The sequence below is a fragment of the Clostridium sp. YIM B02500 genome (assembly GCF_022324665.1).
In the GTDB taxonomy this organism is placed as follows: Bacteria; Bacillota; Clostridia; order Clostridiales; family Clostridiaceae; genus Clostridium; species Clostridium beijerinckii.
Genome location: NZ_JAKGTE010000029.1, coordinates 1 through 57,671 on the forward strand (window position 1 = coordinate 1; position 57,671 = coordinate 57,671).

Sequence of the window (57,671 nt, forward strand, 5' to 3'; positions counted from 1 at the left end):
GGTTTTTTATTTTCTACTCACCGCTGAAAGCTCTTTAGAACCACCCGCGTAGCAGGTGGTATTCAAAATACAATAAATAAAGGCGGCTAATAGCTAGCTACCTTTATATTGTTTAATATTACTATAGTTTAACATTCTATTTTATAATAAATATATTAGATATAACTTTAACTTTATTTATTGCCATAATGTATAGATGCAATTCCAAAAGTTAAAGATTCATATTCTGAATTTTTAAAACCTATCTTCTCAAGCGCATCCTTAAGCTGCTTTTTATTCATAAAATTATTTACCGAATCTCTAAGATAATAATACGCTTTTTTATCACCTGTACCTATTGAACCTACTGCTGGTAACACATGATTAAAATATAAGTCGTATATATTTTTTAAAATAGGTATATTAGGTTTAGAAAGCTCTAAACATACCACTTCCCCTCCTGGTTTTAAAACTCTATACATTTCTGATAATGCTTTATTTTTATCTGGAATATTTCTTAACCCAAAAGCAATTGTGATACAGTCAAAGGTATTTTCTTCAAAGGGCAATTCTAAAATACTGCCTTTAATTAATTCATACGTATAATCCTTTAATGATTGATTTAGCCTTTTCGCCCCAACGTTAAGCATTTCTTGGCTAAAATCTACACCAATAACTGTTGTATTTTTTCCAACCGCCTTACATTCATAATTAATCATTTGTCCTGTACCACAGCACAGATCTAATACTTGATGCCCCTCCTTAATATTACATATCTTTATTGCTTTTCTTCTCCATAATCTATCGATGTTTAAAGTTAATATTGAATTTAACATATCATATCTCTTTGCAATAACAGAAAAAATCTTTTCCACATCTGTTACATTAATTTCAGCCATTATAACCACCACACATTCTTTTATTTTACGCTTATAAAACCTAATAAGTATTTAAATTAGTTATATTTCTTTAAATTAAGCTTTTTAACTACTATTTTTGATTTCCATATATCTTATTACATTAGTGGAAACAAAACAAATACTGTGAAATCCCAAATTGCATGAGATATTATTATTGGAACAAGGCTTTTTTCTTTCTTATAAATCCATCCCCAATATATTCCACATACTAAGGCAGCTACCACAAGCATAAAGTTCAATGTAATTATATGAACACCAGCGTACAATAGCGTTGCAAATATATATCCTTTATCTTCTCCAAATTTTTTTGCAAGATTGTTTTGTATAAATCCACGCCAATATATTTCTTCTCCCGGCCCTATTATAAATAATAGTAGAGCTCCAATAAGTAATGAATTTCCTTGTGCTCTATTGCTATAAACTGATGCGATTTGAGCATCTTTAAATGGAAACAAATATCCTGAAATTATATTTCCAGCAAAAAAAACAAAGTACAATATTATTGCTGAAATAATTCCGATTAATATGTGTCTTAACTTTATATTTCTAAATGAAATTAAGTTCTTTTCAGAAAACAAAGCTACCATTACTAACGATAATATGGATACTCCCATTTCAATCCAAAAATTAAATGGTTTTAATACAAATATTACAAACCACAGTATTGTAGCTATAATTAATGAAGAAATAATGATCTTATTCTTACGTTTCTGTCTCTCCAAAACTTTGCCACCTTTCTATAAAATATAAGATAAAAGTATAGATAAAATTAAAAGAATTCCAAATTGACCTTGAAGCTTTCCACTTTCTTTATCAAGCTCGGCAATATTGCTACTTGAATCTCCAGAAGTTCTTAATTTATTAATGTTTTTAATAGCAGCTGGTACTGTTAATAAACAGATTAAACTTAGATAAGGAATATATTTAAAAACAATCATTATGATAAGAGAAATATATGAAAGTATAATCAAGCTTGAATATACTTTTTGTGCCTTCTTATAGCCTATACTTATTGACAGTGTTTTAATGCCAGCTTTCTTATCATGATTTATATCCCTAATATCATTAGCATGCAATATTGCAGTAGTAAGAAGTGCTGTTGGGATTGATATTAAAAACGACTGCACGGTAAACTCCTGCATCTGCAAATAATACCCTCCAAGTGTCATCAATGGTCCAAAAATTGTAAATACTAAAGGCGCACCTAATCCTCTATATTTGATCATTAACGGTTTTCCTGTATAAAAATATCCACATAAAGCTCCAACAATCCCTAAAATGAGAATCATAATGCCTACATTGTAAGCTAAAAACAAACCAATTAAACATCCTAAAATAAGTAATAGAATACCGCTTCTATAAACTTCTTTTAAAGTCAGCAAGCCTTCAACAACAACTCCGCTAGAACTATGAGATTCCTTTGTATCAACTTTATTTATAAAATCATCATGATCATTCAGTAAATTAACTGAAGCCTGAAGAAAAACAATTGCTATGATTGAAAGTGTAAAATATTCAAGATTAAAATTAGGCTCTTTTAATGCTAATATTTCCCCAAGCACAACTGGAATTGCTGAAGCTGTTAAAGAAAAAGGTCTTGAAGCTCTGATAAATAACTTAATTTTTTCAATTGTCATTTTCTTTTAATCTCCTCTATCAACTAATCTTTCTTCATTTGTATTAATTTATTCTTCTTACAAGGTGCAAGAAAAATAATATTATAGCTTATCTAAAATAATTTTTAGATAAGCTATAAAGAATTATTACATACGCATTGCCATAGGTAGTGAGAATAACATTATATTAACTACTGCTAGTAATATTAAAAGAATAGAATATACTATTGTTGTGCTAACTTTTTTAGATTCATAATTATTCTTCGATATTTTATATACAGTATATATTGAACCAAGAGTTCCAATTGCTATTAATATAAACTGAAACGCTTGTATCGTTGGGTCATCTAAAATAGCTGAAGATGTATGTTGAATTTCAACTCCAAATAATTCTATAAATGTATAGAATACAGATTTTCCTTCTGCTAGTAAATGGAATAAATTATGAGCTATATGTGCAGCCATATCTAATGGTATGAGCGCATATCCATACTTCGTGAAATTTTCTTTTAATGAAGCTTTATTAAATGTTTTTGCAACTAATCCTGTTATAGATAACAATGCTACTGGTATAGCCATAGCTATAATAAATGTTATAGTAAAAGTAATAGCATAATTTTGTGTTCCTGTTACATTTTCAAGCCATGCAAGCATTCCATCCCATATTTCTAACATTGTAATGTTTTGTACAAATACTATACCCATAATTACAACAGCTAAAAATGATGCATCTAATCGTGGCTTTCTAATAAACCATAATTCTTTAGTAGGTGGACGCAATGATATTTGAATTGAATTGTTAGGACAATTCTTTACACAATTACCACAGAAATTACATTCTGCATTATCTTCCATAGTTTTTGGGAATTCAAACATAGGACATCCTTCTGCCCTTTCACTCCCTTTATAACAATGTGCTGCTGTACATTTAGCACATATATCTTTTGTTCCACGTAATTGCAGCATCCCTGCTCTTGAATAATTTCCAGATAATCCGCCTAAGAAACATAGATATCTACACCAGGTTCTACGTTCCCAAAAAGCACCTGAGAATATTACACCAATTGTAATAAGTAGGAGTAATGTTCCTGAACCTCTAGGTGATTCAACGACTCCAAAAACGTGATCACTCCATGTAATTGCTAAGAACATTGCATCTATAAGCCATACTCCGTATTTTCTTAGAAATTTAGGTACTGGCTTTTTGCTTCCTACAAATTTTTGTACTACATCACTTAAGGCTCCAAATGGACATATAGCACACCAAAACCTACCTGTTAAAAATAATAGTATTGGAAGTATAGGCCACCACAATACCCAAGTTCCCGCTGTACCAAAGTTATCGTGAGCTTCGTCAGGTCCAGTTAGTAATTCAAACACGATGAATGCAAATACTATTCCTACAAATAACTGAAATATTCCTGGATACCACTTACTTTTAATGAAGTTCTTAAGTATTTTATTATTTAATAAATTATTTCCTCTTTGCTCTTGTGATGCCTTTGTTTCATCACTAAGTTTCTTGTCCAACTTTGACATTAAACTATCACCTCTATTCTTTATCTTTATTTGCTACTTTTTTTCTTTACTGCAGCTACTATAATTATTACTGCCACTATTCCTACAAATCCACCTATAACTACCCAGTTTGGTCCACTGCTAACCACATCCGCATCAAACTGTACATCCTTCTGTTCTCCATTTACCATAATGTTAGCTGTAATAACCCATTTACCTTTATCTGTGAAATTAATTTTTCCCATGTATTGACCATCTTTACTATTTTCTAATGATACTTCAATTGGCTTTTTGCCATTCATATCCATGCCCATATCAGAGTTTTTGTCCATTTCTGCACTTATCTTAACATCAGCATTTTCAATTTCTTTATCTTTATCATCATGCAATGTGATCATTACATCATTATCACCTGTTTTAACTTTGTTATCTTTATTAAACGTTAATTCTGCATTTATACCATTTACACTTTTTTCTGTTCCTTTCCCCATATCCATGTTACCCATTCCATCAGCAAAAGCTGCTGTTGAAAGACCTAACGTAAGAATTAAACTTAATATTGCACCTCTAATTGTTTTCTTTTTCATTGTTTTTTGACTCCCTTCATTATCACGTCTAAAGACTTAATTTCTTTTTTGTTATATTTTTATTTTCTATGCTATATTTATTGTTTACCATATTTCTTTTTCCAAAAGGATACAATTAACTGATCAATCCCAATTTTATAAGCGTTTGCTCCAGCTGCCATTAAAATTATAGCTACAGTATATAAAATTGGATTAGTGCTAGTAGTTCCTGCTAATAAGTAATTTAAATTCATAAATGCTCCACCAGTCAAACCTGCTATAGTAAAAGCTCCAAGTATTAAACTTATACCAACTAGAAGTTCTCCGGCTGGAACTACATATGTGAACACTCCTGCATTTGGCAGAGCAGCACTTTCAACAAATCTTGCATACCACCACTGTACCGATGGATGATCACCTGTTGACTTAGCTAAGGCTCCTTTTAAAAATCCTGTTATCGCTACACCTGATTGACTTCCTACCCAAGTTGGATCCTTAAGTTTCTCTATTGCTGGAACTATCCATTGATAGCCTAGCCATATACGCAAAATTGTCCACACAGGAACTAAATATTTATTTCTAAAAAATCTCATTTAATGTCATCTCCCTTGTGATATTTATTATGAATTTAAGATTAAGCATTTTTTGTTTTCTTATTTGAAGATTCAAGTATATGATTTAAAAGACTATTCATGCTATCCTTATAAACCGAAGTCTCTAAATTTTTAATTGCTTGTTCAGCTTTTAAAGCAAACTCTTTAGCATCTTCAACCGTTATATTATTTTTAGTAGCGTTAGAATCACCATCTGTGCAATCATCAATGATTTGATATAACATTCCTAAATTTAGGCCGTAATTTTCCAAAGCTTCAATTTCTTCTTCTTTTGCATTAACTGTTTTTGCTCCAAGCTTACAGCAGGCAGCCATAAAGGATGCAGTTTTACCTTCTATTATGTTAAAGTAATCCTGCTTTGTAATTTCATGATTTTGAGCTTGTTCAATTTCTGCAACGCACATTTTTTCAATAACTTGTGTAATTATTTGTTCTGCATCATTTGTTGGTAGTTTTAATAATATTGAAAATGCTTTAGCATAAAAGGCATCCCCTGCGAGAACCGCTATCTTTCTACCATATATATTATTTAACGTCTTTTGACCACGGCGAAATAAATCATTGTCAATTATATCGTCATGTACCAAACTAGCACTATGTATTAGCTCAATTGCTACACATAAATTAATTAATTTCATTCTCTCATCTATAGTCATTTCAGGATTTATAGCTTTAGCTGAAAGTATTATCAAACTAGGACGAAGATATTTTCCTGGAACCTTAAAAAAATATTCAAATATCTCTTGAGTTGAGCCCGAACTGAAATCTTTTCCAATATTTTTTAAAATCATCTCAACTTCACAAAGCTCTTTACTCACAGCATTTTTAGCTTTTATAAAACTTGACATGACCTCACCACCTCTCAATAATCTAATCTTTTAATATAATTATTTATTTTAATTTTTATATAATTGAATTACTGTTCTTTAGAGAGTATACAAAGAACATGTGTAGAAATTATGAAGATAATTTTTAAAAACCAAAATGTTAATTGATTCCTTACTTTTTAGATTTAATCCAAACTTAATCATTGCCATATGTAGTAGATAGTATTAAAAATATAATAAGAGCTCCAATAAAAACCAAAGTTTTATTAGAGCTCTTTAAATTTATAATATTTTACTCTTTTTTAATTCAGTTACTCACACAATTCGTTAATTACCCTAGCTACCCTTGTACAAAATAAAATACAAATATAGATACTAGGATTAACGCAGCTAAAATAATTATTGAAGTTGTTACTTTTAATTTATTATCTTCCACATAAATCCTTTGACTTTCTGTATTTCTCTTGGCTAACAATATATAAATGGCTAATCCTATACTAACTAAAGCAAGACTTAATAAATGCGAAATTGAAAACGGACCCCAGATAACAGGATTTATTCTAAAGAATTCTACAATACCTCTTATTATGGCAAAAGCGATTAAGTAAATTATAAATAATTCACCTTCAAATTTTTTCTTGTAACTTCTTCTCCATAGGACTATAAATAATATATAGTCTAAAATAAACTCATATACTTGTGCAGGATGAAGCAGTTGCCCATTATAGTTAATCCCCCATATCATTACGTTTGCCATTGGTTTGCCAAATACATCGCAGCCTACTCTACCTATACCTTGAGCCAATGCAATACCCACCACTGCAATATCTGCAAGTTTTAAAAATGATATCTTACTCTTAATAGAGTATATGTATCCTGCAAGCACAGCGGAAACAATTCCTCCGTGTATAGATAACCCACCCTCATTTATTTTAAATATTTCTCCTGGATTACTAAAATAAAATGATGGATTATAAAAAAGAATATAAAATAATCTAGCTCCTAATACACCCGCTATAACAACAATAAAAATTAGATTAAATATTATGTCTTCATTTATTCCTCTTTTTTCCCCTTGCTTAATTGCAAATGCTCCGCCTGTAATTGCAGCTACTGCTATCATTAGTCCAAAAAAGTATATATGTATTGGGCCAAAACTAAACAGTTCCTTCATACTATTAACTTCCTTCCTACAAATTTAAAATAACTATAAAACTATTTACTACACTTTTTCTTGGACTTACCATCTTTATTACAACAGCATCCCCCAGAAGCTTTTTTTATTACTTTGTGATAAAGAATATGCGCAACAAATAAAACTACTACCACCGTTATTGCTACTTCAATGACCATCATTCATACCTCCAACTACAATATCTTAATTTTAAATTTGATATTTTCTATTATAATGGCTAAAAATATTAGCTTATTTAACTCTTCTTGCTGTAATATAATCTGGTCTATCTATTGATGATATTTTTATTACATCACCTGTTCTCGGCGCATGAATATATGTCCCATTCCCTACATACATTCCCATATGAGTAGGATTTCCTCCCTTACCATAGAATATCAAATCTCCAGGCTGTAGTTCGGATTTTGAAACTTCATATCCATCATTTATTTGGTCATAAGTTGTTCTTCCAAGGCTAATACCAAAGTGTGCATATACATATTGTGTAAAACCAGAACAATCGAATCCTGTAGAAGGACTTGTTCCTCCCCACAGGTAAGGAGTTCCTAAGAAATTTGAAGCATATGCTATTATGTTATTATCAGAAACGGGTGCAGATTTTGCGCCTCTCGATGCATTAGTAACTCTAGGTGCTTCATTTCTTATTTTATTTACTTGATTCATAGTTGCGCTTACTTGCACTTGAGATTCATCTACTTTTGATGCAAATAATTTTTCCTGATCTTTGGCCTCTTGAATAAGCTTCTTTTGATCTGCTATATTTGTATTTAGACTTATAAGCTTGTCTTCATTTTCGCTTTTTAATGCAAGCAAATCATTATACTTAACTTCAAGAGATGTTTTTTTACTTTCTACTTCTGACTTCTTATCATTTAAATCACTTATTACTTGTTTATCAAGTCCAATTATTTTTCTAATTGCTTCAGCTCTTGTTATTAAATCACTGAAACTTTCAGATTCCAATAAGATTTTTAGATAGTTAGACTGCCCATTTATGTACATAGCTCTTACTCTTTGATCTAATACATCTTGCTTAGCTTCTACTTCTTTTTCAACCTGAGTAATTTGCTTTTTTGTTGTTTGGATATCGTTTTCTGCCTCAGTTATGTTCTTCTTATTTGCTTCAATCTTCATCATATAATCTTCAATTTGATTATCCAACTCTTCAATGCTTGCTTCAAGCTGGTGTCGTTTATCTTGTGCTTCCTTTAAGGAATTTTTATTTTGCTCCAATTGAGTTTGTGCTTGATTAGATGTTGGTGCAGCAAATGCTGAAACTTGAGTAATCATCACTAATGCTGTTGCAAGCATAACCGTTTTAATTGTTTTTTTCACTTATATCGCTCCCTTATTTATAGAGTATATTCTCTTTTATTTATAGAGTAATACTTGTCTCTCTTTTGTAAATTCAATCCTATACTACACTAAAATTGTGTAGAAATTATGTAGATTCATATAAAGGAATACATTACCATAAGGAAATACATAATTTCTTCATAATAATAAGTTATAATATTACAAAAACACACAAGTATATTTAACTAACATCTAATTGGAGGATTACTAATGATTAAATTTCTAGACGTTACTAAAGTATATGACAATAACACCTTGGCTCTTAAAAATGTTAACTTAACTATAGAAAAAGGTGATTTTGCTTTTTTAGTAGGCTCAAGTGGTGCTGGCAAATCAACAATAATAAAAATGCTTTTTAAAGAAATTGAGCCGACACATGGTAAGTTAATATTAAACGATACTGATGTAACCAATCTAAATAAGAATCAAATACCGCTTTACAGAAGAAAGATAGGTGTAATATTTCAAGATTTTAAACTAATTCCAACTCTTAATGTCTATGAAAATGTAGCTTTTGCATTAAGGGTTATTGGTGTCAGTACTAAAGATATAAAAAAGAAGGTACCTATGGCTTTATCACTAGTTGGATTATCTGATAAATTTAGGTCATTTCCAAGCCAATTGTCAGGCGGTGAACAGCAAAGAGTTTCAATTGCTCGAGCTATAGTGAATGATCCTAATATTTTAATTGCCGATGAACCAACAGGAAATCTCGATCCTGAAACTGCAATGGGAGTAATGGACACGCTCGACAATGTTAATAAAAACGGTACTACAATACTTATGGCTACTCATGCAAGAGATATCGTTGATTCAATGAGGAAGCGAGTTATTGCTATTGAGAATGGAACTATAATAAGAGATGAAATTAGGGGGACTTACGATAATGAATTTTAATACCTTCAAATATTATATTATTGATGCATTAAAGAGTTTAAATAGAAATAGAACCATTAGTATAGCATCAGTTATTACAGTGACCTCAACTTTATTTATAATGGGAGTTTCAATGCTATTAATGCAAAATATAAATATAGGAATGAGTAATGCTAAATCCCAGGCTCAAATACAAGTATTTTTAAATAATAGCATTACTAATAAAGATCAAGAAAACTTAGAGCAAAAGTTAAATAATATTTCTGGTATCAAAAGTGTTAAATTGGAAGATAAATCAGAGGCTTTAGAAAAGTTTAATAAACAGGTTTCTGAAGATAATAGTTCTTTATTAAATAATTATGATTCTTCCAATAATCCGCTGCCTAATTCATTTATAATAGATCTAGAAAATCCTGAAATATCACATCAAGTGATAAGCGCAATCGAAAATATGCCTGGTATAGAATCCATTGGCAATGATCAGAAATTTACAAATAAAATAATTTCAATATCCAAAAACGTGAAATGGAGTGGAATTGCTTTATTCATATTAATGGTATCAGTTTCTATATTCCTTATTAGTAATACTATAAAATTAGCTATTTACTCAAGACGTAGAGAAATTGGAATAATGAAATTTGTTGGAGCAACTGATTGGTTTATTAGATGGCCGCTTATTATTGAAGGTGCACTTATTGGTTTGTTTGGAGCCGTATGTTCAAATATATTAATATACTATCTCTATAAACTAGTTTTTATAAAGATAAATGAAAATTTACTTTTAATAAACTTAATATCACCATCTTATATTACGCAAACCCTCCAATGGCAGTTTATATTAGTTGGGATTTTAATTGGAAGTGTAGGAAGCTTCTGGTCTTTAATTAAATTTTTAAAAGTATAAATCATAAAAGATACTAAAAAGTGTATTGAAAACTAATTATTTTAGAATTCAATACACTTTTTTATATATTAAGAACTATAAATTATGATTGCATAAATTACTAAATTTATTTAACTCAAATTAAATTTATTCTCATTAGAATATTAATTACCTGTAGCTTATTCCATTTGGTTCTCCTTCTACTTTTATAGTTTTAATAACCTTATCTGTGCTATTGTCAATAACACTTACAGTTCCATCATACATATTAGTAACATAAACATATTTATTATCAGGGCTAACTACTACTCCATGAGCTCCTTTTCCAGTTTCTATTGTTGCAACTACTTTCTTAGTTGACATATCTATCTTTGAAACAGTATTTGATGGTGCATCTTCAGTTCCTTGATTTGCTAAGAATGAATATTTATCATCTGATTCAATGTAAACTTGGGTAGGTCCTTTTCCTACTGCGATAGTACCATTCCCTTTATATTTTTATACAACATATTATCTATATTTTAAATTTTTGTACCAAGAAATTAAGTTCTTCAGATAATTCAGCTTGCCTTTGTGCAGAATTCGCAACTTCTTGAGTTGCGGCAGTTGTTTCATCTACACTATTTAATATCCCTTCTGAACTTTCTGCCGATTGCTGAGCAGTAGACGAAACTGTTTCTATTGCAGCACTAGTTTGCTCTATAGAACTAAGTATTTGATTTGTACCATTTGCAATTTCTTTTGACATAGATTTAATAAAGACTGCATCCTTTTCATATTTAAAAGCAGTTTCTAAAAAAAGTTCATAATCTGGATTTACATTATTATCAATATGCGCCAATATCTCTTGAGTGTTATTCGAAAGATTATTGAAGGCATTGTTTACCTGAGTAATAACTTCTTGTATGTTTGAAACATTCTCTGCTGACTGTTCTGCAAGCTTGCGTATCTCATCTGCTACTACAGCAAAACCTTTTCCCATTTCACCAGCTCTTGCCGATTCAATGGCCGCATTTAATGCTAAAAGATTTGTTTGCGATGCTATATTTGCTATAGAATCAGCCATTACTTTAATTTTTTCAACAACTTTTCCTTCTTCTATTGCTTTTAATATATTTTCTTGCTTTTCTTTATATATTTTCTTAGAAATATTTATTGATTTTAATCCCTTATCTTTTATTTCTGAGGCACGTATCTGAATATCATTAGAAGCTTGATCGCAATCCTTTGCCTTATTTGATAACTCAATAGAATTTGAAGTTATTTCTTCAATTGATGCATTTACTTCTTGTGATGTTGCACTCAATTCTTCTGTACCAGTTGTTATTTCCTTTGTAGCTTCATTAATATTGTTCATTTTTGTAGAAATTCCTTCTATAGTGTTATAGATTTCTTCACTTGATTCTTTTATACTGCTAGAATTTGAAATTATTGTTGATATAAGACTTCTAGTGTTTTCAGCAGCTTTATTTAAAGCATTTGATATTTTTCCTATTTCATCTTTTGAATAGAAATCTATTCTCTGAGTTAAATCACCTCTACCTAGAGCATCCGCAAATACTAAAATCTTATTTATTTGTTTTGATATTAATGTTGAAATCAAAACTCCAAGTAAAATTGCAAATATGAAACCGAATATAACTATACCAATCATTAAATCGAATGAATTTTTAAATATTAAATTATTAGCACTATTTGCATTTTCAGCTTCTTTTATATTTGAATCTATTATTTTATTAATACTATCAAAAGTTTTATCCCTAGCCTCAGTTACCTTTTGAAAGGCCGTTTGTGCTTCATTATATCTATTGGCATTTATTAAATCCATAAAATCTTTACGTGACATCATATATTCTTCGTGAAGCTTTATAAAATTTGTTAATAATTTTTCTTCTTCACCTGTTTCACCTGCATTTTTAAATTCTTCGGAAATCATCATATCTTCATTTGTTAATTTTTCTATTTCACTTTCAATATCCTGTTTTTTAGTTGCATCTTTTGTTGTTAAAAGCGCTAATAAATCTGAGTGTATCTGTAGAAAGTTTGCTTTTAACTCCTCAACTGTTTTTAAATGTTTCAAATTATCTTCATACATAGAGGTTGAATTTGCATTTATTTTTTTTATTTCTGATATCCCTCTAAATCCAATGATCCCTATAAGGAATGAAATTAATAAGAAGCAAAATATAAGTTTTTGTGCAAGTTTTAAATTATTAAATATTTTCATATTGTTCCTCCTCAGTTTATATATTATCTCCTAATTGAATACACACATTATTTTGTTTTCTAAATCATTCTTAAAATATTAACTTTTAACAACTCAAATAATACCATTCTATTATGAAGAACTTATGAAGAATATTCCAATTTATAATAATATATTCAATTTCTAATTCCCTAATTTTACGCTGTCTAATATAATAATTTTCACACCATGTAAATTTAACTTTTTTTATTTTAATAATAAGTTATCAAAAATACATATAATCTTTATATCTTTTTTATATAATAATTTTACTTATGATAATTATTGACTTATATATATTGGGGATTAACCATTTAAAAGGCAAGAAAGTGTTTCTTAACTTTTGGGCAACTTGGTGTCCTCCCTGTAAAGCTGAAATGCCTGAGATAGAAAGATTATATCAAGAAACAAAGGATAGTGACTTAGTTATAGTTTCTGTAGAAATCGGTGAGCCATTAAATACTATTAAATCATTTATTTATAGTAACAAATATAACTTTAAGGTACTTATAGACCCTGATCAAAGTGTAGCTACAAAATATAACATAACTTCATACTTTATTGATAAAGACGGAATTATAGTTTCTAAGCATGTTGGTGCCATGAATATCGACCAAATGAAAGCCTATATAAAAACTTTAGATAAATAATAACTAGCTTTAATAAAAAATGAATTAGAAGTCTCTAATATGAGATTATTCTAATTCATTTATTTACCTGATCATCTTTTTTCTTTGTAATTGTAAATTTCACAAATATTAGGCCAATGACTGTTATGACTAGCCTTATCCAATTATCGTTAATATTAATTATGTCATAGCTAACAAGTGCCTCTAAAGCTATAGATGGAACCTTTCCAATCAATGTTGCAACAGTGAATATTGTACTATCAACATTACTTATTGATGCTGCAATTGTTATAATTCCTGATGGTATAAATGGAATTATTCTTCCTTGAAATATTAGTAGCCCCGCCTCTCTTCCATCACTTTTAACTATTCTAGAAATTAACCTATTTCTATCTGTGAATTTTTCAATCTTCCTTTTAAAACCTAATCTATAGATAATAAAAGTAATATATGCTCCTATTGTTTCACCTAACAGAGATATGAAAAAGCCATTAATAGGCCCGAAGAAAACTATGTTCGCTCCTGTTATAAATACTGACGGTAATATACCAACAAGGGAAATGCCTATACTTATTATTAGACTTATAGGTATCGCAATAGAGCTATTATTTCTCAAGATCTCCACTACATCATTTATATTGAACATGGATTTCTCCTTTATTAATATTCTAACTTAAAATCTTAATTTCTAAATACTATCTATTTATCACGTACTATCTTGATTACTATCTGCTATTTTACAACATTCTTATAATCAATTCAAATAAAATAAGACTCAAATTTTAGCTTTTACAGCACTTGAGCCTTTTACATATATATGGTACTTTTGCTTAAACATATTTAAAATGATTGTGTTACTTTTCTTATCCTTCTAGGCCACTTCACTATTTGTTCCTTTGAATAATAAATAAATTGCATATATCCCTGCTATACCAACAATGCCACAAACTATCCGATCGAGCCAAGACATTGTTACAGGTGCAGAACCAAAGGCAAGCCCTATGAAATCATCTCCCAAAAAACCTATTATTCCTAATCTTATAGCAGCTGCAACAACCAATACCCATGTTATTGTTCTCATTTTCATTCACTCCCTTTTATTAAATATATTTTATGTTATGTCAGATTTAAATTACAAATAATAATTTAGATATTTTAAATACCTAATCTATTATTTGTAAATGGATATATATTATACAATTATCATTCTGATTCCTCATATTTTATTTGTATTTTGTAACAGTTATCCATTTCAACTCATATTTTTAAGTGTATACCTAATATAGTTTTTTCGTATGGAGGTCGGCATTACTATTACAAATGAACTAACTAAACTTCGTATATACTAACTTTTAAAAACAAACTGTTTCTACGATGTAATATTGTTTGTATAATGTATTAAAAATAAAGAGGTGTTTCTTATGATTATTACACCAGATATTCAAACACTTAAGTTTAAAATGTGTAAAGGAGTAAAATACTTTGAATTGTTTGCTGAACAAGTAGAACAAGAAATACTGCCTGGTGTGTTTATTAAAGGTTGGGGATACAATGGTAGCATACCTGGACCTACAATTCAAGTATATCCTGGCGACTTTGTTAATATCAGAGTTTTTAATAAATTACCTGAATCTACAAGTGTTCATTGGCATGGACTTAATGTACCAAATGACATGGATGGTGTTCCTGCTGTAGAGCCTTCGCCTGAAATCTCACCAGGTGATTATTTTGACTATAGATTTAAAATAACGAATCCACCTGGCACTCATATGTATCATGCACATGTTAATGTTGTTAAGCAAGATATGATGGGCTTACTTGGAGGTTTTGTTATTTTAAATCCTAATAAAACAAAAGTTAATAAGGACTATTTACTTTTAATGCAGGAATGGCATCTTGTTGGATTAAAAAAAGGAGAAGAAGTTAGACCTGATATTTACAAGCTTGATCCATTTACTAATGATTTTAATATGTTTACTATCAACGGAAAGAGTTTTCCAGCAACCACACCTATGCCAATTGAATATGGTGATACCGTTCGTTTAAGACTTGGCGCAATTCAAATCAATCATCATCCTATGCATATTCACGGTCATCAATTTAAAGTCGAAAATGCTGATGGAAATCCACTTGATAAAGATAACATGATTTTAAAGAATACTATTTTGGTGGCAAGTGGAGAAACATGGGATGTGATATTTAAAGCAAATAATCCTGGTGTTTGGCCCTTCCATTGCCATATATCACATCATATGTCCAATAACCTTACCAAAGGTACAGGTGGTATGTTTACTACTCTAGTTTATACATCAAATAAATCTAGTTGAACAGAAATTCCTTATTCATACTATAATTCTAAGATGAAATAAAAAGAAGTTAATGGTTCCACAAAAAATACATTAACTTCTTCTTTAATCTTCCTACTTTATATAAAACACTTTTCCTAAATTGTTATTCTATTTTGTTTTGATTTTCATTAACTTCTTTCTTCTCACTACAACAGCTTCCATGCTTGCCTTTAAACATCATTCCCATCATAAGTACCATCATTATTGGACATATGAAAGGTGCTATCCCACCTATAGCTGCTTTAAGTCCTGTTCCAACACTTAAAAAAGGAAGTGCTGCTACAATTATAAACGGTGATCCACAACAAAGCACCATCATTAACATATGCTTTATTGGATTGTGTTTTTTATTTCCTTCATTTTTATTATTTCCATGACAATTCATAATAAATTCCCCCTCATATTCTCATTATAATTAATGTTTAAGCTTAACTACTTTACCACTTAAAATTGATCTATTTACTATTTCTTTAATATCATCTCTTGATATCTCTTTATCTCTATAGATTACTTTAATTTTCTTTGATTCTAAACTAACATCAACTCCTAATAAACCTTGAATGGAGCTTAATGTTTTTACAACATTCATTAGACACCTATGACAAAGCATATTTTCTTGTTTAAAACGTAAACTATAGCTTTTCATCACTATCGCCTCCCTGTAAATACATTATAAATAAATGTTATGAAGATATTGTGTAGATAAAAATAAATTTTAAATATTAATTAAAATCTAATTATCAGGATAAATGTAATCCTCTATATAATTAGTGCTTATATTACATAACTTTCACAATAAAATCTGAATTTCTATTAAAATTTTTCGGTCTCATTTATGGACTCAATGATATCTGTAATTTTAATTATTCCTTTTATCATTCCCATCCAGCAACTAAACTCTATGTCTTCATCTTTGGGGATAAATTCTATTATATTTTCTCCTGATTTGAAATCTTTATCTATATTGAAAGATGGTAATACTATTCCATTATTACACGAATTAAGTTGATCTCCTTCAAATATCAACTTAACAGGAATATCTTTTTGAACATAAATAACATCAGGGGTATAACCATTATTATCTACTGTTATTCTTACTACCTGAACCCCATTTTCAATAGACGCATTAGCTATATTTAAGCGAGATGCATTAGCTTTATTTACTGATAAGTTATGTTTTAATTTTTCACTCATATCAAAACTTGATACAATAGTACTAAATAATAGAATAATTGCACCTATAGCAAATAATCTTACATATTTTCTGTTGTTTAAACATTTATATATTGCTTTATTAACTTTTCTTATAATATTCATGCTTGTCACCTCTATAATTATAAATATATTATTTCAGAAAAAAGTCGCTTATTATATAGTAAAGTATAATAAAAAGTTATGAAGATTCTATAAGGATGATATATGAAATTTCTGTCAAATTATATTGGTAGTTATATGCTATTGTTAAAACATAATAAATCATTTATATTTTAAGGAAATAAATGTAAATTTAATAATTCTCAAAAAACAAAAAAGGTATCTTAAAATCACTTTTTAAAGTGTTTATAGATACCTTCTTTTTTTATGTAGTTTGTGATAAAAATTTATGTATTAATTACTTTTGTTTATGCATACTGTAAATACAGTTTCCTTATCTTCCTTACTTTCTACATCTATTGTTCCAGAATGCAAAGTTAATATCTTCTTTACAAGTGTAAGACCTATTCCGCTTCCCTCAATTTTATGTCTACTTTTATCTCCACGATACATTCTTTCAAAAACATAAGGTAAATCTTCTTTTTTAATTCCAATTCCATTATCCTTAATTTTAATGATAACTGAGTTTATATCGCTACTAATATTGACCCATACAGTTCCATTTATATTGTTAAATTTAATTGCATTAGATATAAGATTTATAAATACTTGTTTCAATTTATCGTAATCGCCTACTACAATAAAATTTTTACCTTCTTCTTTATTAATAATTAACTTTATATTTTTTTCATCAGCAGCAATATTAAAATCACTAATTACATTTGAAATAAGCCCCCCTATATTAACCCTTCCTAATTTAAGCACTATTTCATCTGACTCTATTTGTTTTAGTGAATTCAAATTATTTAAAAGCTTGCCAAATCTTATTACTTCATCATTTAAGCTATTAAGCTTATCAGTAGTTACAGGTATAATTCCATCTATCATTGCCTCTAAATTATTTTGTAACACATTTAGTGGAGTTCTAATTTCATGGGATATATCTGAAATAAGACGCTTTCTTAATAAATCCTGACTATTTAATTTCTCACCTAAATCATTTATGCTCTCAGTTAAATTCCGAATTTCTTCAATATTACTTTTTATATTTGATCTAGAATTATAATTTCCTTTTGATAAACTTACAGAAGTTTTTGAAACTTCTTTTATTGGTTCAGAAAATTGCTTGGATAAAATCAAACTTATTGCTGCAACTATTATCAGTGTTAATACTCCGCTAAACACAATACTCTTATTAATTTGTCCCTTGAAGCTTATGTCTTCCTGTGAAAGCAGAACAGGCGAATACTGTCCGACAATAATATACCCTACTGTTTTTCCATTAACATTTATATCAAAAGTATTGGAAGTATACACTCCAGTTTCTTCCTTACCATTTACTGTCATATGATTTTTATTTTGTATATCTTCATGGTTCATTTCCCATACAACTTTTCTATTATCATCCAAAAGACTTAAACAGTAATTACTCATATACGCTTCATGCATCATTTCTTCCCCTGAAGTACTATTCCATCCACCATCACTTTTATAAACTTGTTGAAAGTATTCTACTAACCTTGTATTTCTTTGAGTTTGTATCTTCTCCATATACTTATTGAATGTATTCGTTATAGTTATATTTACTAATAAAGCTGACAAAAGTACAGCAACTACAGAGCAAGATATAATAATTATACTAAGACGCTTTCTAATACTCTGCTTCATAATTTATCACCAAATTTATAACCAATTTTTGTAACAGTAACTATGTATTGAGGAGACTTGGTATCTTCTTCAATTTTCTTACGTAAATTTTTGATATGAACATCTATACTTCTATCTGATCCATCAAATTCCATCCCAAAAGCTCTCTCTATTATTGCTTCCCGTGTAAATACTTTTCCTTGATTTGAAGCCAAAATATATAATATATCAAATTCATTTGGAGTTAAATTTATTTCCTCTCCACTCAATTTAACTAATCTCTTATCAACATCAATTATTAATTTGTTATCATTAAAAGAAATTACGTTTTCTTTTTTACATCCAACTCTCCTAAATAATGCATTTACACGAGCAGTTAGTTCTCTTGGGCTTAATGGTTTTGTTAGATATTCATCTGCTCCAATATTTAAGCCTTCAATTTTATCGCTTAATGTACTTTTAGCAGTTAACATAAAAATATATACATCTGATATTTTTCTTAATATCTTACAAACTTCCTCACCATCAATATCTGGAAGCATTAAATCTAAAATTACAAGATCAATCCTTTCTTTTCTAAAAACTTCAATTCCATCTAATCCATTTTCAGTGGAATACACCCCATATCCTTCTCTTTCCAAATATGCTTTTACAACGTCTGATACGCTTTTTTCATCTTCAATTATTAAAATGTTGTTCATAATATTCCCCCCATATAGTTAATTTTAATATTACTTTATCATATATTTAATAATTTAACTAAAAATTATTCCTCCAATAAGTTCTTTTATTATTTTAAATTTCAAATTCTGTTACACTTAATAAAAGAAAGTACTTCAAAATGATAAAAAAATCATTTTGAAGTACATCCTTAATGGCAGCATCCTCCACCGCCTTTGAATACTCTAAAAACTATAAAAGCAACAACTGCAATTATTAATATTGTAGCAACCATTTTCCTCATCCTTCCTACTATCTATCATTTGAAAATGATTCTCATTGTACATTAAAATTATGTAGAAATTATGAAGATAATGATTATTACAAAATAGAATCTTTAGTAATTCTTATATTAGGATAAAAATGCTTTAGATACTGACAAAACTACATTTACTACTTGGCTAGGATAAATTCCAAGAATAACAAGTACTGTCATAGATATAGTTAATGCTAATTTTGTACTTATGGATACCGGAATTGATTCAAGTTTAGTAGGACTTTCTCCAAAATACATAACCTTAACAACTTTAAGATAGTAATATACTGATATAACGCTCATACCAATACTTAAAAATGCTAACCATATCTGTCCCTTTTCTATTATAGATAAGAATAAATAGAACTTGCCTATAAATCCTGCTAAAGGTGGAATTCCTGCTAAAGAAAGTAAGGAAATAAGCATAACAGCAGCTAAAAATGGTGATCTTTTAGCTAAATAAGCATAATCTTTAATTTCATCACTTCCTGTTGCCTTTGAAACTGCAATTACAACTCCAAATGCTCCCATGTTTGCAAACAGATAAAACAAACTATAAAGCAAAATTGATGCGATGCCAAGACTTGAATTCGCAATAATCCCTAGTAAAAAATAACCTGCTTGTGAAATGCTTGAGTAAGCAAGCAGCCTTTTAATATTAGTTTGGGGAATAGCAACTAAATTTCCAAGCACTAAAGTTATAACAGATAATACTATTATTAAATCAATCCAGTAGCTAGACGCAGATGACATGCCAGTCATAAATAATCTTAATAAAACTGCTAAACCTGCTGTTTTAGATGCTACCGCTAAAAATACTGTAATCGAAGTAGGTGCTCCTTCATAAATGTCTGGAGCCCACATATGAAAAGGAACAATGGCTATTTTAAAAGCAAAACCTGCAATTAAAAATATCATGCCTAGTATTTCTAATGGTGCTATCTGTCCTGTCACCAGTGCTTCTGCAATTTCTTTAATAGCCGTTGTTTGAGTAATCCCATATATTAAACTTAATCCATACAAGAAAATTGCTGAAGACATTGCACTTAAAATAAGGTATTTTAAACTTGCTTCTTTTGATTTATCATCACCTTTATAAGCAATTAAAACGCAAAATGATATAGTCATTAATTCTAGCCCTATATATATTGCAATGAGTTCTCCCGATGATACCATAATCATCATTCCAAGTAGCGCAGACACAATTAATGCATAGAACTCTCCTTGTTTTGAAACTAGATGATCTCTAGAAATTAACACTGTTAATACTGCAGCTATCAAGAAAAGCTGTTTAAAAAAAGTACTAAAAGAATCATTAATATAAGCTCCACCAAAAAGAGATTGTGACTGACTCCCATTCAATAGTGCCTCACTAAATAATGATACTATTAAAATTATAAATAGACATATTCCTGTAAATAAACTAAGCTTTTCTTTATACCTTTGCAGTGATAAACTTGCTATCAAAAGTACAAGACATAAAGCTGCAGTTAAAAGTTCAACTATATAACTCATAATTAAAATCCTCCCATTATCATTCCTATGTCTGATATCTTACCCATAAGTGACATTGCTCCACTATGAATAAGGTCAATTAGTGGTGAAGGGAATAAACCAAAAAATATTAATACACCTGCGAGCATCACTATAGGTATCATTTCCACTCCTTTTGCATCCTCTAAATGATTCCATTCTTCTTTTCTTGGACCAAGAAAAGTGCTTTGAATTACCTTTAATATATAAGCCGCAGTAATAACAATTCCTAGAATAGCCATTATTGAGATTGCTTTAAAAGGTATTACTGAAAATAATGTTCTTGGTTCATCATGAGATCCTAAAAATATTAGAAATTCAGCAACAAAATTGTTTAGCCCTGGAAGTCCCAAAGATGCAAAACCAGCAATTATAAAACCAATTGCCACTCTTGGCATTTGATGTATTAAACCACCAAACTTAGCTATTTCTCTTGTATGAGCCTGATGATAAATATTTCCTATTAGCGTAAAGAACAATGCTGTCATAATACCATGGGCAAACATCTGAGCTACTGCTCCATCTATTCCTTCAAAGTTTAATGAAGCAATTCCGAGTAGTACGTACCCCATATGGCTTACACTAGAATAACCAATTACAAATTTCAAATCCTTTTGAGCCATAGCAACCATAGCACCATATACTACATTAGCTATTGATAGCACTGCAATTAAAGGAACCCAGTATTTTGCACCTTCTGGAAATAAAAACACCCCCGCGCGGATAATTCCATAACCACCTAGTTTCATTAAAACCCCTGCATGAAGCATACTTACAGCTGTTGGCGCAGCTACGTGTCCATCTGGAGACCATGTATGAAAAGGCCACATAGGAACTAATATACCAAAACCTATTAACATTAGGAAAAAAGTAAATTTTTGAAAGCTAGCGCTATATTCAATAGTACTAAGAGTTTGTATATCAAAACTTCTTATTCCTAAATTATTAGCATATACAAAGGTCGCAATAATTCCAATTAGAATAAATGCACTTCCTACTAATAAATATAAAGTAAGTTTCATTGCGGCATAATCTTTTCTTGTACTTCCCCAAACTCCAATTAAGATATACATTGGAATAACAGCTATTTCAAAAAATACGTAGAATAAAAATAAATCTCTTGAAATGAATACCCCAAAAACACCTGCAACTAGTAAAAGCAGAAATATGAAAAATTCCTTTATTCTTTTTTCCATTTTCCATGATGCAAAAACACCTGCAAAAATAACAATAGCTGTAAGCAATACTAAAGGTATGCTTAAACCATCCGCCCCTACAGAATAATTAATTCCGAAGGCAGGTATCCAAGAATAGGTTTCTTGAAATTGAAGTCCTCCCATTTCCTTATTGTAAGTAACAAAAGCTATAATCGAAAGCAACAATGAAATAAACGTGAAAATTGCTGCTGTAACCTTTATTTCCTTTTTCTTACTTTCTGGAAGCAAAAGTATTATGATTATACCCAAAATGGGTGCTAATAATATTGATGTTAATATCGGAAATTGCATCTACATCCCTCCTAAAATCGGTGCTGCGAGCCAAATAATTATCAAAGCAATTGCTATGAAAAAGATTAGAGCATAATTTTGCACTCTGCCCGAATGAATAAGTCTAAGCTTATCTCCTATTCTGCTTATGAAAGAAGTCGTGTTATCAAAAATTCCATCTACTACGTTACGATCGCACCAATTAAAAAGATAAGAAATATTTAAAACTACTTTTTCATATATCCATTGATAAAGTTCATTTATATAATATTGATTAAAAAGAAATTGATGAATTGCTCTAAACTTCACACTTAGAGCTTCACTTGATATTATTTTCTTACCATATATAAGCCACCCGAGCAGTATTCCACTAAAAGCTGCTGCTACTGATTCACTCATAACCATTAAATTTGCTTCAGGAATTTGAGATGTTTGAAAGTATATATATGAAGCAAATGTTTCATTTATAAAACCATAGAATACTGAAAAAACTGATAATATGATTAATGGAACAGTCATACACCAAGGCGTTTTATGGACAGAATGTTTTTCTCTTTCCTCTCCAAAGAAGACTATTAAAACTAAACGAGCCATATAAAATGCTGTTAAAAATGCTGTAATTAAACCTAAGTAATATAAAAATATATAGCCATGCTCATAAGTTACAGTTAAAATTTCATCCTTACTAAAAAAGCCTGATAGAGGTGGAATTCCAGCTAGTGATAAAGATGCAATTATAAAAGTTATACTTACAAGTTTCATTTTTTTAATTAAGCCGCCCATTTTAAAAATGTCCTGTACACCAATAGAATGAATAATGCTACCTGCACCTAAAAATAATAATGCCTTAAAAAATGCATGGCTTGTAAGATGAAACATTCCAGAAGTAAATCCGCCTACTCCCATTGCCATAACCATATATCCCAATTGACTCATAGTTGAAAAAGCCAATATTCTTTTTAAATCTCTTTGAACTATTGCAATTGTACCTGCCATGAATGCAGTTATTCCACCAATGTACGCAATTACTAAACTTACTTCATGTAAAGAAGAAAATAATATATAACCACGCGCTAAAAGATATACTCCAGCTGCAACCATAGTAGCTGCATGAATCAATGCGCTTACTGGTGTTGGTCCTTCCATGGCATCTGGAAGCCAAACATGAAGTGGAAATTGAGCTGACTTTGCTACTGGTCCTGCAAAAATTAATAATGCTATTATAGTTAAATAAACAACATCTTGATATGCTGGAATACTTGCAGCTAGTTCTCTAAAGTTAAAAGTTCCAAAAGCCATGAAAAGGCAAAGCATTCCGACTAAAAATCCGAAATCTCCAACTCTGTTAGCGACAAACGCCTTTTTATTAGCCTTTACAGCTGAAGGCCTGTCATAGTAAAAACCAATTAGAAGATAAGAACATAACCCTACGAGTTCCCAGAAAAAGAACATTTGAAAATAGTTATTAGAAATTACGAGTCCTAACATTGAGCTTGTAAATAGAGATAAATTCGCAAAAAATCTTGAAAAACCTTTTTCTCCTTTCATGTAACCCAAGGAATATATTTCAACCAATAAACCTATAAAAGTCACGATTATAAGCATAGTTGCTGTAAGTGGATCAATTAATACTCCTACTTCAATCTTAATTGGAGCTGATAGCCACGAAACAGCATATTCAACAGGTTTATTTATGCTAACTTTCGAAGTAATAACCTCATAAAAAACACCTAAAGAAAATATAAAAGAGAGAACCATCCCACCTATTGCAATTGCTGAACTAATCCCTTTTAATTTTTCTGTAATGAACCCAATAATTAGAAATGCAATTGCGGGAAATATGGGAATTATCCAAGCTAAATCTATAAATCTCATCATAACACCTACCATTTTAAAATATTGAAATCTTCTACATTAGATGTAGGTAGACTTCGATAAATATTTAAGATAATAGCTAAACCTACAGCTATTTCGGCTGCTGCAACAACAATAACGAATATAGCAAAAAGGTGTCCTGTAACCTTTTCTGGTGCTAAAAATCTATTAAAAGCTACTAAATTAATATTGACTGCATTCATCATGATTTCCACTGACATTAATACACTGATAACATTTCTTTTAACAACTGCTCCATAAAGACCAATACAAAACAAAGCTGCTGCGAGTATTAAATAACCTTCTAAACCAACCATCTAATTTTTCACTCCTTTTGCTAAAATAATAGCGCCTACCAAGGCTATTAATAAGAGTAATGCAGAAACTTCAAAGGGAATCATATAATTTCCAAAGAATCCATCTGCAATAGCACTAATGGTATTTTCTATATTTAAATTCTTATAAGTAAAGTTACTACGTAAAATTAAGCGTGTAATAAGCCCAAAGAATCCTAAACAAAATGCTAAACCTGTCCATCTTAATTTATTAAAGGGATTACTGTTTTTCATATCATTTTTTCGTGTAAGCATTATAGCAAATACGATTAAGATTGAAATTGCTCCAGCATAAATTAAAATCTGTGCTAAAGCTAGAAAATCAGCTTGAAGCAAGATGAAAACCACTGCTATACCTATGAATGTTAAAATCATTGATAAAGCACTATGGATAATATTTTTTGAATGAACGACACCTATAGCAAAAGCTATAATTAAAAATGCTATAGGCCAAAAAACAAAAGCTGAAATCATTATAAATCCTCCTTGTTAAGAATATGAAGTAAATATTGGTCATTAATATAATGCATGTTTCTCATCATGCAAAAAAGTATTCTGACCTGTTACTTCTTTGAATATTCATCAAATAGTGTTAACTTAGTTTCTGCTCTACTGTAAGCACTTAGTTCAAAATCCGAAGTAACCTGAAGTGCCTTAGTTGGGCAGCTTTCAACGCATAATCCGCAAAAAAGACAATATTCTAATTGCATTTCATATTTAGTTAAATGTTTTTTATTATTTTCATCTTTATAACTTTCAACATTAATAACTCTATTTGGGCAGCTCAAAGCACAAATGCTGCATGAAATACATTTTTCTGAATCCAGTCTAAAAGAACAACGAGAACGCAATGGAAGCTTTGGATGTTCTTCTGGATACTGCTGAGTGATATTTTTTTCAAATAAATGTCCAAGTGTTACTCTAAGACCATTTAATAATCCTTTACCAAACATTAAATTCACCTCTTAACTAATTGTGGCATATTCAAGAAATAATAAGTCATCATGCTAGTCTATTTCTAGTCATACTACGTCAGCATTTTTACCTAATAGGCCCACTATGAGATAAAAATACTTCCTTGCCTGACTGAAAATATACATCGCATCATGGACTTATTATTTTCTTTCATATACCTAACTGAAATATTTTAATACCAATTCCAGTTAGTAAAATGTTTATTAGAGAAATAGGAATAAGATATTTCCAGTTTAAAGACATCATATGATCTAACCTAAACCTAGGAAAAGTCCAACGAACTAACATAAGCAGTAACACTATTAAGTAAGTTTTTAGGATAAACCAAATCCAAGAAGGTAATAACGGACCACTAGCTCCTCCTAAGAATAAAGTAGCTGTAAGTGCTGAAGTAGCAAACATATTTGTATACTCAGCAAGATAAAAAAGTGCATATCTCATTCCGCTATATTCTGTGAATGGACCAGCTACTATTTCCTGCTCTCCTTCAGCTAAGTCAAAAGGAGCTCTATTTAACTCTGCAGTCGCGGCAATAAGATAAATAATAAATGCAACAGGCTGTAAAAAAATGAACCACACGCTATTTTGGGCTGTTATAATTTCTGTCAAATTTAAAGAACCACTTATCATAACTACTCCAAGAAGAGAAAAAATCATAGGTATCTCATAACTTATCATTTGGGCAACTACTCTCATCCCACCTAAAAGGGAATACTTATTATTAGATCCCCAACCTGCCATTAATATAGGTATTGAGGAAACTCCAGATATGGCTAAGAAATAAAGCAATCCCAAATTTAAATTTACAGCAACCATATTTTTTCCAAAAGGTAACACAGCATATATTAATAAAGCAGGAACCATAACTAAAAATGATGCCATTACGAAAACTAATTTATCTGTCTTTTCTGGAATAATATCTTCCTTGCCGAGAAGTTTGACAACATCTGCTACGCTTTGAAATATTCCTTGTGGCCCAAATCTATTAGGCCCTGGACGCTGCTGAAGATAACCACAAAATTTTCTTTCTAAATAAATCAAAAACATAGCATTTAATAAAACAAAAGCTACAATCCCAATAAAATAAACTAAGCTCATAATAATACTTACAAAGGCATTTGGTATTGCCAATGCCGAAGTTAAACCCTTAATCCAATTAGATATGTTTAAAAATATATTCTCCATTTCTACCTCCCAGCTACCTATCAATTTCGCCTAATATAGGATCAAGTGATGCGAGTATTGCAACAGCATCCTGAATAGTGCTTCCACTCGCCATTTCAGGAAAGGCACCTATATTAACAAAAGATGGTCCATGAATGTGAATTCTATAAGGTTTATCACATCCATCACTTACTATGTAATAACCTAGCACACCTTTAGCTCCTTCAATTTGATGATAAATATCTCCTTTGGGTGGTTTTATTAGTCTTGGGACTTTAGCTAAAACTGGACCTTCTTTTATTTGCTCTAGCGCCTGTTTAATTATTTTTATACTCTCTTCCATTTCACCAATACGCATTATCCATCTTTCATAGCAATCGCCATCTTTACCGACAATCACTTTAAAATTGAAACGATCATAAATACCATATGGCGCATCACGTCTTAAATCTAAGTCTATACCAGAAGCCCTAAGGTTTGGACCTGTTAAACCATAAGCTAAAGCTTTTTCTCCACTAATTATTCCAACACCTTTAGTTCTTGCTTGAAATATTTCATTACCAGTGATGATTCGTTCATACTCTATAAAGCTCTTATCCATATCATTAAGAAAGCTTTTTAAGCTAGGCATAAATTCCTCAGGCAGATCATAGCTTACTCCACCGATACGCATATAATTTGTAGTCATTCTAGAACCACAAACCATCTCTAATAAATCCAAAACTTTTTCTCTATCTCTAAAGAAATACATCCAAGGGGTATGCCCATTTAAATCAAGAGCCATACTTCCTAAAAAAACTTGATGACTTGCTATTCTCTGCAATTCAGCCATTATTATACGAATGTATTCTGCTCTTTCTGGAACTTCAATCCCAGCAAGCTTCTCTACTGTTTGAACGTAACCTAACTCATTTAACATTCCAGATAAATAATCTAATCTATCAGTATAAGGTATAAATTGAGTATAAGTTCTGGATTCAGCTAGCTTTTCCATACCTCTGTGCAAATAGCCTATGATATTTTCTACATTGACAATATGCTCACCATCTAAAGTAAAGATTGCTCTATATACACCATGGGTACTAGGATGCTGTGGTCCAAAATTTAAAGTCATTTCTTCAGTGTGCAACTCTCTGTCATATTCCATTCTCAAACTTCCTCCTTTCTACCTTCGCTTTTCAACCTTAAAATCTTTTCTAAGCGGATGTCCTACAAAATCATCAGGACATAATATCCTTTTTAAATCTGGATGGCCAATAAAATTAATTCCAAATAAATCATAAGCTTCTCTTTCCTGAACATTTGCTGCAAGCCAATATTTAGTTAATGATGGAATTTCAAGCTTTTCATTAAGTTTTACCTTAATTCTAATCAGCTCATGAGTAGTTAATGACATAAAATGATAAACGCAGCTTAATACATCATCTTCAATAGCTGTTAAATCAACTAAAAAATCAAATCCATATTGCTTTACCTTTTTTATAACGTCTAGAAATTTACTTGCTTCTGTGTGAATAGCAATCTGCGTATTTTCTATAATTTCAATATCTTGCTTATATTCTGCTTTCAGTTCCAAGATTAGATTTTCACAAGTTTTACTCACTTCTTCCCACCTCTTTCGGATGAATAATTTTTTCTTTTAAAGTTAAAAGCCCATGGATTAATGCTTCTGGCCGTGGAGGGCATCCTGGAATATAAACATCTACTGGTAAAAATGTGTCAGCACCTGGAACGACATTATAGGAATCTACAAACGGTCCCCCACTAGTTGCACAGCTTCCCATAGCAATTACCCATTTAGGTTCTGGCATTTGGTCATAAATCTTTTTAACTATAGGTGCCATTTTTTCAGTAATTGTTCCTGCAACAATCATCAAATCTGCTTGTCTTGGTGAAGCACGGAAAACTTCATATCCAAAACGTGCAATATCATAACGAGCACCTCCTGCTGCCATCATTTCAATAGCACAACATGCGAGTCCAAATGTTAACGGCCAAAAAGAATGTGCGCGGAAATAATTTAAAGTATCATCTAATTTAGTTAAAATAATATTTTTTTCTATTTGCTCTTGAATCTCTTTATCTTGTTTAAAATTTACTTCCACTCTAATGCCCCCTCTTTCCACGCATACCATAAACCAATGATTAAAATGCCTATAAAAATAACCATTTCAAAAAGTGCGAATAATCCTAATGATTTAAATTTCACTGCCCATGGCAATAAAAATACTGTTTCAACATCAAAGAGTAGAAATACTAAGCCGTACATAAAGTAACTAACCTTAAATCTAATCCACGTTGAACCAGTAGTTTCAACGCCACACTCATAAGTAGATAATTTTTCTTTATTTGGCTTCTTCGGTCTTACTAGTGAAGCCGTTAATAAGACGACCATTCCAAAAATAAATGAAGCTATAAGAAAAATTCCAATAATCAAATAATCTTGTATCATTTTTATCCCCTTTCAATTTACTTTAAAATCAAAATCAACACGTTCAAACCTTCCTTCTACAGGTACAAATTCTAAACGTTATTAATAATTTTATATCTGCTCACATATTAACAAGTTTTTATGAAGTTATTATGTAGAAATCCTATAGGTTAACACATAATTTTCAAATTATTCCACATGTGCCGATGAAATCCGAGACATTATTAAAGTAAATTTAAAGAATTTTTTATTAAAGCCATTCATAATAAATATCAAAAAAACAGAGGTTTATAAAATACAAACTTCTGTTTTACTGCATTATTCCTATTAATAAGCGACTTATTACACATATTTAATTATTTAACTTTTATTTTTTATCATACAAAATATTTATAAAGATTTTATGTAGAAAAAATTTTCGTAAAGCTATAAATTATGCTCTTATTAAATCTGAAAATTAAAATTCTTACAAATCGATCAATATGTATTAAGATAACTCCTTTTCTCTATACAGAAAAAGTCATGTAAAAGAAGAGTTATCTATACTCCTTTTACATGACTTTTTACTGTTACCTATGATCTTAATGTACTTTTTATTCTATTATATTCATCTTCACTTATTTCTCCGCGAACAAATCTTTCATTTAGTATATTTAGAGAATTATCTCTAACACTGCAAACTTTAAGCTTTTTACTTTCTTCTTGATTGAAAATTAAATATATAACAGCAATAATTAAAATTATTGGTATAATCATCATTCCAGACCATCCTCCCATCATATCTAATTATCCTTCCATTCTCATATTATCATTCTAAATTTATTTCGATTTTTTAAAATTTAATGATACTAATTCCTCATCATGCTTTGATGAAGTTTTGCCATCTTTTCTTTTCCTACAGATTGCATCATATTTGCCATAGATCCATATCCGTTATTTTTCATTACATCAATCATCTTGTTATAATCCTCATCACTTATATTAGACATTAAATTTTTCATGGCATTAAAATCTCTATTTTCCATAGCATTTGCTTCATCATTAAAACCATTCTCTTTCATTAGTTCAATCATTTTATTGATATTATCATCTGATTGCGCCCCAGACCCCATCATGCTCATCATTGTTCCTCTATAATTTGATGATGATTTAACCTCACCATTTTGCACATTCATCATTTGTCCATTAAATTTATTAAACCTTGTATTATTTTTATCTGCCGCATATGCAAGTGATATTCCGCTTACAGTTAATATACCTGCTAATGCTAGAATCATAACTTTCTTTTTCATTGTGTATCACTCCTTTAATTTTCTTCTTAATTTATATGCTTATTTTACTACTCAATTATGGAGTAATTATGAAGATAATATATTTTAAAAAAATATTCTAATTATATATAATAAAAGGTTCAAGTACTATATTGCTTATAACACTTGAACCTTTTGCATATTCATAGAATTTTTATAATTTCAAATCAGACAGAATCTAAATTTTAATACATTACATCATAATAATTTTTTACATTATAATTGCAATTATCAATCCAATAACTACAGCCAAATGATATTTTAGACCAACCTGTCCTATAAGTCCCATACTCCTACCTTTTGTTTGAGCACTTTTTTCATATGAAAGAAAACTCCTAATTGATTTATAGGGATATATTAAAATTACAGGTAATAACACGACAATGGGATAAATGTGTATTAATACTAAACAGGCTGTTAGTACAAGTAACATTATTATATTAAAAACCCAAAGCTTATTTGCATTTTTTTTACCTATCATAATAGGCAGTGTTTTTCTTCCAGATTCCCTATCCTCTTCCATATCACTCAAATTATTTGTTAGTAATATAGTACTAATAAATAATACTGTAGGGACTGCAACCAAGATTGTATTTATATTAAATATGCCTGATTGAATATAAATCACTGTAGTAGTTATACCAATCCCCATAGTAACTCCAGATATAATCTCTCCAAATGGCGTATATGAAATAGGTAAAGGACCAAAAGCATATAAAATTGAAATAAGACCTCCTATTACAGCGACTAGTAAAATGTAATAGCTTGTTTGGCTAGCTAAAAAAAGACCAATCATAAGAGCAATAAACTGATATAAGATTATTATAAATAATACTTGCTTAGATGTGATTTCACCACTAACTAGAGCTTTTTCATCTCCACTCTTATTACTGTCTGCTCCACGTTTATAGTCAAAGTAATCATTAATCATATTAGTAGCACTTTGAATCAATATCATAGCAATTGCTAATAATATAACATACAAAGCATTTAACTTTCCAAAAGCATACTTTGAATAAACTGAACCTAAAATTACAGGAATTAACCCTGCAACAAGGGTTTTTATATCCATAAGTTTTATTATTGTTTTAAATCCCATTGATCTCTTCTCCTTATCAAGATCTTTAATCTTTTTATTTTATAATACAAAATATTTGTAAAGATTTTATGAAGAAGTCGATGATAGTAATACAAATTATATTTTAATCTATTTTCTTAAAGGTTTAGTTCATAGTGATTCGATTTAATCTATTAGCTATTATAAATCAAATAACTTTACAGATAATTAAGTTTATTATTTACCACTAATATACATAAAAAGCCATGTAAAAAAGTATTAAATGTTTCTTTTCATATGACTATAATTTTATTATTCTACAATATTCTACCTATATCACTCTTTTAATTATCTTCTCTTTATATATTTATTTTACCGCTTAACTGTGGAGGAATTATGAAGATAACATATATCCAATGATTTTTTACATCTGAATTTAATAAAAGGTCCAAGTGCTATTCTTATTCAACACTTGAACCTTTTGAATATTATAATTTACTTACTTTTCCTTTTGCAACTAATAAATTTAATATGACAAATCACTTAAAATTATATTCAGTAACTATACTTTCCCTATTCTTAGTTTGGTCGTTAAAATATTCGTAAAATGATAGTGCTAAGAAGCTACCTGTAATATTATAAACATTATTAAAACCTAAGTTTTGTAGTGCTAATGTTGCATTATAACTTCTTTGACCAGTTCTACAATGTAAATATACTGGTTTATCTTTTGGTATCTCATTTATCCTTTGTCTAAGTTCACTTAATGGAATATTAATTGCGTTTTTAATATGTCCATTAGCATATTCTCCTCTTTCTCTAACGTCTATTATATAAGCATTACGTTCAGCAAGTCCTCTGACTAGATCTATATTAACCTGCTTAAAATCGCCATTTAAAAGATTAGAACCAACATAACCAGCATAATTAACAACGTCTTTTGCTGTAGCAAATGGTGGTGCATAACATAATTCTAAGTCTTTTAAATCTTCTACTGTTCCACCAAACTTTATAGCAGTAGCAATTACATCAATTCTTTTTGTAACATCACCTTTACCTATAGCTTGAGCTCCTAAAATTTTTCCTGTTGGAACTTCATATAATAATTTTAAATGTACAGGCGATGAATTAGGCATTATTCCAACTTTATCTGTAAGTATTACTCTTACAACATCATACTGTATATTCATGTTGAGAACATTTATAAGTGCTTCATTTAACCCCGTTGATGCTCCATTATAATCAAAAACTTTTATAGCTGATGAACCTATATATCCTTTATTTAAGCCTTTCTTTCCATTTATATGATCTGCAACAGATCTTGCCTGCTTTTGAGCTGGGCCTGCAAGTGATAATTTCACATTGGAATGAGTTAATGAATTATAAACTTCTATGGCATCTCCTACTGCATATATACTATCATCATTAGTTTTGTAATTTGTATCTACTTTTATTGCTCCAGTTTCTCCAATATCTAACTCTGCTCCTTTTGCTAAGGCTGTTTCCGGTGATACTCCTATTGCCATTACAACAACCTTCGCACTAATTCTTTTGCCTGATGATAGTATCACCGTATCTTTTTCAAACTTTTCAACTTTATCTCCAACAATTAAATTTATACTATGATCATATAATTCTTTATGAAATATTTGAACCATATCATAATCAAAAGGTCTTAATATTTGATCAGTTGCCTCTATTAGGGATACATTATAACCAGCATCTCTTAAGTTTTCTGCTGCTTCAACTCCTATATATCCACCACCAATAACTGCAATATCCTGTTTATCAATTGATTTAACATATTTATTTAACTTATCTATATCAACAACATTTCTTATTGTAAAAATATTCACTTCTTCAATTCCGGGAATATTAGGTACAATTGGCTTAGCTCCTGGAGATAATACTAACTTATCATAGTTTTCTTTATATGTTTCACCATTTTCTAAGTTTTTAACTGTTATATACTTCTCCTCTTTATTTATTGATAAAACCTCATTGTTCACCCTTGCTTTAATATTATATTGAACAAGAAATTTTTCAGGACTCATTAGAACCAACCTATCAGCCTCGTCTATTATTCCACTTAAGTGATATGGGAGTGCACAATTTGAAAAAGATACATGAGGTCCTTTTTCAAACATTATTATTTCATCTTCTTCACTAAATCTTCTAAGTCTTGCTGCGGCAGATGCTCCACCCGCAACTCCTCCAACTATTAATATTTTTTTCTTCATGACCATTTCCTCCTAACCTCAACTTATAATTTTAATATAAATCTCTATCAATTATGATTTTATACCTATTAAGCTCTATGTATTTTCTTTTTATACTTATTAGTATTCTGCTAATTAAGTTAATCACAATTAGTGAAAATTCTGTTAAGTCACCTTATGTCTATTTTCCACAATTACTTGCCCATTTCCTTCCATGACTTTATTATATATAAATCTTTAGAAAATATAAGTGACATAGTCACATAAACAAATTATATCAAAAAAGAGAGATAAAACTAATTCATAGTCTTTCTCTCTATAACTAAGCTAAGGTTCATAAAGGACAACAAATAAAATGTCTTATTGTCTGCTTAATACTTCAGATATGAATTTTTCTTTTCCTACTCTATCCATTACTGTCGAGATTCTTTCTCCTTTTACTCCAATTTCTTTATAGCATTCCATAATCTTATCAACTACAAATACTATGTCTTTTTCTTTAAATATCTTTCCTAAAGAATCCCCTATTCTTATTCCTCGTCCAAATCTTCCACCAACAAAAATTTCTGCACCTTTTTCTTTAATACCAACTGCATTGGTTCTACATAATCTAAAACATTCACCGCAACTTACACATAATTCTTCATGATATACTACTTTTCTATTTACTACCTCTAATGCTTTTTGCCTGCAGTCTTTAACACAAATTCCACATCCAACACAGTTGTCCAAATTAAATTCTGGGATTGTCTTTCCCATTATTCCAATATCATTTATATTAGCTTTTGCACAATTATTTGCACAACCAACTATTCCTATTTTGCACTTATGAGGAGTATCTGTAGCAAAATATTTTTCCTCTAGTTCTCTGCAAATTGCCTGAGTATCAATGTTACCATGCAGACATACAGTTCCTTTGCATGCAACTAATGGCCTTATCTTTTGACCAGTTCCACCATGACGCAGTCCCAAAGATTTTGCTTCTTCCATTACTTTTTCTGCATCTTCATCTTTAATCCAAGGAACTTCAATTTGAAGTCTTGTTGTAAGTCCTGAATACCCTCGTCCATATTTTTTAGCAATCCCATTTATGTTGTTTAATTCTTCAACTGTAAAATTTCCTGCTCTACTTAAAAACCTTACTGCGTAATGTTCCCTATCATTTTGTAATAAAAAACCTAATGCCTTCATTTCTTTTTGTCTCTTCTCATTAACCATAATAATCATACATCTCCCTAACTATGAATTACTAATTCTTTCTCATTTTGTTTCAGTATAATAGATATATGATAATAAATAAAATATAAATACCTAATGATAACCATTAAAATATTTAATGATTAGAGATTTAAAATGCCATAATAAATATTCGTACACCCACAATAGCTAACGCAACTGCAAGGCTTCTAATTATCGCTACTCCATGAATCTTTTTTGAAAGCGTCGCACCTAACTGCGCTCCAAATAATACACCTATAGATAATGCAGCTGTTTGGATAAAGCTTGACTGAAGCACTCCATTCACTATATGAACCATAGTTCCTGATAATGACATTACTGCTAGAACGAAATGCGAAGTAGCAGTTGCAATATGAACGGGGTAATTTAATATATTGACAAGTACTGGAACATGTATTATTCCTCCTCCTATACCTAAAAAACTAGACATAAAGCCAACAAAAATACTTACAACTATTCCAGTTACAGGATTATATGAAAATGTATGTTCTACCCCTTCAATATCTACCACTGTTCTTATAATATAGCCATTCTTAACTACTAATCTATTTTCTGATTTCTCCTCCTTGGTCCTTAATATCAAGAATACGGATATAATAACCAGTAACACACCGAATATCCCATTAAAAAGCTGCCTTGGTACGTATGATGTTATCACTGATCCTAATATTGATCCTGGTAGAGTTGCTATTGCAAAAATTATTCCTGATTTATAATCAATACGTTTCATCCTCGAATAAGCAAAAGAGCCGGATAATGCATTAAAAAATACAACTGCTAGAGAAATACTCGTTATTGTATCTGGGCTCTTATCTGGATATAACAATAATAAGATAGGTACCAGTATAAATCCTCCTCCTGCACCTATTAGAGTTCCAAATGCTCCAACTAAAAATCCCAAGGGGGTTAACCATAAAAATTGTATCAAATTTAAAACCTTCTTCCATAACAATTATGCATTATAATTAAACAAGTTTCTAAAATTTAAAAACTATTAATTATATTAATATAACTCTCCTATATTATACACTACCTTTTAACCATTTTGGATATAAGTTTTAAATTTTATATTTCAAAACACAATTTTGTGCTTAGTTCCTTACTTTATAGTAATTTTATTATATCCAATTGCTTTTTTAGGACATTCAATAACACACTTTCCACATTGAATACAATCTGGATGACTTAATATATCACCTTTATAGTTATATGGTACTAAACCAAGCGGACATTTCTTTTCACATAATTTACATGAAATACATGAAGATGATACATGTAATACCTTTTTGCTCCCTTTAAGCTTTCCAATAATTGATGCTAGACTCCCCATAGGACAAAAGTTACACCAAGCCCTATGATTATATACTAAAGATAATATTATTCCAATTATAGTTGTTACAACAATCATTCTATAAAATACCATTCCTATACCATAAAGGTTTCCCCAATTTTTATATACACCTGAAATAAATATTACCATCATTACTCCCAACATTGCAGATCTAAAATAATATGATTTAAATAACTTTGGTGGTATCCTTTTATTACTAAATTTTGAGACCACATTATCATAAAAATTTCCTCTTGGGCATAAATTCCCACACCAAAATCTTCCTTTAAAAATAGAAACGATTATAGGCGCTATCATACAAATGACTGCTACAAACCCAAACCTTAAATCAATCATACCTAACACTATGAATGTGATTAATAGTGTAAATGAATACCTCTTCCATAATTTCAAAAATTTTTCCACTAAACATTCCTCCTATTTCTTTCATTATTCTAAAGTTTAAAAGGCAACTAAACTTCTAACCTTACTTGTTTGGCTCTTTTTATTTTATAAAATTGCTCTTCTATTATCAGTAACTTTATCACACAATAAAACTATGTATATGTTGCAATACACATTTCACAATTATGGCTGAAATTCTTGCAATATTTTTATAACTGTGATGAAGAATTATTTTTGCAACATATATATTAATGCAAAAAAAGATAAGCCCATATATCATTAAAATATCAGCTTACCTTTTACTTAACATTATTCTAACTCCATTAAGTTATTTGTAAAATTTCATTTACTAAACAAATGCTATTTTAAAATACTATAAAAAAGGAACTCTTAAATTGAGTTCCTTTTTTGTAGATAAAATTATAATATTTACTCTTTATAATTATTCCCTTTAGATTTGCTATTATAATAACTTGCTGCTATAAATATTATCCATACAATGACTCCTGCTAAACTTACCAATTGAGCCATTCTAAAACTTCCTATCATTAAACTGTCTGTTCTCATTCCTTCAATTATGAATCTACCTATAGAATACAATCCTATATATGTAAAAAATACTATTCCATTTTTTTTGCATTTTCTAAGCATAATCATCAGTATTATAAATATAGTTAAATTCCAGAGAGATTCATATAAAAAAGTTGGATTATAATACAATCCATTTATATTCATCCCCTTTTGAATGAACATAGGAAAATGCTTAATAAATTCATAACTAACTACATCACCATGTGCCTCTTGATTAAAGAAATTTCCCCATCTTCCTAGTGCCTGAGCTAAAATAATTGACGGTGCTGCCACATCTGCAAACTTAATAAAGCTTAATTTTTTAACTCTTGTATAAATTAATGCTGTTCCTAATGCAAAAATCAGGCCTCCATGTATTGCAAGTCCGCCATTTCTTATATTAAAAGCATCAATAATATTATCTTTATAGTTATCAAATTCAAATATTACATAATATAGTCTTGCACCTATTATACCAATTGGAATAGATAATAATACAATGTTTAGCAAATTATCATAATCAACTTCTCTCCACTTACAATTATATTGAGATATTAGTATTCCAAGCATAATACCTGTTGCAATTAATATCCCATACCACCTAATATCAAATCCTCCAATTGAAAATGCCACTGGATTCATAATTTCACTTCCTTATCTTCTAATTTTGTATTTTTTGTATAACCATAGCACAAGCTCCTACAGCTATAGATTTATCTTCAAAATATCCACCCCTAATAAATTGAATATTATTGTTTTTTATGTGACACTTCTGAAGAGCTATTTCTTTTGTAGTTTCATAAAACAACTTTGATTGTTGTATTAATGGACCACTTAAAATTATAAGCTCTGGATTAAATAGCTTAATATAATTTGAAAGTCCTATTCCAAAATATAAAGCTGAATCTTTTATAATACCCATAGCCGCTTCATTTTCTTTTTCTCCAAGGCTACAAACATCTATATAATTAATATCATTTAAATTTTTATTTAACAAAGATGATTCATTTTCTTTTATTTCATCTATAAACTTTTTTGTTATATTGGGTATTGATACATAACTTTCTATACATCCATAATTTCCACAGGAACACAATTCCCCGTCAACATCAACAACCATATGTCCAAATGCATCTTCTACGTTGTTAATAGTTCGAATTAGAACTCCAGATGATATAATCCCAGTTCTTATTCCTACACCGCAGTTAATATATGCAATATTCTTTTTACCTTTTCCAATTCCAAAGTTATATTCACCTATAACAGCTGCATTAGCACCATTATCTATACATATTATTGTATCAAATTCTCTTTTTAGTTCATCTTTTAATTGATCTGAATTAAATCCACCAACTATTCCTATTCCAATTCCAACAATTGATGCTTTTTGTATTTTTAATTTCATACAACATTCTTTTATAACATTAGGTATAATTTCAGATATTGTATCCATATCATATTCATGGCTTAATAATTTTTCTTCTATTATTCTTAATTTCAGATTTGTTATAACTATTCTAGTGTAAATTCTTGAAATATCAATTCCAATAATATAAAATTCACTATGATTAACATCATATAAACTAGGCTTTCTTCCCCCTGTAGATTCTCCAATGTCACTTTCCACAATGATTTTTTCTTCAATTAATATTTTAAGATCTCTATTTAATGTAGTTAATTTTATCTTAGTTATGTTTGCCAGTTCATTTTTAGATATAGGACCATTTTCTTGTATAACGCGAAAGATATATCTGCACCTATCATTTAACAATTCAAAACTTTTATATGCTTCCAAGAAACTCGCTCCCTTTCTCATATTAGTATATCATCTTTTAGCCATTATGGATATAAGTTTTAATTTACTTCAAATATAGGTATAATTTTAACTCGCTTTATTTCATTTGACTATTAATTCCTTGATGACAAATAAATGATAATTTCACTTCTCTGTGCATATTACCTTAGCATATTCTAGGCAGCATACTTACCTCTAAAGGTGATACTACTCTCTTTCCACCAAATCCGTTTTCTATAAATATATTCTGATTAGAGTCTTTAATAAATTCACCTATAATTCTCGCTCCTTTTCCTTGGTCAATTGAGCGAATTATATCAAGTACTTTTTTTGCTTCGGTTTCTTTTACAACTAGTACCATTCTTCCCTCACAAGCCATATATAATGGATCTAATCCTAAAAGATTATTTATAGCCTTAACACTTTCACTAATTGGAATTTCCTTTTCTATTAGGTGTATCCCAAGCTTGCAAAGTGATGAAAATTCATGCAATACAGTAGATAATCCGCCTCGAGTTGGATCCCTCATTATTTTTATAGAAGGAAACTGTTCCTTAAGTTCTTCTATAAAATGAAATAGTGGTGCACAATCACTTTTATAGTCTCCTTTGACTTTTAAGTTATATCTCTCTACTGCAATTGTTGTTCCATGCTCTCCAATTTCCCCAGTTACTATGATTTTATCTCCTTCTTCAATAGGTTTTACTTCATATCCGTTAATTATATATCCAATTCCGCTTGTATTAATGAATATTCCATCTACACTTCCCTTTTCAACTACCTTTGTATCTCCTGTTACTATCTTAGCTCCGCATTCTAAACAGGTTTGCCCCATAGACTTAACAATTTTTTCAAGGCTCTGCATTGAAAATCCTTCTTCAATTATAAAACTCGAACTTAAATAAAAGGGCTTTGCTCCAGATACAGCTAAATCATTAATAGTACCACAAACTGCAAGCTTTCCTATGTTTCCCCCAGAAAAAAACAGTGGCTTTACCACAAAAGAGTCTGTGGTGAAAGCCATTTTTCCTTGTACTGCTGTAAATGTTGCTGAGTCTTGCTCTTGCAAGAGAATATTATTATTAAAATATTTGTAAAAAAGCTGCTCAATTAATATTTTTGTATGCTTTCCTCCATCACCATGAATAAGCTTAATCATTTTATTCATTTATTCCACTCCCCTATACTTATAAAAAATAGAGCAAGATCCCTCCGTAGATACCATACAAGGTCCTATTGGATGCTCTGGTGTACAACCTTTTCCAAAAAGCTCGCATTTATTAGGTAATTTCTTCCCCAATAAAATTTCACTGCATGCACAAGCTCTAATATAGTTTTTCTCAGAAGTCTTACTTAAATTTATTCCAAATCTTTCAGAAGCATCATATTTTTTATATTTCTCCCTCAAAGTAAATCCAGAATCTTTAATAACTCCTATTCCTCTCCATTCATGTTCGCAATATGTGAATACTTCACTTATTAATTCATTTGCTCTTTTGTTTCCTTCTTGGCTTACACAAGTTTTATATAAATTTTCAAATCTTTTTTCAGTTTTATTTTGTTGTTTCGTCAAAAAATATAAAGCACCAGCAATATCTAAAGCTTCAAAACCTGCAATTACTGCTGGAATATTATATTCCTCTACAATAAATTTAAAATAATCTGCTCCTTTTACTGCTGCTACATGTCCTGGACACATTAATCCATTTATATTGTGATTAGGCTGCTTAAGTATATAATGGAGTATTGGCTCCATTCTTTTCATTCCTATTAAAAATGAAATATTTCTTATATTTTTTTCCTGTGCTATCTTTACAGCTAAAGCGATTATAGGAGTTGTAGTTTCAAATCCTACTCCAAGAAAAACTATTTCCTTATCTTTATTTTCTTCTGCAAGTGCTATTGAATCTAAAGGTGAATATAATACTTTAATATCTTTTCCTTTTTCTCTTTGCTTAATTAAATTTTCTCTACTTCCATTTACTCTCATCATATCCCCAAAAGTACTTAAAATCACATTTGAATTCTTAAGTAATTCTATAGCTGCATCTATATAACCTTCTGGAGTAACACAAACTGGACATCCTGGTCCTGACAATAAATTTATATTAGGATTAACCAATTGTCTAAATCCAAGTTTTGAAAGTGCCTGAGTATGAGTTCCACAAACTTCCATAACATTAAACTTTTTGACTGGAGACTTTTGAATTTCGTTAAGAATATTTTTAATCAAGATTTCTTTATTCATACTTTTTCCTCGCTATTAAGTATTGATTTAAATATCCTTTGTAATTCTTCAAAATAATCCTTGTCAATCTTTTGAATAGCACAGCCTGCATGGACTAAAACATAATCTCCCACTTTTAGTTCTTCAATAAGCTGAATATTAATTCTACTCTCTAATCCCATAATATCTATTATTGCACTATAGCTATCTATATCTCTGACTTGTGCTGGAATTGCAAGACACATAAACTTACCTTCCTTCTTCATTTACACTTACAAAAATCGTAAATCAATCTGATAACCTATTTTTCTAACATAGCATCAGTAGATTAACTTAGTAAATACAATATGAGTTCACCTTCCTTCTTGGTCTTATAAAAAATATACGTGACAAATTTGAATATATTATTTCTTTTCAAGAATTGCATTTGTAACATGGAGCTGGCCAAAAGAAATTCCCTCATCATTAGTTGGGATTTGTTCATTATAAAACACTTTAAATCCTTGCTTAATCAGATTTACATATATTCCTTTTAAAAGATAATGATTTTCAAAAACACCACCACTAAGAACAACTTTATCTATATGCTCCTTTTCTCTAAGCTTACAAACTAAATCACATGAAGCTTTAATAAGTGAGTTGTGAAATTTAGACGATATCTTAGAAATCAATTCCTTTTTCTGAATATCCCCCAAGATTCCTTCAATAATGCTTTTGTATTGAATATTAAAAATACCATTTGCCTCTTTAATATCCCATAAATAACTTTCTTTAATTTTATAATCAATAATATTTTCTAATTCTATTGCTGCCTGTCCGTCATAAGATATACTGTTTCTGATTCCGCATAAGGCTGCTACTGCATCAAACAATCTTCCAACACTTGAAGATAAAAAACAATTTATTTTTGAATCTAAAGCTTGTTTAACCACTTTAATTTTTTCATTATCTACTCCTTGAATTATTTTTTCTGGATCATAACCCAAAGCATATAAATAACTTGAAGCACATCTCCAAGGTTCTTTTATAGCTTGTTCTCCTCCTTGGAGATTTACATATTTCAATTGCCCTGCTCTTTTAAATACGCTTCGATTTCCAACCAAAAATTCGCCACCCCATATTGATCCATCAAGTCCAAATCCAGTACCATCAAATATAATTCCAATTACAGTATCATAAATAGAATGTTCAGCCATGCAGCTAACCATATGAGCATGATGATGCTGTACTTCTATTTTTCTCATTTTCTTTTCCTTTGCATATTTAGTACTTGAGTATGCTGGATGCATATCGTACGCCAATACTTCTTCATTAATATCAAATAAATTGCAAAAATGTTTTAGTACATATTTAAAATTCTTATAACAATTAAATTCTCCTAAAGCACCTAAATACTGACTTAAATATGCGTATCCATTTTTAGAAACACAAATAGTACTTTTCTGCTGCCCTCCAACCGCTATAATATCATTTTTAACTCCTGTTTTTAATGAATAAGGCCTATATCCTCTTGCACCACGAATAACCTTTTCTACTTCACCTATGACTTTTACAACAGAATCATCAACCTGTACGTAAATCTCCCTGTCATTCATCAGAAAATAATCTGCCACTGTATTTAAATGTTCTAGTGCTGCTTCATTTTTATATTCCATTGGCATACTGCTTATATTTCCACTAGTCATAACTAAAAGATCTAACTTTTCATTAAATAATAGATAATGAAGGGGTGTATATGGAAGCATTACTCCTAGACTATTTTGCTTTGGTGCTATAGCCTCTGGTAATATAAAAGGATATTTCTTCTTTAAAATTACAATGGGTCTCTTATTGCTGCTTATTACTTCCCCTTCTTTATCTGATATATAGCAAATCTCTTTGATAACACCAATATCTTTAGCCATCAAAGCTAATGGTTTATCCTTCCTTTGCTTTCTACTTCTAAGCAAGTTAATAGCTTGCTCATTTCTTCCATCACAAACCAGATGAAAGCCTCCAATCCCCTTAATCGCCAATATTTTTCCTTCCTCAATAAGTGAAATAGTTTCTTTAATAGGATCTTCACACTTAATTTGTTCTCCATGATTATTTGTTAAAAAGAGTTTAGGTCCACAATTTTCACAGCAATTTGGCTGAGCATGAAATCTTCTGCTGAGTGGATTTTCATATTCCTCTTTGCATTTCTCGCACATATAAAATTCTTTCATAGTAGTATTCTGTCTGTCATATGGCAAAGCCTTGATAATTGAATACCTAGGTCCACACTGAGTGCAATTTGTGAAAGCATATTTATAACGAAGGTTTCCTTTACTTCGAATATCTTCTAAACATTCATCACAAACTGCTATATCAGGTGAAACAAATCTCATTCCATTCTTTTGTTCAGCGCTATCCTTAATAACAAATTTTTTATTATTATTTTCTTTAATTATGAATTTATTTTCATCTAAGCATGAAATAGTACTTAAATCTTTTTTAATTAAAGTACACTCAACTCTTTCTATTTTTGCAATACTCGGAGGTCTTTTTATAACATTAAACATAAACCGTTTTATGTTTTCCCTCTCACCTAAACAGTCAATTACTACGGCACCACCTATATTTTGAACAGATCCACGAATTTTAAAGTCCCTTGCCTTTTCATATACAAATGGACGGAATCCAACGCCCTGAACAATTCCGTAAATTTTCACTATATATCTCATATATTAAAGACCTTCTCTATTTATATGTTATGAGCTATCTCATTAAGTAATTTTCATTCTATATATTGTTTTGTATACAAAAAGGCAAACTCAATATATTGTATAATGCATTACTAGAGTGACAGCCCCTTGTTCTAATTTTCACCCTGATCCTATCTAACGATATATTGGGATAATATCGAGTTTCCAATATAGACTTCTAATTTTCATTTTGTTCGCCTTGAATGCTTTTAAGAATTGCTGTTTGATCCTGTATATCTTCTCTCTGTACATTAATTTTTGTCCATTTTCCGACTAACTTTGAATTAAAATTCTGAAGATGTTCATAAAGATTCTCCTCATTAACATGACTTCTGTGATTTACAATAACAGTGAATGTTTTAACTTTATTAATATTATTAGCTTCACATATATTCTTTAATTCTTCTGAAATCTTACTTAATAAAATAGTATCATGCATATTTTTCACTATCCCTTCATTTATTTTTTGACCGCAACTTAAGTACATATGTTTCTATTTCATCTAAAATCTTTTTAGAAATTCCTTCTAATTTCTCTTGTAATTCTTCGCTCAATCCAAAGCCAATTCCAACATCATTAACTTCGATTCCATAAATTTGCCCTTTAGCACTAGGATAAAAAAGTTTTAATAAATCCAAGAAATTATAACTATGCTGGGAATATCCCTTTTTCTTAGAAACAAAATCATCTAACTGCAAACAAGTGATTTCACCTGGACTCTTTCCATAATATGCAGCATCTAAAATAAAAATATAATCATCTTCTTTTACACTGGCAATACTGTATTGAACATCGGTTTCTCCATAAATAACTTTAATATTTTTTTCTAAAAGCTTCTTTTCTATCTTTTTTGCTACTTCAATTCCTATACCATCATCCCTCATTAAAACATTTCCAATCGCAATCACTTTAATATTAGAGTTTACCATAATATATATTTCTCCACTTTCTATAGATAAACGAATTTCGATCCAAATTTGTACTTTAAAATGTATTCCACACTAGAAAGAATGAATACTCTTTTGTGTAGTGTTGCATCTGAGAATATCGCTGTAGGTATTTCTTTAGCAGAAGTTGTTCCACTGTTGCTTGTCATGAGCTTCCCTCAGGAGCATGCAACAGTGGGTGCAACTTCTGCTATTAGAAATCCACAGCTGTATTCTCCAGTAACCGAAACAACAGAGTATTCATTCTTTCGGCGAGTTATCACATAAGTATGATTTTTAACTTGTTTATCTCTGCATATATTTTTAAACCAAAACCTCTACTATTTCTGTATCACCTGCTGATCCAATCAAATGAGTTGCACAAGATACACATGGATCAAATGATCTTACAATACGACCGATTTCTATAGGCTCTCTAATATTGTTTAATTTAGTTCCAATCAAGGCTCCTTCTATAGTTCCAGGAAGATTTGACTCATCCTTAGGTGATAAATTCCATACGGTTGGTGTTATGATATTATAATGATTAATAACATTCTTATCTATTTCAATCCAATGACCAAGAGCACCTCTAGTAGTATCAGTTAAGCCTGCACCATAAGCTTTCTCTGGAATATTATAAGTTTTTTGATTATTAGGTCTTAGTTCTACTCTTTCAATAAGCTTACTCATTATTCCTATAATCTTTTCTGTTTCCAATACCCTTGCTATATTTCTATCCATACATGAATGTCCATTTGTGTATTGTCCACTCACTATTAACCTTGCTAAAGGACCAACTTCCATAGAAAGTCCTAAATAACGGGGAGCTTTTATAAAAGTGTACGCATCTAATTTAGATAAATCTACTTCTTCCACCCCTTCGTCCTTTTTATACCACGAATAATGGATTTGCTCTGTGATTTTATCTGCTTCCAAAGGATATTTTACATTATCCTTCATTACTCCTGACTTAACATACGTAATCTCAGGATCTTCATATTTATCAAATACTCCATAAGTCATAAAATATGGATAAGATTGTCCTTTTTTAAAATAATCAGAGTAATATTTAGAAATTATCTCTACATCTTCTTTCATTATATTTTTTACAAAAGATTCTATCTTTCTAATAATACTTTTTACTTTTTCTAGTTTATATGCATCTATATTCACCGTAACTCCACCTACAAAAATCCCATGGTTATGAGGCGCTTTTCCTCCTAGAAGTGCTAATCCTTCATGAGCTAATCTACTGAGTTCAATACTTTTTATATAGTCCTGTTCTATTTTTTTGTTTATTTTATCTGGTAGTCTATAATCAGTATATTGTTGTTCTTCTATTAATTTTATGTTTGATATTTTTACATAACTTGGCATAGACAGAAGATAAAAATGTCTCAAATGATTTTGTATAAATTCAAAGCCATGTAAAATATCTCGAATGTAATTATCATTTAAGCTAACAGTTACTTTTAATGCATCTTCTAACGCTAAAGTAGAAGCCATTGAATGAGCAGTAGAGCATATTCCACAAATTCTTTCTGTAAAATATACAGCATCTAAAGGTGATCTTCCTATTAACATTTTTTCAAAGCCCCTAAAGAGTAGTCCACTTGCATTTGCTTTAGCAATTGTATTTCCTTCTACTTCTGCTTTTATTTCCAAAAAGCCACTGATTCTTGTTACTGGATCTATAGTTATTGTTTTGCTCATAACTCCTCCTTATGGCATAATTAATAAAATAATTTATCAGTATGATTGTTCATCATTTTATTTCATGTGCCTAATACTTTACGAAAGGTTCCATTCCATCTGGGAATTGTGCATTTGCACACCCAATACAATTTGTATTATCTCCAATAGGCCAGTTAACGTATCCATTCCATTTTCTCCTTGGGCAATCAGTTTTTGTGACAGGCCCTCTACATCCTAGTTTGATCATGCAGCCTTCATCTCCAAACTTTTGTGCAAATATACCTTGATCAAAAAATCCTCGCCTTGTACAATTATCATGAATTGTAACTCCATAGAAAAGTAATGGTCTTCCCTCACTATCTAATGCAGGTACACCATAACCAATCAAATATGCTAAAGTTCCTACTACCCAATCTGGATGGCAAGGACAACCTGGTAGTTTAATAACTTGACGATTTAAAACTTCCTGTACACTTTTACTTTCTGAAGGATTTGGTTTTGCAGCCGATATGCCCCCGTGAGAAGCGCAAGTTCCTACTGCTACAACATACTTCGCTTTTCCGCCAGCTAATTGTATTGCATCTAACGCTGTGATATTTGTCCCATTATAATTTGCTACAATGTTATAACGTCCCTTTTCTTTTGTTGAAACTGCCCCATCCACTAATAATATAAACTCTGTATCTAGCGTTTCTAAAAACTTTTCAAAAGCAAGCTGCCCTTCTAATCCCATAAGTGTGTTGTTATAAGTAAAATTCACCATGTCAGTTAAAATATCATAAAGCCCAGGATTTTCACTATTAAGTAAGGAAATTATATTTCCTGAACATCCTGTCACTTCAAGCCATATAGCATTCATCTTTTTAGCCTTTTTATCTTTTAGCATTCCTACAACATCGTTTGCAAGTCTCTTTGACGTATGAATCTTAGCTTTTGTAAGTGGACATACTTTTCCACTAGTCAATTTAATTCCTCCATAATTTATTACTTCTTTCCTCTTATTTAAAAATTAGAACTTTTCATTTTCTATAGCAATTATCATTAATATAAGCTAAATTATGTACTGGTTTTAGATTGCAAATGCGTTCAATCATTTCTACAGCTAAAGTATATGATTATAATAATTTAAAAATGCTACACTCTATTCCCAATCCTTAACTTTATAAGATTTAATTCCTTTCGATAGTATTATTATTTAAATAAATCACTTCGGAATTTCTCCTATAAGAATCAGAAAAACATCACACATATTTTTTAATTATAATCAATGTTTTGACAAAATTTTGTTATTTATTGTGGTTATTTTTACATTTTAATGAAAATTATATTATTATATTTTATTTTTATCCAATTTTATTGTATAATATATCCGTAGGAATATATTATGTAAATATGAGAGGAGTTTTTATTATGGTAGAAAAAATGTTTTGTTATCAATGTGAACAAACTGTTGGGGGTAAGGGATGTACTAAAATAGGTGTGTGTGGTAAAACACCTGAAATTGCAGCAATGCAAGATTTATTGATTTATCAATTAAAAGGAATCAGTGTTTACGCAAAAGAACTTTTAAATAAAAATGAAAAGGTTGACACATCAGTAGCCTCCTTTGTTGAAGATTCTTTATTTATGACATTAACTAATGTTAATTTTGACCCTAAGGCTCACCTTATTCAACTTAAAAAGTCTCAAGAAATTAAAGAGTCTTTAAGAGCAAAGGTTAAATCTGAAAATATCACCTCTCCTGAAGCGTTGTACAACCTAAGTGATTCTAAAGAATCTATACTTGAAGATGCTGAAAAAGCTGGAATAATGTACGATGAAAACTTAGATCCAGATATTCGTTCTCTTAAAGAAACTATAAAATATGGTTTAAAAGGAATCGCTGCTTATTCTCATCAAGCTAGATTTATAAAATATACTAGCGATGAAGTAAATGACTTCTATTTTAAGGCTTTAGCAGCCTTAGCTGATGATAGTTTAAATCTCGAAGATTTGATTAAACTTGCAATGGAAACAGGTACTATGAGTGTTAAGATTATGGAAGTTTTAGATACTGCTAATAATACTACTTATAGTTCTCCATCACCTACAAAAGTTAATGTAAATATTAAAAAAGGTCCATTCATAGTAGTTTCTGGACATGATTTAAGAGATCTAGAAATGTTACTTGAGCAAACTGAGGGTAAAGGAATAAATATTTATACTCATGGCGAAATGTTACCTTCACATGGATATCCTGAATTAAACAAATATCCTCATTTAGTGGGTAATTTCGGAAGTGCATGGCAAAATCAACAAAAAGAATTTGATAATATACCTGGTTGTATTTTAATGACAACAAACTGCTTAATGAGACCAAAAGATTCTTATATAGATAGAATATTCTCAACAAGTGTTGTTGGATTTGATGGTATTAAACATATTGAAAAAGATGAAAATGGATATAAGGATTTCTCTGAAATAATAAATAAAGCACTTGAACTTGGTGGTTTCACAGAAGACGAAGAAGTTAAAGAAATTTTAGTAGGCTTTGGGCATAAGGCAACCTTAAGTCATGCTGAAACAATTATTAATGCAGTTAAAGACGGAAAAGTTAAACACTTCTTCTTAATAGGCGGATGTGATGGTGCAAAGCCTGGAAGAAATTATTATACAGAGTTTGCTGAAAAAATTCCAAGTGACTGTATTATTCTTACTTTAGCATGCGGAAAGTATCGTTTCAACAAATTACAATTTGGTGAAGTTGCAGGACTTCCAAGATTGCTTGATGTTGGACAATGTAATGATGCATACTCAGCAGTTAGAATAGCTTTAGCTTTAGCTGATGCATTTAACTGTACAGTTAATGATTTACCTTTATCAATAGTGTTGTCTTGGTATGAACAAAAAGCTGTATGTGATTTACTAGCATTACTTTCATTAGGCGTAAAAGGAATGTATATTGGGCCAAGCTTACCTGCTTTCTTAACTCCTAATGTATTAAATTTCTTAGTTGATAATTTCGATCTTAAACCAATCAGTACTCCTGATGAGGATTTAAAACAAATATTAGGCTAAACTTTGAAGTTGGACAATAAATTGTTCTATTGTAAAATGCATAAAACCACTGTATAAAATTAAAAGCCATGCAATAAGTGAGATAAATCTCCTTATTGCATGGTTTTTGTTATTCCTATTTTGCTATTAATTTTCCAAAATCTCTGCATTTGTCTTCATCTTCACCTTCAGGAGCTTCCTGCACGGTTAAACCTTCGCTTATTAATATAGCACCATATGACTCCATTCTCTTTTCCCATTCTGTCATCCATTCACCATTGCCCCATCCCCATGAACCAAAAAGAGCAACTTTCTTTCCTTGCAAACTTCCTTCTAATGATTTAACAAAAGGTTCCATTTCACTTTCATCTAATTCTTCTGATCCATAAGCTGAGCATCCTAAAATAAGTATTTCTTCATTATTAACATCATCAAGTGTTGCATTTGATACTTCAACTAATTCGGCTTTCTTCCCCTCTGATTCTATTCCTTCTAGAATTAAGTTTGCCATTTTTTCTGTATTTCCTGTTTGACTAAAATATACAATTTTCATATAACTTCCTCCAATCACTTTTCTCCTAAAAATTTATTTTTTATCTATTTCTTGATATAAGTATAACTTTATTAATTTAAATAAAATGTGATTGAAATCAAATCAAGAAAAAATCTGATATACGCAAGTTTGATATCTATATAAAAATAAATATTCATTATTACATTAATAAGCAATAATGAATATTTATTTTATATATAGTTCTTCAAGCCTTCTTCATCTATAATGATTATTGTTTTTGTTCCTATTATTTTTATTAGATTTTCATCTTCTAATTTCTTTAATTTCCTGCTTATGGTCTCCCTCGTCACCCCAATATAACTCGCCATATCTTCCCTTGATATGGGTAGTTTTACAGAAATATTACCTTCAACATTTTCTCCATACTTCTCCATAAGCTCTATAATTAAATAAGCCATTCTTGAGTCAACATCGTTAGTTGCTAAATTCTGAACAAGATTTTCAACTTTTGATAATCTCTCTCCTACTGTTTCTAATACCTTTATTCCAATCTCAGGATTCTTCATCATTATATCTTTCATTTCCTCCTTAGTAAGAGTACATATTTTAGCATCCTCTATAGCTTTAGAATTAAATCCATATTTAGATGGTTTTATAAGTTCTAATTCCCCAAAGAAATCTCCTTCTGAAAGTATATGTAGTATCTGTTCCTTACCATCCTTAGTATATTTATATAATTTTATTTTTCCTTCATTTATAAAATAAAGTGTATTAGCTATATTACCTTCAGTAAAAATAACATCGCCTTTATTAAATTCTTTATGATTAATTTTATTTACAATCTCCACTAATTCGTCTCTATTTAAATTCTCAAATATTGGAACCTTACTAGCACAAAGTCCTCCTCTGCAATTATTGCAGCAATTACCACAGTGAATATTCATAACAAATCCTCCTATCTATAAGATATATCTACAAATACTATCTTACTTTAAGTTGTGTCCCGTGTATATTTAATTCTAACTAAAACCACTCAAGTAATATTCTCCTTAGTATCATTATAATAAAAAACTCATGAAAACTTAATCTTAATATTTTGATTTGAATCATATTTTTATAATTGATATGGATATAAAATAAAATCATCGAAAGACAACAACTTAGAAAACTAATTGAAATATAAAAATAAATACAAATTATGGAGGTTTTATATTATGGAACAAAACATTATGCTAGGTAAAAATATATTTTGGGTTGGTAAGGTAGATGATAGAGATGTGCCTTTTCATAGATTGACTTTAACTAAAGGAACTACTTATAACAGTTATTTATTAATGACAGAAAAGCCTACAGTAATTGATACTGTTGATATGAGTTTTGGAAGAGACTTTGTACAAAACTTAGGTAATAAGATTGAACTTGATAAAATTAAATATATTGTAATTAATCATACAGAACCTGATCATTCTGGTGCCCTTGGAAGCTTAGCAGCCAAAGCAAAAAATGCTGTAATTGTATGCACAGAGCCGGCTGTAAATGAACTTAAAGAGATGTACAGGCTTCATAATAGAGAATTTTTAGTTGTAAGTGATGGTGATACTTTAGATATAGGAGGCAAAATTCTTAAATTTATACAAACACCATATCTTCATACTGAAGAAACTATGATAACTTATTGCGAAGATAATAAAATTTTATTTCCTTGTGATATTTTCAGTACTCATGTAGCCAATTATGAATACTTCAATGACTTAGCTCAAGTAGACATAAAGGAAGACTTTATTACTTATTATAAATTGATAATGCATCCTCACAGAAGATATGTTCAAGAAATGATTGAAAAAATCAAAGATTTAGATATAAAGATGATAGCCCCTTCTCACGGATTTATTATTAGAGATGAAGTCCAAAGCTTTATAGATATTTATGATAATATGAGCAAAAATACAGAGCTAGATAAAAAAGCACTTATTCTATACTCTACTATGACAGGTAATACAAAAAAGATTGCAGGCATTTTTAAAGAAAAGTTTGAAGAGCAAAATATAACTTCAAATATTATTGATGTAAATAAAGATGCAATGGATAATATAATGAATGCTATTAATGAAGCTGACGCAATCTTCTTTGGCAGCTCAACTAAATATGGTGACATGATTGGAAATATGGAAGAGGTACTAAAGAATCTTAAAACTCTAAATTTAGAAAACAAGCTAGGCGCAGCATTTGGTTCTTATGGCTGGAGTGGAGAGGCTATAGAGGTTATACAAGACTATTTAAATAAAAATAATTTAAGATCATTAAATACTTCTGATATAATTAAATCTACTGGTATGACTGATATAGAATTACCTCTAAGAATTAGATTTTCATCAAAAGAAGACAACTTAAAGAGCATTGATAGAATAGTTACTTATACTAGTGATTTATTGTTTAGTACAATTTAAAATAAGGCGCATGAAAAGAAATAAAGTGCCCAAAGTTGCCGTAGATATTTTTCATCTATAATCTACATCAAAAGGATCTTGTGAGATTAGGCACAAAACAGCCTTTCTTTCCTAAGATCCTTTTGATATTAAATATAACATTTATTTGCTTAGTATATGTGTCTCACCCACTATTTAATCAAACTATTATTAATATTTAAAATTCTTCTAACACTTTCTGACCAAAATTCTTTCCAAAGGCTATGCACTCTTCAAGTTCGTCATCATTTGGCATATATTTAAACTTTAATCCATCTTCAACAACTTTAATTTTAGCCCTTGTTAAATAGTTTGTAAGAATATCTGTTGATTCTCCACCCCATCCATAGCTTCCAAAAGCTGCACCTACTTTCTCATTAAACTTCAATCCAATTAGGTCTTCAATAAGAGGTAATAAAGACGTTAAAATTCCACTATTAACTGTTGATGATCCTAGTATTATTCCCTTTGATTTAAAAACTTCAGCTAATATATCACTTTTATCTGAAGTAGCGACATTAAATATTTTATATTCTACCCCTGCTTCTCCTAGGCCTTTGCCTATAAATTCAGCCATTTTATGAGTAGCCCCCCACATTGAATTATATGCAACCACTACACTTTTATTTGATTTTCCAGCTGCCCACTCATAATATTTCTCCACTATCATCATTGGATCTTTTCTCCAAATGATGCCATGAGCTGGAGCTATCATATCTACAGGTACTCCAAGTTTTTTAAGTTCGTCTATTTTTTTTGTAACCAGTTTACTAAAAGGAGTAAGTATGTTTGCGTAATATTTAAGAGCTTCCTGATTAACTTCTGCTTCATCTACTTCATCATTAAAAATGCTCGAAGATGCATAATGCTGTCCAAATGCATCATTAGAAAACAATATATTTTCTCCAGTAAGATATGTAAACATGCTATCAGGCCAGTGAAGCATAGGAGCTTCTATAAATACAAGATTATTTTTACCTATATTTATCTTCTCCCCTGTGGAAACGACCTTAAAATTCCACTCCTTATGATAATGCTTCTGTATTGACTCTAAACCTTTTTTCGAAACAAAAACTGTTGCATTAGGAATATGCTCCATTAATGCAGGTAACGCTCCTGAATGATCAGGTTCCCCATGGTTCATAACAACATAATCAATCTTTGATATATCAGTTACCTCTCTCAAATTTTCAAGAAACATCTCTGTTAAAGGCTCCCATACAGTATCTATAAGAACCGTTTTTTCATCTTTAATAAGGTATGAATTATAAGTACTTCCTCTATGGGTAGATAATTCATTTCCATGAATATGCCTTACTTTCCAATCGGTGGCGCCAACCCAATATACTCCATCTCTAAGTTTCTTCATTCTAATTCCTCCCATTTGTTAAATTCTACTTCATAAGTTCTATAAAATGTATAATTTAATCCTTAATATACGTAGTTTCCTAGTATATTATACTTAGGGCTTGTAGCACTTAGATTTTAAAATATATATTCCAATGCCAGAATTATAATTCAAATAGACTTAATTCCTAAATAATATTATGTTTTAAACAAAGCGAAATCAGCTAGATTTCTAGATTCTTTTACTTTATCACAAATTCATCTGCTCCCTGTATCCCAACTATTAATTCCACATGCCATATATCTCCTTAAACTTAAAAATTATATACATAATTAATTCCTAAATAGGAAAAGTTAATATCGATATTAATAGACGCATGAAAGAAAATAATATGCTTGTATTTCTATTAATTTTCTTTCATATAGGAAAGTTGAAGGAGTGAAATTTTAGTGAGTGAAAAAATGCTAGAAGAATTAGAAGGATTTAACGGAAGAGTAAGTTATCATGATTCTGTAGAGGAAATGGTAAAAAGAATAAGAGCTGATAAATTATCAAATGTATTTGATAGATATGCTTCTCAAGAAAAGATAAGATGTTCGTTTTGTCTTAAAGGGGTAAGCTGTCAACTCTGTTCAAATGGTCCATGTAGAATTAATGAAAAAGGTGGCCAAGAAAAAGGGGTCTGCGGAATAGACCCTAATGCTATGGCTATGAGAAACTTTCTCCTAAAAAATATAATGGGGGCTGGTACATATAGTCATCATGCTTATGAAGCTTTTAGAACATTAAAAGCTACTGGAGAAGGAAAAACTCCATTTAAAATTACTGATGTAGATAAATTAAAATGGATGTGTGAAAAGGTTGGAATCGATACAAATCAAGAAGTTAACAAAATGGCAATCGACTTAGCAGTATTGCTTGAAGATCAGCAAAAGATAGATTCAGAAGATAAAAATGTTATGGTAGAAGCTTTTGCCCCTAAGAAAAGAAAGGAAATATGGAGAAAATTAGCTATATACCCAGCAGGTACAGTACACGAAGAACAAAACTGTGTAGCCAGCTGTCTTACAAACGTAGATGGAAGTCATGTCTCACTTGCAATGAAAGCTCTTAGACTTGGAATCGCTACAATTTACAATACTCAAATAGGGCTTGAAATGGTTCAAGATATACTATTTGGAACTCCTACTCCACATGAAGTTAACATGGATTTAGGAATTATGGACCCAGATTATGTAAATGTTGTATTTAACGGTCACCAACCTTGGCCTGGAGTTGCAACAATATTAAAAGCAAGAACAAAAGAAGTTCAAGACATGGCAAAAGCTGCAGGTGCCAAAGGCCTTAGAATAGTTGGTTCCATAGAAACAGGTCAAGAATTACTTCAAAGATTTGAAATGGATGAAGTTTTTGTAGGTCACATGGGTAATTGGCTTACTATAGAGCCATTACTTGCTACTGGTACTGTTGACGTGTTTGCAATGGAAGAAAATTGTTCACCTCCAGCCATAGATATGTACGCTGAAAAATACCAAGTTACTTTAGTATCTGTAAGTACTATAATTGATTTACCTGGTATTGAACATAAGATTCCTTATGAACCTTCAGAAGTTGATAAAATGGCGGATAAATTAATTGAACTTGCTATTGAAAACTTTAAAAAGAGAAAAGAAAGAAAAATTGAACCATTAGTTCCAAAGAAAACTCAAAAAGCTATAGCCGGTTTTTCAACTGAAGCTGTTTTAGGTGCTCTTGGAAACAAACTTGACCCATTAGTAGATGTAATAGCTGCTGGAAAAATAAAAGGTGTTGTAGCACTTGCTAATTGCTCAACTTTAAGAAATGGCCCTCAAGATTCTATGACTATAAACCTTACAAAAGAACTTATAAAACGAGATATATTAGTAGTTAGTGGCGGATGCGGAAACCATGCTCTTGAAGTAGCTGGACTATGTACTGTGGAAGCTGCAAATGAAATGGCTGGAGAAGGTTTAAAAGAAGTGTGTAACTTGCTAAAAATACCTCCAGTATTAAGTTTTGGTACTTGTACAGATACTGGAAGAATCTCTATGCTTGTAACTGCTCTTGCAGATCACTTAGATGTTGATGTAGCCGATCTTCCAATAGCTGTTACTGCTCCAGAATGGATGGAACAAAAAGCAACTATAGATGGAATTTTTGCACTAGCTTATGGTACTTATACTCATTTATCTCCTACTCCTTTTATGACCGGTGCTCCTCAATTAGTTGAACTTTTGACTGAAAAAGCAAAAGATGTAACTGGTGGTAAAATAGCTTTAGGTGATAATCCTATTGAAGTAGCTGAAAATATTGAAGCTCATATTATTTCAAAAAGAAAAGGTATGGGATTAAGCTAATATACTTTGTAAACAAATTCCATTAATATTAAATTAACATGGGTGTCTCAAGATAATTTCTAATTGTTTTGAGGTACTCGTTTTTCTACGCACTATGAGTCGATTTTATTGCGTAATACTCATTTTTTTAATTACACTAAACATAATACATAAAAAGAAGAGGCTATATCAAATTTATTATGATATAACCTCTAGTATTATTAGCAATTAGCGTTTCTTGGAATAACACGTACACTTACTGATAGTGAATCAGCAATTGTACTATCAGGTGCTATCTGAACAAATACTAATTTTTGAGAAGCTTTCTCTGAATAAAGTGCTTTAAATTTAAATACAGCTGTTCCAGGACTACCAATTGCATTACTATCTGGTATCCATTCCTGACTTAAAAACTCTATATTATTAGGAATATCATAAACAAGTTCCCAATGATATCCTGTGGATCCTTCACTTACTGAACGGATTCTAACACAAAAAGTTTCGCCTGCCTCAACAGTTATTCTTCTTGGAGACACTAATGAATTTGCCATAATACATTCACACTCCTGATTAATATTAATTTTATTCTAATATTCTTTTAGCTTTAATATTTCATTACTAGAGAGCAAATCTTTATAATATAAAATATTTCTAGTAGTATAATAATGTTCATATATTTTTATTCTTTAGCTTATTATATTAAATTTACGTTTTTGTATAACTTATAAAGTAAGAATAAAATTCCAGAAGTTACTAAATGATACAAAAAATACTATGAAATTCCTTTCTTAACTATAAGATTCTAATTGCATTTTCATTTCTTCTAATTGCCTATCTACAATACTTGCCTCTTCTATGTGATTTGTTATAGTTTTTGATGTCACTCTTAAAATTTCATCCACATTTATTATTTCTTTACTCATATTTTCGATATGTCGTTTTTGATTTGTTAAAATTTCTATTACTTTCCTTACTTCCTGCTCAACTTTTCCTATAGAAGATAAGCTTTCTTCTATCTTTTCTGCCGCATTCACTGATGCATTAACCCCTTTAGCAATAACTTCTTTAGATTTATCTGAATTATTTATAACGATATTTGTTTCATCTTCTATATTACCAATTAACACTGAAATATCCTTA

60 protein-coding genes (1 of these 60 running past the window's edge) are annotated in these 57,671 nt (G+C 30.1%); 7 read left to right on the plus strand and 53 right to left on the minus strand.

Going from position 1 to position 57,671, the window contains the following annotated elements; all coding sequences use genetic code 11:
• Window positions 1–173: 173 nt before the first annotated feature.
• The 10 genes from ubiE to L1S46_RS20020 all read right to left on the minus strand — a co-directional run bounded on the left by ubiE (window position 174) and on the right by L1S46_RS20020 (window position 8,570).
• Window positions 174–878, minus strand: a complete 705-nt coding sequence (gene ubiE / locus L1S46_RS19975) for a bifunctional demethylmenaquinone methyltransferase/2-methoxy-6-polyprenyl-1,4-benzoquinol methylase UbiE (RefSeq protein ID WP_012059157.1) — start codon at window positions 876–878, stop codon at window positions 174–176.
• Between the two features lie 116 nt (window positions 879–994).
• Complete coding sequence (locus tag L1S46_RS19980) at window positions 995–1,621, minus strand: type II CAAX endopeptidase family protein (RefSeq protein WP_077828906.1); 627 nt, start codon at window positions 1,619–1,621, stop codon at window positions 995–997.
• A gap of 15 nt (window positions 1,622–1,636) precedes the next feature.
• The gene (gene menA, locus L1S46_RS19985) at window positions 1,637–2,536 is read right to left on the minus strand and encodes a 1,4-dihydroxy-2-naphthoate octaprenyltransferase (RefSeq protein WP_012059159.1); all 900 of its coding nucleotides are present in this window, start codon (window positions 2,534–2,536) and stop codon (window positions 1,637–1,639) included.
• Window positions 2,537–2,662: 126 nt separating this feature from the next.
• Window positions 2,663–4,054 carry a 4Fe-4S binding protein gene (locus L1S46_RS19990; RefSeq protein WP_012059160.1) on the minus strand — a complete coding sequence of 464 codons (1,392 nt, stop codon included), beginning with the start codon at window positions 4,052–4,054 and terminating at the stop codon, window positions 2,663–2,665.
• A 26-nt stretch (window positions 4,055–4,080) separates the two neighbouring features.
• Window positions 4,081–4,620 (minus strand): FixH family protein, encoded by a 540-nt coding sequence (locus tag L1S46_RS19995; RefSeq protein WP_012059161.1) that lies wholly within the window; start codon window positions 4,618–4,620, stop codon window positions 4,081–4,083.
• Between the two features lie 77 nt (window positions 4,621–4,697).
• Window positions 4,698–5,192 (minus strand): DoxX family membrane protein, encoded by a 495-nt coding sequence (locus L1S46_RS20000; RefSeq protein WP_012059162.1) that lies wholly within the window; start codon window positions 5,190–5,192, stop codon window positions 4,698–4,700.
• A 41-nt stretch (window positions 5,193–5,233) separates the two neighbouring features.
• On the minus strand, window positions 5,234–6,061 hold the full coding sequence (locus tag L1S46_RS20005; protein WP_012059163.1) for a polyprenyl synthetase family protein: 828 nt from the start codon (window positions 6,059–6,061) through the stop codon (window positions 5,234–5,236).
• A gap of 319 nt (window positions 6,062–6,380) precedes the next feature.
• Window positions 6,381–7,214: a prolipoprotein diacylglyceryl transferase gene (gene lgt, locus L1S46_RS20010; RefSeq protein WP_077828907.1), complete on the minus strand. Its 834-nt coding sequence runs from the start codon at window positions 7,212–7,214 to the stop codon at window positions 6,381–6,383.
• A 41-nt stretch (window positions 7,215–7,255) separates the two neighbouring features.
• Complete coding sequence (locus L1S46_RS20015; protein ID WP_155715492.1) at window positions 7,256–7,396, minus strand: hypothetical protein; 141 nt, start codon at window positions 7,394–7,396, stop codon at window positions 7,256–7,258.
• A 70-nt stretch (window positions 7,397–7,466) separates the two neighbouring features.
• Complete coding sequence (locus L1S46_RS20020; protein ID WP_077828908.1) at window positions 7,467–8,570, minus strand: C40 family peptidase; 1,104 nt, start codon at window positions 8,568–8,570, stop codon at window positions 7,467–7,469.
• Between the two features lie 231 nt (window positions 8,571–8,801).
• Here L1S46_RS20020 and ftsE point away from each other — a divergent pair, with 231 nt between their 5' ends.
• On the plus strand, window positions 8,802–9,488 hold the full coding sequence (ftsE, locus tag L1S46_RS20025) for a cell division ATP-binding protein FtsE (RefSeq protein WP_012059166.1): 687 nt from the start codon (window positions 8,802–8,804) through the stop codon (window positions 9,486–9,488).
• A complete protein-coding gene (gene ftsX / locus L1S46_RS20030) occupies window positions 9,478–10,371 on the plus strand; it encodes a permease-like cell division protein FtsX (RefSeq protein ID WP_077828909.1) in 894 nt (297 codons plus the stop codon). The genes ftsE and ftsX overlap by 11 nt, the downstream gene beginning before the upstream one ends.
• A 147-nt stretch (window positions 10,372–10,518) precedes the next feature.
• Here ftsX and L1S46_RS20035 read toward each other — a convergent pair whose 3' ends face one another.
• A complete protein-coding gene (locus L1S46_RS20035; protein ID WP_313885375.1) occupies window positions 10,519–10,827 on the minus strand; it encodes a YncE family protein in 309 nt (102 codons plus the stop codon).
• Between the two features lie 37 nt (window positions 10,828–10,864).
• Window positions 10,865–12,577 (minus strand): methyl-accepting chemotaxis protein, encoded by a 1,713-nt coding sequence (locus L1S46_RS20040; RefSeq protein ID WP_236897595.1) that lies wholly within the window; start codon window positions 12,575–12,577, stop codon window positions 10,865–10,867.
• A 293-nt stretch (window positions 12,578–12,870) separates the two neighbouring features.
• On the opposite strand from L1S46_RS20040, the gene L1S46_RS20045 reads away from it, so the two are divergent.
• The gene (locus tag L1S46_RS20045) at window positions 12,871–13,245 is read left to right on the plus strand and encodes a TlpA disulfide reductase family protein (protein ID WP_236897593.1); all 375 of its coding nucleotides are present in this window, start codon (window positions 12,871–12,873) and stop codon (window positions 13,243–13,245) included.
• A 55-nt stretch (window positions 13,246–13,300) separates the two neighbouring features.
• On the opposite strand, the gene L1S46_RS20050 is transcribed toward L1S46_RS20045, so the two are convergent.
• Window positions 13,301–13,870, minus strand: a complete 570-nt coding sequence (locus tag L1S46_RS20050) for a VTT domain-containing protein (protein ID WP_077828911.1) — start codon at window positions 13,868–13,870, stop codon at window positions 13,301–13,303.
• A 225-nt stretch (window positions 13,871–14,095) separates the two neighbouring features.
• On the minus strand, window positions 14,096–14,305 hold the full coding sequence (locus tag L1S46_RS20055; protein ID WP_012059172.1) for a DUF378 domain-containing protein: 210 nt from the start codon (window positions 14,303–14,305) through the stop codon (window positions 14,096–14,098).
• 379 nt (window positions 14,306–14,684) lie between these two features.
• On the opposite strand from L1S46_RS20055, the gene L1S46_RS20060 reads away from it, so the two are divergent.
• Window positions 14,685–15,551, plus strand: coding sequence for a copper oxidase (locus tag L1S46_RS20060; RefSeq protein ID WP_238900816.1), 867 nt, complete (start codon window positions 14,685–14,687; stop codon window positions 15,549–15,551).
• 124 nt (window positions 15,552–15,675) lie between these two features.
• Here the strand turns inward: L1S46_RS20060 and L1S46_RS20065 are convergent, their stop codons facing one another.
• The 34 genes from L1S46_RS20065 to L1S46_RS20230 form a co-directional block, all read right to left on the minus strand.
• A complete protein-coding gene (locus tag L1S46_RS20065) occupies window positions 15,676–15,957 on the minus strand; it encodes a hypothetical protein (RefSeq protein WP_236897591.1) in 282 nt (93 codons plus the stop codon).
• Window positions 15,958–15,987: 30 nt separating this feature from the next.
• Entirely contained in the window at window positions 15,988–16,218 is a 231-nt protein-coding gene (locus L1S46_RS20070; RefSeq protein WP_012059175.1) for a heavy-metal-associated domain-containing protein, read from the minus strand.
• Between the two features lie 167 nt (window positions 16,219–16,385).
• Window positions 16,386–16,889: a cupredoxin domain-containing protein gene (locus L1S46_RS20075; RefSeq protein WP_236897589.1), complete on the minus strand. Its 504-nt coding sequence runs from the start codon at window positions 16,887–16,889 to the stop codon at window positions 16,386–16,388.
• A gap of 291 nt (window positions 16,890–17,180) precedes the next feature.
• Window positions 17,181–18,554 (minus strand): HAMP domain-containing sensor histidine kinase, encoded by a 1,374-nt coding sequence (locus L1S46_RS20080; protein WP_077828914.1) that lies wholly within the window; start codon window positions 18,552–18,554, stop codon window positions 17,181–17,183.
• Window positions 18,551–19,234 (minus strand): response regulator transcription factor, encoded by a 684-nt coding sequence (locus L1S46_RS20085; protein ID WP_012059177.1) that lies wholly within the window; start codon window positions 19,232–19,234, stop codon window positions 18,551–18,553. The genes L1S46_RS20080 and L1S46_RS20085 overlap by 4 nt, the downstream gene beginning before the upstream one ends.
• Before the next feature lie 371 nt (window positions 19,235–19,605).
• Window positions 19,606–21,024 carry an NADH-quinone oxidoreductase subunit N gene (locus L1S46_RS20090; protein WP_173707032.1) on the minus strand — a complete coding sequence of 473 codons (1,419 nt, stop codon included), beginning with the start codon at window positions 21,022–21,024 and terminating at the stop codon, window positions 19,606–19,608.
• Window positions 21,025–21,026: 2 nt separating this feature from the next.
• On the minus strand, window positions 21,027–22,550 hold the full coding sequence (locus L1S46_RS20095) for an NADH-quinone oxidoreductase subunit M (protein ID WP_077828916.1): 1,524 nt from the start codon (window positions 22,548–22,550) through the stop codon (window positions 21,027–21,029).
• Complete coding sequence (nuoL, locus tag L1S46_RS20100) at window positions 22,551–24,419, minus strand: NADH-quinone oxidoreductase subunit L (protein ID WP_077828917.1); 1,869 nt, start codon at window positions 24,417–24,419, stop codon at window positions 22,551–22,553. It abuts the gene before it with no gap.
• Complete coding sequence (gene nuoK, locus L1S46_RS20105) at window positions 24,413–24,721, minus strand: NADH-quinone oxidoreductase subunit NuoK (protein WP_012059181.1); 309 nt, start codon at window positions 24,719–24,721, stop codon at window positions 24,413–24,415. The genes nuoL and nuoK overlap by 7 nt, the downstream gene beginning before the upstream one ends.
• Complete coding sequence (locus tag L1S46_RS20110; RefSeq protein WP_041897377.1) at window positions 24,722–25,213, minus strand: NADH-quinone oxidoreductase subunit J; 492 nt, start codon at window positions 25,211–25,213, stop codon at window positions 24,722–24,724.
• Between the two features lie 89 nt (window positions 25,214–25,302).
• Window positions 25,303–25,692 carry an NADH-quinone oxidoreductase subunit I gene (locus L1S46_RS20115; RefSeq protein WP_012059183.1) on the minus strand — a complete coding sequence of 130 codons (390 nt, stop codon included), beginning with the start codon at window positions 25,690–25,692 and terminating at the stop codon, window positions 25,303–25,305.
• Between the two features lie 172 nt (window positions 25,693–25,864).
• Window positions 25,865–26,899: an NADH-quinone oxidoreductase subunit NuoH gene (gene nuoH / locus L1S46_RS20120; protein WP_077868189.1), complete on the minus strand. Its 1,035-nt coding sequence runs from the start codon at window positions 26,897–26,899 to the stop codon at window positions 25,865–25,867.
• A gap of 13 nt (window positions 26,900–26,912) precedes the next feature.
• The gene (locus L1S46_RS20125) at window positions 26,913–28,025 is read right to left on the minus strand and encodes an NADH-quinone oxidoreductase subunit D (protein WP_236897578.1); all 1,113 of its coding nucleotides are present in this window, start codon (window positions 28,023–28,025) and stop codon (window positions 26,913–26,915) included.
• A gap of 18 nt (window positions 28,026–28,043) precedes the next feature.
• Complete coding sequence (locus L1S46_RS20130) at window positions 28,044–28,481, minus strand: NADH-quinone oxidoreductase subunit C (RefSeq protein ID WP_012059186.1); 438 nt, start codon at window positions 28,479–28,481, stop codon at window positions 28,044–28,046.
• Complete coding sequence (locus tag L1S46_RS20135) at window positions 28,474–28,983, minus strand: NADH-quinone oxidoreductase subunit B (protein WP_012059187.1); 510 nt, start codon at window positions 28,981–28,983, stop codon at window positions 28,474–28,476. The genes L1S46_RS20130 and L1S46_RS20135 overlap by 8 nt, the downstream gene beginning before the upstream one ends.
• Window positions 28,974–29,330 carry an NADH-quinone oxidoreductase subunit A gene (locus L1S46_RS20140; RefSeq protein WP_012059188.1) on the minus strand — a complete coding sequence of 119 codons (357 nt, stop codon included), beginning with the start codon at window positions 29,328–29,330 and terminating at the stop codon, window positions 28,974–28,976. Before L1S46_RS20140 ends, L1S46_RS20135 begins: the two co-directional genes overlap by 10 nt.
• A gap of 552 nt (window positions 29,331–29,882) precedes the next feature.
• Entirely contained in the window at window positions 29,883–30,068 is a 186-nt protein-coding gene (locus L1S46_RS20145; protein ID WP_023975558.1) for an SHOCT domain-containing protein, read from the minus strand.
• 89 nt (window positions 30,069–30,157) lie between these two features.
• Complete coding sequence (locus L1S46_RS20150; RefSeq protein WP_236897576.1) at window positions 30,158–30,601, minus strand: hypothetical protein; 444 nt, start codon at window positions 30,599–30,601, stop codon at window positions 30,158–30,160.
• Between the two features lie 229 nt (window positions 30,602–30,830).
• Entirely contained in the window at window positions 30,831–31,718 is an 888-nt protein-coding gene (locus L1S46_RS20155) for a prenyltransferase (RefSeq protein WP_236897573.1), read from the minus strand.
• 497 nt (window positions 31,719–32,215) lie between these two features.
• The gene (locus L1S46_RS20160) at window positions 32,216–33,916 is read right to left on the minus strand and encodes an FAD-dependent oxidoreductase (RefSeq protein ID WP_236897565.1); all 1,701 of its coding nucleotides are present in this window, start codon (window positions 33,914–33,916) and stop codon (window positions 32,216–32,218) included.
• A gap of 339 nt (window positions 33,917–34,255) precedes the next feature.
• A complete protein-coding gene (locus L1S46_RS20165) occupies window positions 34,256–35,122 on the minus strand; it encodes a 4Fe-4S binding protein (RefSeq protein WP_236897563.1) in 867 nt (288 codons plus the stop codon).
• A 121-nt stretch (window positions 35,123–35,243) separates the two neighbouring features.
• On the minus strand, window positions 35,244–36,062 hold the full coding sequence (locus tag L1S46_RS20170) for a sulfite exporter TauE/SafE family protein (protein WP_236897561.1): 819 nt from the start codon (window positions 36,060–36,062) through the stop codon (window positions 35,244–35,246).
• 171 nt (window positions 36,063–36,233) lie between these two features.
• Entirely contained in the window at window positions 36,234–36,890 is a 657-nt protein-coding gene (locus L1S46_RS20175) for a 4Fe-4S binding protein (RefSeq protein WP_236897559.1), read from the minus strand.
• A 408-nt stretch (window positions 36,891–37,298) separates the two neighbouring features.
• The gene (gene lgt, locus L1S46_RS20180) at window positions 37,299–38,081 is read right to left on the minus strand and encodes a prolipoprotein diacylglyceryl transferase (RefSeq protein WP_236897541.1); all 783 of its coding nucleotides are present in this window, start codon (window positions 38,079–38,081) and stop codon (window positions 37,299–37,301) included.
• 19 nt (window positions 38,082–38,100) lie between these two features.
• Window positions 38,101–39,234, minus strand: a complete 1,134-nt coding sequence (locus tag L1S46_RS20185; protein ID WP_236897536.1) for an ROK family transcriptional regulator — start codon at window positions 39,232–39,234, stop codon at window positions 38,101–38,103.
• A gap of 166 nt (window positions 39,235–39,400) precedes the next feature.
• Window positions 39,401–40,402, minus strand: a complete 1,002-nt coding sequence (gene hypE, locus L1S46_RS20190; protein ID WP_236897534.1) for a hydrogenase expression/formation protein HypE — start codon at window positions 40,400–40,402, stop codon at window positions 39,401–39,403.
• Window positions 40,403–41,482, minus strand: a complete 1,080-nt coding sequence (hypD, locus tag L1S46_RS20195) for a hydrogenase formation protein HypD (protein ID WP_012059199.1) — start codon at window positions 41,480–41,482, stop codon at window positions 40,403–40,405.
• Window positions 41,479–41,706, minus strand: coding sequence for a HypC/HybG/HupF family hydrogenase formation chaperone (locus L1S46_RS20200; protein WP_012059200.1), 228 nt, complete (start codon window positions 41,704–41,706; stop codon window positions 41,479–41,481). Before L1S46_RS20200 ends, hypD begins: the two co-directional genes overlap by 4 nt.
• Window positions 41,707–41,865: 159 nt before the next feature.
• The gene (hypF, locus tag L1S46_RS20205; protein WP_236897532.1) at window positions 41,866–44,166 is read right to left on the minus strand and encodes a carbamoyltransferase HypF; all 2,301 of its coding nucleotides are present in this window, start codon (window positions 44,164–44,166) and stop codon (window positions 41,866–41,868) included.
• Between the two features lie 199 nt (window positions 44,167–44,365).
• The gene (locus L1S46_RS20210) at window positions 44,366–44,626 is read right to left on the minus strand and encodes a hypothetical protein (RefSeq protein WP_077828934.1); all 261 of its coding nucleotides are present in this window, start codon (window positions 44,624–44,626) and stop codon (window positions 44,366–44,368) included.
• 16 nt (window positions 44,627–44,642) lie between these two features.
• Complete coding sequence (locus L1S46_RS20215) at window positions 44,643–45,116, minus strand: hydrogenase maturation protease (protein ID WP_077828928.1); 474 nt, start codon at window positions 45,114–45,116, stop codon at window positions 44,643–44,645.
• A 20-nt stretch (window positions 45,117–45,136) separates the two neighbouring features.
• On the minus strand, window positions 45,137–45,283 hold the full coding sequence (locus L1S46_RS20220) for a hypothetical protein (RefSeq protein ID WP_155715494.1): 147 nt from the start codon (window positions 45,281–45,283) through the stop codon (window positions 45,137–45,139).
• A gap of 154 nt (window positions 45,284–45,437) precedes the next feature.
• Window positions 45,438–46,829, minus strand: coding sequence for a nickel-dependent hydrogenase large subunit (locus tag L1S46_RS20225; protein WP_236897530.1), 1,392 nt, complete (start codon window positions 46,827–46,829; stop codon window positions 45,438–45,440).
• 70 nt (window positions 46,830–46,899) lie between these two features.
• Window positions 46,900–47,775, minus strand: coding sequence for a hydrogenase small subunit (locus L1S46_RS20230; protein ID WP_236897528.1), 876 nt, complete (start codon window positions 47,773–47,775; stop codon window positions 46,900–46,902).
• A gap of 446 nt (window positions 47,776–48,221) precedes the next feature.
• Between L1S46_RS20230 and hcp the strand changes: the two genes are divergently transcribed.
• Window positions 48,222–49,868, plus strand: coding sequence for a hydroxylamine reductase (hcp, locus tag L1S46_RS20235; protein WP_077828931.1), 1,647 nt, complete (start codon window positions 48,222–48,224; stop codon window positions 49,866–49,868).
• A gap of 115 nt (window positions 49,869–49,983) precedes the next feature.
• On the opposite strand, the gene L1S46_RS20240 is transcribed toward hcp, so the two are convergent.
• Window positions 49,984–50,400, minus strand: a complete 417-nt coding sequence (locus L1S46_RS20240; protein WP_238900817.1) for a flavodoxin — start codon at window positions 50,398–50,400, stop codon at window positions 49,984–49,986.
• Window positions 50,401–50,591: 191 nt separating this feature from the next.
• A complete protein-coding gene (locus L1S46_RS20245) occupies window positions 50,592–51,305 on the minus strand; it encodes a Crp/Fnr family transcriptional regulator (protein ID WP_012059208.1) in 714 nt (237 codons plus the stop codon).
• Between the two features lie 270 nt (window positions 51,306–51,575).
• Between L1S46_RS20245 and L1S46_RS20250 the strand changes: the two genes are divergently transcribed.
• Window positions 51,576–52,808, plus strand: coding sequence for an FprA family A-type flavoprotein (locus L1S46_RS20250; protein WP_236897526.1), 1,233 nt, complete (start codon window positions 51,576–51,578; stop codon window positions 52,806–52,808).
• Between the two features lie 196 nt (window positions 52,809–53,004).
• On the opposite strand, the gene L1S46_RS20255 is transcribed toward L1S46_RS20250, so the two are convergent.
• A complete protein-coding gene (locus L1S46_RS20255; RefSeq protein ID WP_077828933.1) occupies window positions 53,005–54,195 on the minus strand; it encodes a flavodoxin domain-containing protein in 1,191 nt (396 codons plus the stop codon).
• Window positions 54,196–54,623: 428 nt separating this feature from the next.
• Between L1S46_RS20255 and cooS the strand changes: the two genes are divergently transcribed.
• The gene (cooS, locus tag L1S46_RS20260) at window positions 54,624–56,552 is read left to right on the plus strand and encodes an anaerobic carbon-monoxide dehydrogenase catalytic subunit (protein ID WP_023975466.1); all 1,929 of its coding nucleotides are present in this window, start codon (window positions 54,624–54,626) and stop codon (window positions 56,550–56,552) included.
• 200 nt (window positions 56,553–56,752) lie between these two features.
• Here the strand turns inward: cooS and L1S46_RS20265 are convergent, their stop codons facing one another.
• Window positions 56,753–57,082, minus strand: a complete 330-nt coding sequence (locus tag L1S46_RS20265; protein ID WP_017209212.1) for a protease inhibitor I42 family protein — start codon at window positions 57,080–57,082, stop codon at window positions 56,753–56,755.
• Window positions 57,083–57,319: 237 nt separating this feature from the next.
• Window positions 57,320–57,671: the end of a methyl-accepting chemotaxis protein gene (locus L1S46_RS20270; protein ID WP_077830249.1), read on the minus strand. It continues 596 nt past the right edge of the window; 352 of the gene's 948 nt are visible here — the last part of the coding sequence; its start codon lies beyond the right edge, outside the window; the stop codon is at window positions 57,320–57,322.

What these genes read in the sequence shown, in the direction of transcription:
- L1S46_RS20240 (WP_238900817.1), bottom strand. Translation starts at nt 50,400, where the DNA reads ATGAAAATTGTATATTTTAGTCAAACAGGAAATACAGAAAAAATGGCA.
- hypF (WP_236897532.1), bottom strand. Translation starts at nt 44,166, where the DNA reads ATGAGATATATAGTGAAAATTTACGGAATTGTTCAGGGCGTTGGATTC.
- nuoL (WP_077828917.1), bottom strand. Translation starts at nt 24,419, where the DNA reads ATGGTAGGTGTTATGATGAGATTTATAGATTTAGCTTGGATAATTCCC.
- L1S46_RS20085 (WP_012059177.1), bottom strand. Translation starts at nt 19,234, where the DNA reads ATGAACAACATTTTAATAATTGAAGATGAAAAAAGCGTATCAGACGTT.
- L1S46_RS20220 (WP_155715494.1), bottom strand. Translation starts at nt 45,283, where the DNA reads ATGACAAGCAACAGTGGAACAACTTCTGCTAAAGAAATACCTACAGCG.
- L1S46_RS20005 (WP_012059163.1), bottom strand. Translation starts at nt 6,061, where the DNA reads ATGTCAAGTTTTATAAAAGCTAAAAATGCTGTGAGTAAAGAGCTTTGT.
- L1S46_RS19995 (WP_012059161.1), bottom strand. Translation starts at nt 4,620, where the DNA reads ATGAAAAAGAAAACAATTAGAGGTGCAATATTAAGTTTAATTCTTACG.
- L1S46_RS20000 (WP_012059162.1), bottom strand. Translation starts at nt 5,192, where the DNA reads ATGAGATTTTTTAGAAATAAATATTTAGTTCCTGTGTGGACAATTTTG.
- L1S46_RS20215 (WP_077828928.1), bottom strand. Translation starts at nt 45,116, where the DNA reads ATGGTAAACTCTAATATTAAAGTGATTGCGATTGGAAATGTTTTAATG.
- L1S46_RS20140 (WP_012059188.1), bottom strand. Translation starts at nt 29,330, where the DNA reads ATGATACAAGATTATTTGATTATTGGAATTTTTCTTATAGCTTCATTT.
- nuoK (WP_012059181.1), bottom strand. Translation starts at nt 24,721, where the DNA reads ATGGTTGGTTTAGAAGGTTATTTAATACTCGCAGCAGCTTTGTTTTGT.
- L1S46_RS20265 (WP_017209212.1), bottom strand. Translation starts at nt 57,082, where the DNA reads ATGGCAAATTCATTAGTGTCTCCAAGAAGAATAACTGTTGAGGCAGGC.
- L1S46_RS20070 (WP_012059175.1), bottom strand. Translation starts at nt 16,218, where the DNA reads ATGAAAAGCTATAGTTTACGTTTTAAACAAGAAAATATGCTTTGTCAT.
- L1S46_RS20040 (WP_236897595.1), bottom strand. Translation starts at nt 12,577, where the DNA reads ATGAAAATATTTAATAATTTAAAACTTGCACAAAAACTTATATTTTGC.
- L1S46_RS20060 (WP_238900816.1), top strand. Translation starts at nt 14,685, where the DNA reads ATGTGTAAAGGAGTAAAATACTTTGAATTGTTTGCTGAACAAGTAGAA.
- menA (WP_012059159.1), bottom strand. Translation starts at nt 2,536, where the DNA reads ATGACAATTGAAAAAATTAAGTTATTTATCAGAGCTTCAAGACCTTTT.
- L1S46_RS20245 (WP_012059208.1), bottom strand. Translation starts at nt 51,305, where the DNA reads ATGAATATTCACTGTGGTAATTGCTGCAATAATTGCAGAGGAGGACTT.
- hypD (WP_012059199.1), bottom strand. Translation starts at nt 41,482, where the DNA reads ATGAATAAAGAAATCTTGATTAAAAATATTCTTAACGAAATTCAAAAG.
- L1S46_RS20045 (WP_236897593.1), top strand. Translation starts at nt 12,871, where the DNA reads ATGATAATTATTGACTTATATATATTGGGGATTAACCATTTAAAAGGC.
- L1S46_RS20250 (WP_236897526.1), top strand. Translation starts at nt 51,576, where the DNA reads ATGGAACAAAACATTATGCTAGGTAAAAATATATTTTGGGTTGGTAAG.
- ftsX (WP_077828909.1), top strand. Translation starts at nt 9,478, where the DNA reads ATGAATTTTAATACCTTCAAATATTATATTATTGATGCATTAAAGAGT.
- L1S46_RS20080 (WP_077828914.1), bottom strand. Translation starts at nt 18,554, where the DNA reads ATGAAGCAGAGTATTAGAAAGCGTCTTAGTATAATTATTATATCTTGC.
- hypE (WP_236897534.1), bottom strand. Translation starts at nt 40,402, where the DNA reads ATGAATAAAATGATTAAGCTTATTCATGGTGATGGAGGAAAGCATACA.
- L1S46_RS20110 (WP_041897377.1), bottom strand. Translation starts at nt 25,213, where the DNA reads ATGATTTCAGCTTTTGTTTTTTGGCCTATAGCATTTTTAATTATAGCT.
- lgt (WP_236897541.1), bottom strand. Translation starts at nt 38,081, where the DNA reads ATGAATCCAGTGGCATTTTCAATTGGAGGATTTGATATTAGGTGGTAT.
- L1S46_RS20165 (WP_236897563.1), bottom strand. Translation starts at nt 35,122, where the DNA reads ATGATTATTATGGTTAATGAGAAGAGACAAAAAGAAATGAAGGCATTA.
- ftsE (WP_012059166.1), top strand. Translation starts at nt 8,802, where the DNA reads ATGATTAAATTTCTAGACGTTACTAAAGTATATGACAATAACACCTTG.
- L1S46_RS20210 (WP_077828934.1), bottom strand. Translation starts at nt 44,626, where the DNA reads ATGCATGATACTATTTTATTAAGTAAGATTTCAGAAGAATTAAAGAAT.
- L1S46_RS20115 (WP_012059183.1), bottom strand. Translation starts at nt 25,692, where the DNA reads ATGTTTGGTAAAGGATTATTAAATGGTCTTAGAGTAACACTTGGACAT.
- L1S46_RS20160 (WP_236897565.1), bottom strand. Translation starts at nt 33,916, where the DNA reads ATGAAGAAAAAAATATTAATAGTTGGAGGAGTTGCGGGTGGAGCATCT.
- hcp (WP_077828931.1), top strand. Translation starts at nt 48,222, where the DNA reads ATGGTAGAAAAAATGTTTTGTTATCAATGTGAACAAACTGTTGGGGGT.
- L1S46_RS20145 (WP_023975558.1), bottom strand. Translation starts at nt 30,068, where the DNA reads ATGATGATTATACCAATAATTTTAATTATTGCTGTTATATATTTAATT.
- L1S46_RS20095 (WP_077828916.1), bottom strand. Translation starts at nt 22,550, where the DNA reads ATGCAATTTCCGATATTAACATCAATATTATTAGCACCCATTTTGGGT.
- lgt (WP_077828907.1), bottom strand. Translation starts at nt 7,214, where the DNA reads ATGAAGGAACTGTTTAGTTTTGGCCCAATACATATATACTTTTTTGGA.
- L1S46_RS20255 (WP_077828933.1), bottom strand. Translation starts at nt 54,195, where the DNA reads ATGAAGAAACTTAGAGATGGAGTATATTGGGTTGGCGCCACCGATTGG.
- L1S46_RS20075 (WP_236897589.1), bottom strand. Translation starts at nt 16,889, where the DNA reads ATGAATATTATAAGAAAAGTTAATAAAGCAATATATAAATGTTTAAAC.
- L1S46_RS20055 (WP_012059172.1), bottom strand. Translation starts at nt 14,305, where the DNA reads ATGAGAACAATAACATGGGTATTGGTTGTTGCAGCTGCTATAAGATTA.
- L1S46_RS20125 (WP_236897578.1), bottom strand. Translation starts at nt 28,025, where the DNA reads ATGGAATATGACAGAGAGTTGCACACTGAAGAAATGACTTTAAATTTT.
- L1S46_RS20050 (WP_077828911.1), bottom strand. Translation starts at nt 13,870, where the DNA reads ATGTTCAATATAAATGATGTAGTGGAGATCTTGAGAAATAATAGCTCT.
- nuoH (WP_077868189.1), bottom strand. Translation starts at nt 26,899, where the DNA reads ATGGAGAATATATTTTTAAACATATCTAATTGGATTAAGGGTTTAACT.
- L1S46_RS20225 (WP_236897530.1), bottom strand. Translation starts at nt 46,829, where the DNA reads ATGAGCAAAACAATAACTATAGATCCAGTAACAAGAATCAGTGGCTTT.
- L1S46_RS20015 (WP_155715492.1), bottom strand. Translation starts at nt 7,396, where the DNA reads ATGATGGTCATTGAAGTAGCAATAACGGTGGTAGTAGTTTTATTTGTT.
- L1S46_RS19990 (WP_012059160.1), bottom strand. Translation starts at nt 4,054, where the DNA reads ATGTCAAAGTTGGACAAGAAACTTAGTGATGAAACAAAGGCATCACAA.
- L1S46_RS20150 (WP_236897576.1), bottom strand. Translation starts at nt 30,601, where the DNA reads ATGAAAAAGAAAGTTATGATTCTAGCATTAGCAGGTATATTAACTGTA.
- L1S46_RS20090 (WP_173707032.1), bottom strand. Translation starts at nt 21,024, where the DNA reads ATGAGTTATATAGTTGAACTTTTAACTGCAGCTTTATGTCTTGTACTT.
- L1S46_RS20155 (WP_236897573.1), bottom strand. Translation starts at nt 31,718, where the DNA reads ATGGGATTTAAAACAATAATAAAACTTATGGATATAAAAACCCTTGTT.
- L1S46_RS20200 (WP_012059200.1), bottom strand. Translation starts at nt 41,706, where the DNA reads ATGTGTCTTGCAATTCCAGCACAAGTCAGAGATATAGATAGCTATAGT.
- L1S46_RS20065 (WP_236897591.1), bottom strand. Translation starts at nt 15,957, where the DNA reads ATGAATTGTCATGGAAATAATAAAAATGAAGGAAATAAAAAACACAAT.
- ubiE (WP_012059157.1), bottom strand. Translation starts at nt 878, where the DNA reads ATGGCTGAAATTAATGTAACAGATGTGGAAAAGATTTTTTCTGTTATT.